52 protein-coding genes, 3 tRNA genes and 7 pseudogenes (2 of these 62 cut by a window edge) are annotated in these 55,370 nt (G+C 70.5%); 36 read left to right on the top strand and 26 right to left on the bottom strand.

The genetic code is table 11. The features are described 5' to 3' along the window. Positions 1-10, top strand: partial view of a PPOX class F420-dependent oxidoreductase gene (locus ABZ899_RS20665; protein ID WP_361348016.1) — the end only. It extends 461 nt beyond the left edge of the window; only the last 10 of its 471 coding nucleotides appear in the window; the start codon falls outside the window, past its left edge; it ends in the stop codon at positions 8-10. 62 nt (positions 11-72) lie between these two features. Here ABZ899_RS20665 and ABZ899_RS20660 read toward each other — a convergent pair. The 5 genes and pseudogenes from ABZ899_RS20660 to ABZ899_RS20640 form a co-directional block, all read right to left on the bottom strand. Continuing rightward, positions 73-472 (bottom strand): annotated as a pseudogene (locus ABZ899_RS20660) (two-component sensor histidine kinase); the annotation flags it as partial. Between the two features lie 5 nt (positions 473-477). After that, positions 478-1,005, bottom strand: a complete 528-nt coding sequence (locus tag ABZ899_RS20655; protein ID WP_361348013.1) for a hypothetical protein — start codon at positions 1,003-1,005, stop codon at positions 478-480. Positions 1,006-1,077: 72 nt separating this feature from the next. After that, positions 1,078-1,818, bottom strand: coding sequence for a response regulator transcription factor (locus ABZ899_RS20650; RefSeq protein ID WP_361348010.1), 741 nt, complete (start codon positions 1,816-1,818; stop codon positions 1,078-1,080). Positions 1,819-2,113: 295 nt separating this feature from the next. Next, positions 2,114-2,992: a DUF2797 domain-containing protein gene (locus ABZ899_RS20645; RefSeq protein WP_361348007.1), complete on the bottom strand. Its 879-nt coding sequence runs from the start codon at positions 2,990-2,992 to the stop codon at positions 2,114-2,116. A gap of 61 nt (positions 2,993-3,053) precedes the next feature. Further along, on the bottom strand, positions 3,054-3,428 hold the full coding sequence (locus tag ABZ899_RS20640; protein ID WP_361348237.1) for an HGxxPAAW family protein: 375 nt from the start codon (positions 3,426-3,428) through the stop codon (positions 3,054-3,056). 139 nt (positions 3,429-3,567) lie between these two features. On the opposite strand from ABZ899_RS20640, the gene ABZ899_RS20635 reads away from it, so the two are divergent. Further along, positions 3,568-4,065: a hypothetical protein gene (locus ABZ899_RS20635; RefSeq protein ID WP_361348004.1), complete on the top strand. Its 498-nt coding sequence runs from the start codon at positions 3,568-3,570 to the stop codon at positions 4,063-4,065. Between the two features lie 39 nt (positions 4,066-4,104). On the opposite strand, the gene ABZ899_RS20630 is transcribed toward ABZ899_RS20635, so the two are convergent. Further along, positions 4,105-4,866: a DeoR/GlpR family DNA-binding transcription regulator gene (locus ABZ899_RS20630; RefSeq protein WP_361348001.1), complete on the bottom strand. Its 762-nt coding sequence runs from the start codon at positions 4,864-4,866 to the stop codon at positions 4,105-4,107. Positions 4,867-4,957: 91 nt separating this feature from the next. Here ABZ899_RS20630 and ABZ899_RS20625 point away from each other — a divergent pair, with 91 nt between their 5' ends. Further along, positions 4,958-6,169: an MFS transporter gene (locus ABZ899_RS20625; protein ID WP_361347998.1), complete on the top strand. Its 1,212-nt coding sequence runs from the start codon at positions 4,958-4,960 to the stop codon at positions 6,167-6,169. A gap of 73 nt (positions 6,170-6,242) precedes the next feature. Here the strand turns inward: ABZ899_RS20625 and ABZ899_RS20620 are convergent, their stop codons facing one another. Together ABZ899_RS20620 and ABZ899_RS20615 are read right to left on the bottom strand one after the other, a co-directional pair. Beyond that, entirely contained in the window at positions 6,243-6,911 is a 669-nt protein-coding gene (locus ABZ899_RS20620; protein ID WP_361347995.1) for a Type 1 glutamine amidotransferase-like domain-containing protein, read from the bottom strand. A gap of 900 nt (positions 6,912-7,811) precedes the next feature. Continuing rightward, positions 7,812-8,186: pseudogene (locus ABZ899_RS20615) on the bottom strand (histone H1-like repetitive region-containing protein); the annotation flags it as partial. A 94-nt stretch (positions 8,187-8,280) separates the two neighbouring features. Here ABZ899_RS20615 and ABZ899_RS20610 point away from each other — a divergent pair. Further along, positions 8,281-8,994 (top strand): annotated as a pseudogene (locus ABZ899_RS20610) (pentapeptide repeat-containing protein); the annotation flags it as partial. A 460-nt stretch (positions 8,995-9,454) separates the two neighbouring features. On the opposite strand, the pseudogene ABZ899_RS20605 reads toward ABZ899_RS20610, so the two are convergent. Both ABZ899_RS20605 and ABZ899_RS20600 read right to left on the bottom strand, forming a co-directional pair. Beyond that, positions 9,455-9,703 (bottom strand): annotated as a pseudogene (locus ABZ899_RS20605) (DUF4265 domain-containing protein); the annotation flags it as partial. A 546-nt stretch (positions 9,704-10,249) separates the two neighbouring features. Then, entirely contained in the window at positions 10,250-10,678 is a 429-nt protein-coding gene (locus ABZ899_RS20600) for a hypothetical protein (protein WP_361347992.1), read from the bottom strand. 478 nt (positions 10,679-11,156) lie between these two features. Between ABZ899_RS20600 and ABZ899_RS20595 the strand changes: the two are divergent. Beyond that, positions 11,157-11,282: pseudogene (locus tag ABZ899_RS20595) on the top strand (site-specific integrase); the annotation flags it as partial. Positions 11,283-11,526: 244 nt separating this feature from the next. Here ABZ899_RS20595 and ABZ899_RS20590 read toward each other — a convergent pair. Next, the gene (locus ABZ899_RS20590) at positions 11,527-12,120 is read right to left on the bottom strand and encodes a GNAT family N-acetyltransferase (RefSeq protein WP_361347989.1); all 594 of its coding nucleotides are present in this window, start codon (positions 12,118-12,120) and stop codon (positions 11,527-11,529) included. A 40-nt stretch (positions 12,121-12,160) separates the two neighbouring features. Next, positions 12,161-12,919, bottom strand: a complete 759-nt coding sequence (locus ABZ899_RS20585; RefSeq protein WP_361347986.1) for a GntR family transcriptional regulator — start codon at positions 12,917-12,919, stop codon at positions 12,161-12,163. Positions 12,920-13,380: 461 nt separating this feature from the next. Here ABZ899_RS20585 and ABZ899_RS20580 point away from each other — a divergent pair, with 461 nt between their 5' ends. The 12 genes from ABZ899_RS20580 to ABZ899_RS20525 all read left to right on the top strand — a co-directional run bounded on the left by ABZ899_RS20580 (position 13,381) and on the right by ABZ899_RS20525 (position 22,505). Further along, positions 13,381-13,647, top strand: coding sequence for a DUF6284 family protein (locus ABZ899_RS20580; RefSeq protein WP_361347984.1), 267 nt, complete (start codon positions 13,381-13,383; stop codon positions 13,645-13,647). Next, positions 13,644-14,552, top strand: a complete 909-nt coding sequence (locus tag ABZ899_RS20575) for a DUF2637 domain-containing protein (protein ID WP_361347981.1) — start codon at positions 13,644-13,646, stop codon at positions 14,550-14,552. Before ABZ899_RS20580 ends, ABZ899_RS20575 begins: the two co-directional genes overlap by 4 nt. Beyond that, positions 14,552-14,899 carry an RRQRL motif-containing zinc-binding protein gene (locus tag ABZ899_RS20570; RefSeq protein WP_361347978.1) on the top strand — a complete coding sequence of 116 codons (348 nt, stop codon included), beginning with the start codon at positions 14,552-14,554 and terminating at the stop codon, positions 14,897-14,899. The genes ABZ899_RS20575 and ABZ899_RS20570 overlap by 1 nt, the downstream gene beginning before the upstream one ends. A 1-nt stretch (position 14,900) precedes the next feature. Continuing rightward, positions 14,901-15,218: a hypothetical protein gene (locus ABZ899_RS20565; protein WP_361347975.1), complete on the top strand. Its 318-nt coding sequence runs from the start codon at positions 14,901-14,903 to the stop codon at positions 15,216-15,218. Between the two features lie 105 nt (positions 15,219-15,323). Then, the gene (locus ABZ899_RS20560) at positions 15,324-17,426 is read left to right on the top strand and encodes an ATP-binding protein (protein ID WP_361347972.1); all 2,103 of its coding nucleotides are present in this window, start codon (positions 15,324-15,326) and stop codon (positions 17,424-17,426) included. A gap of 207 nt (positions 17,427-17,633) precedes the next feature. After that, positions 17,634-18,092, top strand: coding sequence for a hypothetical protein (locus ABZ899_RS20555; RefSeq protein ID WP_361347969.1), 459 nt, complete (start codon positions 17,634-17,636; stop codon positions 18,090-18,092). Between the two features lie 23 nt (positions 18,093-18,115). Then, positions 18,116-18,301 carry a hypothetical protein gene (locus ABZ899_RS20550; RefSeq protein ID WP_361347966.1) on the top strand — a complete coding sequence of 62 codons (186 nt, stop codon included), beginning with the start codon at positions 18,116-18,118 and terminating at the stop codon, positions 18,299-18,301. A gap of 92 nt (positions 18,302-18,393) precedes the next feature. Then, the gene (locus ABZ899_RS20545; protein ID WP_361347963.1) at positions 18,394-19,299 is read left to right on the top strand and encodes a bifunctional DNA primase/polymerase; all 906 of its coding nucleotides are present in this window, start codon (positions 18,394-18,396) and stop codon (positions 19,297-19,299) included. Next, positions 19,296-19,715 (top strand): hypothetical protein, encoded by a 420-nt coding sequence (locus ABZ899_RS20540; RefSeq protein ID WP_361347961.1) that lies wholly within the window; start codon positions 19,296-19,298, stop codon positions 19,713-19,715. The genes ABZ899_RS20545 and ABZ899_RS20540 overlap by 4 nt, the downstream gene beginning before the upstream one ends. After that, on the top strand, positions 19,712-20,860 hold the full coding sequence (locus ABZ899_RS20535; protein ID WP_361347958.1) for a DUF3631 domain-containing protein: 1,149 nt from the start codon (positions 19,712-19,714) through the stop codon (positions 20,858-20,860). The genes ABZ899_RS20540 and ABZ899_RS20535 overlap by 4 nt, the downstream gene beginning before the upstream one ends. 179 nt (positions 20,861-21,039) lie before the next feature. Further along, positions 21,040-21,237, top strand: a complete 198-nt coding sequence (locus ABZ899_RS20530; RefSeq protein WP_358308239.1) for a helix-turn-helix domain-containing protein — start codon at positions 21,040-21,042, stop codon at positions 21,235-21,237. Continuing rightward, positions 21,237-22,505 carry a tyrosine-type recombinase/integrase gene (locus ABZ899_RS20525; protein WP_361347954.1) on the top strand — a complete coding sequence of 423 codons (1,269 nt, stop codon included), beginning with the start codon at positions 21,237-21,239 and terminating at the stop codon, positions 22,503-22,505. Before ABZ899_RS20530 ends, ABZ899_RS20525 begins: the two co-directional genes overlap by 1 nt. 80 nt (positions 22,506-22,585) lie before the next feature. Here ABZ899_RS20525 and ABZ899_RS20520 read toward each other — a convergent pair. After that, positions 22,586-22,658, bottom strand: a tRNA-Arg gene (locus ABZ899_RS20520). A gap of 207 nt (positions 22,659-22,865) precedes the next feature. Then, positions 22,866-22,956, bottom strand: a tRNA-Ser gene (locus ABZ899_RS20515). Positions 22,957-23,123: 167 nt separating this feature from the next. Here ABZ899_RS20515 and ABZ899_RS20510 point away from each other — a divergent pair. Together ABZ899_RS20510 and ABZ899_RS20505 are read left to right on the top strand one after the other, a co-directional pair. Then, on the top strand, positions 23,124-23,597 hold the full coding sequence (locus tag ABZ899_RS20510) for an SSI family serine proteinase inhibitor (RefSeq protein ID WP_361347951.1): 474 nt from the start codon (positions 23,124-23,126) through the stop codon (positions 23,595-23,597). Between the two features lie 281 nt (positions 23,598-23,878). Further along, on the top strand, positions 23,879-27,961 hold the full coding sequence (locus tag ABZ899_RS20505) for a PAS domain-containing protein (RefSeq protein WP_361347948.1): 4,083 nt from the start codon (positions 23,879-23,881) through the stop codon (positions 27,959-27,961). Positions 27,962-28,167: 206 nt separating this feature from the next. On the opposite strand, the gene ABZ899_RS20500 is transcribed toward ABZ899_RS20505, so the two are convergent. The 6 genes and pseudogenes from ABZ899_RS20500 to ABZ899_RS20475 all read right to left on the bottom strand — a co-directional run bounded on the left by ABZ899_RS20500 (position 28,168) and on the right by ABZ899_RS20475 (position 33,734). Further along, entirely contained in the window at positions 28,168-29,811 is a 1,644-nt protein-coding gene (locus tag ABZ899_RS20500; protein ID WP_361348234.1) for a long-chain fatty acid--CoA ligase, read from the bottom strand. Between the two features lie 187 nt (positions 29,812-29,998). Then, positions 29,999-30,559 (bottom strand): SigE family RNA polymerase sigma factor, encoded by a 561-nt coding sequence (locus ABZ899_RS20495; protein WP_361347945.1) that lies wholly within the window; start codon positions 30,557-30,559, stop codon positions 29,999-30,001. 157 nt (positions 30,560-30,716) lie between these two features. Continuing rightward, entirely contained in the window at positions 30,717-31,883 is a 1,167-nt protein-coding gene (locus ABZ899_RS20490; protein WP_361347943.1) for a lipid-transfer protein, read from the bottom strand. Further along, a pseudogene (locus ABZ899_RS20485) lies at positions 31,880-32,236 on the bottom strand (MaoC/PaaZ C-terminal domain-containing protein); the annotation flags it as partial. The gene ABZ899_RS20490 and the pseudogene ABZ899_RS20485, both read right to left, overlap by 4 nt. A 72-nt stretch (positions 32,237-32,308) precedes the next feature. Continuing rightward, positions 32,309-33,196, bottom strand: a pseudogene (locus tag ABZ899_RS20480) (bifunctional MaoC family dehydratase N-terminal/OB-fold nucleic acid binding domain-containing protein); the annotation flags it as partial. A 211-nt stretch (positions 33,197-33,407) separates the two neighbouring features. Next, positions 33,408-33,734, bottom strand: coding sequence for a hypothetical protein (locus ABZ899_RS20475; RefSeq protein WP_361347940.1), 327 nt, complete (start codon positions 33,732-33,734; stop codon positions 33,408-33,410). A 375-nt stretch (positions 33,735-34,109) separates the two neighbouring features. On the opposite strand from ABZ899_RS20475, the gene ABZ899_RS20470 reads away from it, so the two are divergent. From ABZ899_RS20470 to ABZ899_RS20440, 7 genes are all read left to right on the top strand, one after another. Beyond that, entirely contained in the window at positions 34,110-34,976 is an 867-nt protein-coding gene (locus ABZ899_RS20470) for a bifunctional DNA primase/polymerase (RefSeq protein ID WP_361347937.1), read from the top strand. Between the two features lie 60 nt (positions 34,977-35,036). Continuing rightward, a complete protein-coding gene (locus ABZ899_RS20465) occupies positions 35,037-35,468 on the top strand; it encodes a hypothetical protein (RefSeq protein ID WP_361347934.1) in 432 nt (143 codons plus the stop codon). A gap of 54 nt (positions 35,469-35,522) precedes the next feature. Further along, positions 35,523-36,464, top strand: coding sequence for an aldo/keto reductase (locus ABZ899_RS20460; protein ID WP_361347931.1), 942 nt, complete (start codon positions 35,523-35,525; stop codon positions 36,462-36,464). A 24-nt stretch (positions 36,465-36,488) separates the two neighbouring features. Then, complete coding sequence (locus tag ABZ899_RS20455; protein WP_361347929.1) at positions 36,489-36,836, top strand: MerR family transcriptional regulator; 348 nt, start codon at positions 36,489-36,491, stop codon at positions 36,834-36,836. Positions 36,837-36,847: 11 nt separating this feature from the next. Next, positions 36,848-37,165, top strand: coding sequence for a DUF6578 domain-containing protein (locus ABZ899_RS20450; protein WP_361347926.1), 318 nt, complete (start codon positions 36,848-36,850; stop codon positions 37,163-37,165). Continuing rightward, positions 37,162-37,329, top strand: coding sequence for a hypothetical protein (locus ABZ899_RS20445; RefSeq protein ID WP_361347923.1), 168 nt, complete (start codon positions 37,162-37,164; stop codon positions 37,327-37,329). Before ABZ899_RS20450 ends, ABZ899_RS20445 begins: the two co-directional genes overlap by 4 nt. A 587-nt stretch (positions 37,330-37,916) precedes the next feature. Then, positions 37,917-38,051, top strand: coding sequence for a hypothetical protein (locus ABZ899_RS20440; RefSeq protein WP_361347920.1), 135 nt, complete (start codon positions 37,917-37,919; stop codon positions 38,049-38,051). A 482-nt stretch (positions 38,052-38,533) separates the two neighbouring features. Here ABZ899_RS20440 and ABZ899_RS20435 read toward each other — a convergent pair whose 3' ends face one another. From ABZ899_RS20435 to ABZ899_RS20420, 4 genes are all read right to left on the bottom strand, one after another. Next, complete coding sequence (locus ABZ899_RS20435) at positions 38,534-41,110, bottom strand: tetratricopeptide repeat protein (protein WP_361347917.1); 2,577 nt, start codon at positions 41,108-41,110, stop codon at positions 38,534-38,536. Further along, complete coding sequence (locus ABZ899_RS20430; protein WP_361347914.1) at positions 41,100-41,519, bottom strand: hypothetical protein; 420 nt, start codon at positions 41,517-41,519, stop codon at positions 41,100-41,102. Before ABZ899_RS20430 ends, ABZ899_RS20435 begins: the two co-directional genes overlap by 11 nt. A 189-nt stretch (positions 41,520-41,708) precedes the next feature. Next, the gene (locus ABZ899_RS20425; RefSeq protein WP_361347911.1) at positions 41,709-42,380 is read right to left on the bottom strand and encodes a YdcF family protein; all 672 of its coding nucleotides are present in this window, start codon (positions 42,378-42,380) and stop codon (positions 41,709-41,711) included. Positions 42,381-42,392: 12 nt separating this feature from the next. Next, on the bottom strand, positions 42,393-43,172 hold the full coding sequence (locus tag ABZ899_RS20420) for a GntR family transcriptional regulator (RefSeq protein WP_361347908.1): 780 nt from the start codon (positions 43,170-43,172) through the stop codon (positions 42,393-42,395). A 433-nt stretch (positions 43,173-43,605) separates the two neighbouring features. Between ABZ899_RS20420 and ABZ899_RS20415 the strand changes: the two genes are divergently transcribed. From ABZ899_RS20415 to ABZ899_RS20370, 10 genes are all read left to right on the top strand, one after another. Continuing rightward, a complete protein-coding gene (locus tag ABZ899_RS20415) occupies positions 43,606-43,869 on the top strand; it encodes a DUF6284 family protein (RefSeq protein ID WP_361347905.1) in 264 nt (87 codons plus the stop codon). Then, positions 43,869-44,150: a DUF6303 family protein gene (locus ABZ899_RS20410; RefSeq protein ID WP_361347903.1), complete on the top strand. Its 282-nt coding sequence runs from the start codon at positions 43,869-43,871 to the stop codon at positions 44,148-44,150. Before ABZ899_RS20415 ends, ABZ899_RS20410 begins: the two co-directional genes overlap by 1 nt. Beyond that, entirely contained in the window at positions 44,147-45,145 is a 999-nt protein-coding gene (locus ABZ899_RS20405; protein WP_361347900.1) for a DUF2637 domain-containing protein, read from the top strand. The genes ABZ899_RS20410 and ABZ899_RS20405 overlap by 4 nt, the downstream gene beginning before the upstream one ends. A gap of 553 nt (positions 45,146-45,698) precedes the next feature. Continuing rightward, positions 45,699-46,829, top strand: coding sequence for a hypothetical protein (locus ABZ899_RS20400; protein ID WP_361347897.1), 1,131 nt, complete (start codon positions 45,699-45,701; stop codon positions 46,827-46,829). A 1-nt stretch (position 46,830) separates the two neighbouring features. After that, positions 46,831-48,933 (top strand): hypothetical protein, encoded by a 2,103-nt coding sequence (locus ABZ899_RS20395; RefSeq protein WP_361347894.1) that lies wholly within the window; start codon positions 46,831-46,833, stop codon positions 48,931-48,933. A gap of 208 nt (positions 48,934-49,141) precedes the next feature. Beyond that, on the top strand, positions 49,142-49,618 hold the full coding sequence (locus ABZ899_RS20390; protein ID WP_361347891.1) for a hypothetical protein: 477 nt from the start codon (positions 49,142-49,144) through the stop codon (positions 49,616-49,618). Between the two features lie 212 nt (positions 49,619-49,830). Beyond that, positions 49,831-50,733, top strand: coding sequence for a bifunctional DNA primase/polymerase (locus ABZ899_RS20385; RefSeq protein WP_361347888.1), 903 nt, complete (start codon positions 49,831-49,833; stop codon positions 50,731-50,733). Between the two features lie 352 nt (positions 50,734-51,085). Next, positions 51,086-52,336, top strand: coding sequence for a DUF3631 domain-containing protein (locus ABZ899_RS20380; RefSeq protein WP_361347885.1), 1,251 nt, complete (start codon positions 51,086-51,088; stop codon positions 52,334-52,336). A 159-nt stretch (positions 52,337-52,495) separates the two neighbouring features. Beyond that, the gene (locus ABZ899_RS20375) at positions 52,496-52,681 is read left to right on the top strand and encodes a helix-turn-helix domain-containing protein (RefSeq protein WP_018892556.1); all 186 of its coding nucleotides are present in this window, start codon (positions 52,496-52,498) and stop codon (positions 52,679-52,681) included. Between the two features lie 65 nt (positions 52,682-52,746). Further along, positions 52,747-54,135: a site-specific integrase gene (locus ABZ899_RS20370; protein WP_361347882.1), complete on the top strand. Its 1,389-nt coding sequence runs from the start codon at positions 52,747-52,749 to the stop codon at positions 54,133-54,135. Between the two features lie 144 nt (positions 54,136-54,279). Here the strand turns inward: ABZ899_RS20370 and ABZ899_RS20365 are convergent. Together ABZ899_RS20365 and ABZ899_RS20360 are read right to left on the bottom strand one after the other, a co-directional pair. After that, positions 54,280-54,364, bottom strand: a tRNA-Ser gene (locus ABZ899_RS20365). An 84-nt stretch (positions 54,365-54,448) separates the two neighbouring features. After that, a protein-coding gene (locus ABZ899_RS20360) for a trypsin-like peptidase domain-containing protein (protein ID WP_361347880.1) crosses the window boundary here: on the bottom strand, positions 54,449-55,370 show its 3' portion. It continues 542 nt past the right edge of the window; only the last 922 of its 1,464 coding nucleotides appear in the window; its start codon lies beyond the right edge, outside the window; it ends in the stop codon at positions 54,449-54,451.

Genomic DNA, 55,370 nt, shown 5'->3' with positions numbered 1-55,370 from the left:
GGGCGACTGACCCTCAGCGTGTTCCCGGGCGGGACAGTCGACCGTCGGAGTCCTGGACGATGTCGGCGGCCCGGCAGCGAGGTGGCCGTGGACGTGGTCCGGCATCCGGTCGAGGGCGGCGCCGACCCGGCCGACCTCGGTGTGCGGGTCGGTCCCGGACTCGGGGACGCGTTAGCTGAGGTCGCGTACAGGGGAGTTCGGAGACCCGGGTGGCCGTGGCGGCGACCCGGCACAGGGGGCGGGTGGCCACGCCGGCGATGGCGGTGCCCGCGAGTCCGGCGGCCACGAGGGCGGCGGCGGTGACGAGGGCCTCGATGAGGACGGGGGTCCGCAGGGTGCCGGTGGCCGTCGCGGTCGGCACGGCCACGTAGGAGCCGCCGTCCAGACGGGTGACGTGCAGGGCCCGGTACTCGCCGAGGCCGGGCAGGGGCACGGTGTGGGGGCGCCCGTCGTCGGGGACGCCGGAGAGCGCGTCCTTCACGGCGTCGCCCAGTTCGATGGCGCGGCCCTCGAAGCCCGGGGACTCGCCCGGCCGGCGCTCGGCCATGACGGCCCGGGTGACCCGGGAGCGGGGCCGGACTCGGCGGCGACGGTGCCCGTCTGCACGGGCCCCTTGGGCCTTTCGTTTGGATCAGCCCGGCTGTGGCCGGCGGGACATGGTGACGTGTCCGAGCGGGGTCTGGTGCGTGCAGCTGCAAGGCGGAGGAGGGAGTCGACGCGGAGCGTCGGCGAGTGACGACAACGCCGCAGATGTGCGTGCCAGGCCCCGCGACGCCGGGATGATCCAAACGAAAGGCCCTTGGTGACGAAGCCCTCGATGCGGTCGCCGGTCGCCGGAAGGTCCCCGCCGCCCGGCTCGAACGGCACGGACAGCCGTTTGCCGGCGTCTTCGACCTGCCCGTACAGCTGGTCGTCCAGGCGTTCGCGCAGGGCGAGCGCGGTGACCGTGCCGATCATCGCGCACAGCTCGGCGATCACCACGCACAGCTCGGCGATCAGCGTCACAGGCGACGACGAGCCGGGACCGCGGCGTGCGCGGCCGGCCCGCCCGCCGCGTCCGCGACCGTCGCCGCCCGGTCACGACCCGGCCGGCTTGATCAGGTACCCGGCGCCGCGCCGTGTGTGGATCATCGGCTCCCGCCCGGCGTCGATCTTCCGGCGCAGGTAGGAGATGTAGAGCTCGACGACGTTGGCCTGGCCGCCGAAGTCGTACGACCACACGCGGTCGAGGATCTGCGCCTTGCTGAGCACGCGCCGCGGGTTGCGCATCAGGAAGCGCAGCAGCTCGAACTCGGTCGCGGTCAGGTGGATGCCCTGTCCCGCCCGCGTGACCTCGTGGCTGTCCTCGTCGAGGGTGAGGTCGCCGACGACCAGCACCGACTCGGCCCGCCGGTCGGCCGCGCCGGAGCGCCGGATGAGCCCCCGCAGCCGGGCGACGACCTCCTCCAGGCTGAACGGCTTGGTGACGTAGTCGTCCCCGCCCGCCGTGAGCCCGGCGATACGGTCCTCGACGGCGTCCCTCGCGGTCAGGAAGAGCACCGGCACGTCCGGCAGTTCCCGGCGCAGCCGCCCGAGGACGGTCAGCCCGTCCATGTCCGGCAGCATCATGTCGAGGACGACCGCGTCGGGCCGCAACTCGCGCGCGGCCTGCAGGGCGCCCGCGCCGTCCCTGGCGCTGCGGATCCGCCAGCCCTCGTAGCGCAGGGCCATGGACAGCAGTTCGGTGATCGACTGCTCGTCGTCCACCACCAGCACGCGGACGGGACTCCCGTCCGGCTTCAGCAGTTCGGAACGCCCCTGGGGCGAGGTCGTGGTCATGGGGCCCACCCTGTCGACGGCCCCTGAGAAGACGCTTTCCCCCATCTGTGAATCACCTGAAAACGCACAGGTTCCTCTCAGGCGGCACCTGGGCGCGGCCCGCGACCGTGCGCGGAGCCGGGACACGCCGGGCGGCGGGCACGTGCTGAGCCCGGGCGGGCGGGGCGGCGGGCACGTGCTGAGCCCGGGCGGGCGGGGCGGCGGGCACGTGCTGGGCCGTGGCCCCCTCAGAACGACCCGTCAGAAAGACCGGGCAGAAGGACGACCCGTCAGAACGAGCCGTCAGAACGAGCTGTCAGAACAGTCCGTCCTGCACGCTCCCCTCGTCCTCCCCGAACTCCACCAGCGGCACGGTCAGTTCGGTGTCCGCGTCCGCGGCCACCAGCTCCCACCCCGTCATCAGCCGTGTGTCGACGACCACCACCCCGCGGCCCGTCCGCAGATGCAGGTCCGGACCCGCGGCCGCCACCAGCTCCCCGCTCACCGCCCCGCCCGCGACGAGTTGGCCCACCGCGCCGGCCGCGGACGGCAGCCCGGCGAGCCCGAACACCCCCGCGTGGTCGACGGGCCAGCACGGCTCGGGGGACAGCGACTCGGGCCAGCCCTCGAGCGCCACCGCCCGGGCGTGCAACTCCTCCACCTCGGCCGCCCGCTCGGCCGCCGACCGGGGCAGCGCGGAGCGCACGGCCCGCTTGGCGGCGTACGGGACGCGGTCCGGCACGCCCAGGGCCGCCCGCAGCAGCTCCTCGGTGCGCCGGGCCGCCATCAACGGGCCGGCGCCCAGCCAGCTGAAGCAGACCGCCCCCTGCTCCAGCAGACGCGCCGGGCCCCGCTCGACGGCGGTGATGCCGACCTTGGTCATGCCCGGCCCGAACCAGGCCAGATATACGCGGTACGGCCGCGGGTCGTCGGCCAGGGTGTCCGCGGCGACCGAGTGCGCCCGGTCCAGCCGCGCGCACTCCTCGCACCGCGCCCCGGTGCCGCGCCCCGGCACGGCCGCGCGTGCCGGACAGGGATGCCGCCGGGCTCCCACACATCTCCGCACTCCCCCGTCCGCGACCGCGAACGCCACCCGTTTCCCCCAGGTCAGCGCGGACCGCCGGCCGCCGTCCCAGACCAGCTCGGGCCCGTCCGACGACCACCGCAGTCCCGAGCATCTCCATGCCTGTGCCATCACCGTCGAGAGTAGGGGGCGGCACCGACAACGCGGCCGGACCGAGGGAGCCCTCGGGGTCCTACCGCTCCGCCCCGACGGCGACGGGCTCCCGTTCCACGGCCGCCCCGCCCACCGGCGCCGGCGCCCCGGCCGTACGCAGTCCACGCCCGGCCAGCCGGCATCCCCAGCCATTCGGGTGCCCTTCCCGCGCGCTCAGGTCACGCACGCGCATCCCCCACTGGCCGCGCGGCCGGATCCCCGACGGCTTGCCCCAGCCGGTCAGATGGAGAACCCAGGTCACGAGGACGCTCGTCACCGTGACGGCGAGCCCTCCCACGATCAGCGGGGCCGAGGCGACGCAGATCCCCGCGCCCAGCACCGAACATCCGACGGTGGCGACGGCGATGAAGGCCGGCGACGACCTGCTCGGCGCCGGGCCACCGGGCTCGCGCAGACGTACATCGACGAACTCCGGGAGCACGACGAGGCCTGAGCGCGCCCATCACAAGACAGTCACACTGTTCACACCCCCTTCACACTCCGGCTCGCGGAGCCTTACCGTCACCCCATCCGTATCGCTCTGGGGGGACGAGATGGCCAACCCGTACAACGCACCGACGCCACCGGCACCCCGCCCGCCGGACACCCGCCCCCTCCGCCGGCGCAAGCGCGTCTGGCTCGGCGGCTCGGGTCTCTTCCTGGCGGGCCTCCTGGTCGCCGCCCCGGGGAACGGCGACGAGCAGCAGCCCGTCCAGACGAAGGTGAAGGCGGCGCCGACCGTCACGGCGACCGTGACGACCACGCCCGAGCCCGGTCCGACGGTCACCGAGACGGTCAAGGCCAAGGCCAGGCCCGGCCCCACGGTCACGGTCACGAGGACGGCCACCGTGGCGGCGGCCGGCACGGACAGCGGCAGCGGCGGCGGCGGGAACAGCACCGGCACCTGCTCGATCGTCTCCAACTCGGGCAACTGCTACTCGGCGGGCCAGTTCTGCCGCAATAGCGACCACGGCGCCACCACGACGACCGCGAGTGGCGCCCGGATCAGATGCGTGTACAGCGGGAACGCGTGGCGCTGGAAGTACGCCTGACGGGACGGAGGCCGCCACACGCCGGCCGTCTCGCCCCGGTCAGACGGTCCTGACGACGGTGCCGGCGCTTTCGAGCGCGGCCACCTCGCCGGCGGGTGCCGTGCCGTCGGTCACGAGGGTGTGCAGGACGGTGGAGGGGCCGACGTACGCGTAGGCGGTGCGGCCGAGCTTGCCGCCGTCCGAGGCGACGACGACGCGGCGGGCGGAGGCGATGCCCGCCTTCTTCACCGCGGCGTCGTCGAGGTCGTAGGCGGTCAGGCCGTCGGCCGCGCTCAGCCCGCAGCAGCCGATGACGGCGGTGTCGAAGCGCAGGGCAGCCAGGGAGGCGAGGGTGAGGGGGCCGGTGAGGGCACCCTCGGCGGCGCGGGGCTGCCCGCCGGGCACCACCAGCGTGGCCGGGCCGGGCGCCTCGCCGAACAGGTGGATGGCCTGGAGGGACAGGGGCATCACGGTGACGGGCCGTTCGCGCAGGAGCCGGGCGACCTCCAGACAGGTGGTGCCGCTGTCCAGCACGACGCTCTCGCCGTCGGCGACGAGGGCGGAGACCTCGGCGGCGATCCGGCGCTTGGCGTCGACCGCCTCGTGGGCGCGCAGCGCGAACGGCGGCTCCTCGCCGCGGAGGAGCAGGGTGCGGGCGCCGCCGCGGACCCGTTCGAGGACGCCCTGCGCGGCCAGGGTGTCGAGGTCGCGCCGGATGGTCATCTCCGAGGCGCCGGTCAGCTCGGCGAGCTCCTGGACCGTGGCACCGCCGGAGTCCCTGACGGCCTTCGCGATCAGCCCGTGCCGGTCTGCGTTGCTCATACGGGGATTGAACACCACCCGGAAACGCACACGCAATGCGTTCGTTGGAGGCTCTTTCAAACACAAGACATGTTCGTTACCGTGGCGAGCCATGGAACGCTCGCTTCTCGGCGCCCGTGTGGCGACCTATGTCTACTTCGTCCTCTGCGGCACGCTGATGGGCGCCTGGGTGGTGCACATCCCCGCCGTCGAGGAGCGGGTGGGCGTCAGCCACGCGACGCTGGGCGGCCTGCTGGTGCTGCTCGGACTCGGCGCCTTCGCCGGGATGCAGGTGGCCGGACCGCTGACCGACCGCCTCGGCGCGCGCGTCGTCGTGCCCGCCACCGGCGTGCTGTGCGGCGCGGCCCTGGTGCTGCCGGGTCTCGCCCACGATCCGTGGACGCTGGCGGGCGCCCTGCTGGTCTTCGGGTTCTGCAACGGCGGTCTGGACGTGAGCATGAACGCCCACGCCGTGCACGTGGAGAAGGCGTACGGCCGCCCCGTGATGTCGGGCTTCCACGCCACGTTCTCCGTCGGCGGGGTGCTCGCCGCGCTCGTGGCGGCGGGGGCGACCGCCGCCGGTGCCGGCCCGGTCGTGACCCTGGCCGGTGTCGGAGCGGTGAGCATCGTGATCGCCCTGGCCTCGGCGCGCGTCCTGATGCCGGCCGGCCCCGCCGCCGGGGAGACGGGCGCCGGGGATGCCGCGCGGGAGTCGTCACCGGCCGCCGGACGCCGGGGCACCGCGGGGCTCGTCTGGCTCCTCGCCGTCCTGGCGCTGATGGTCATGCTGTGCGAGGGCGCCGCCAACGACTGGAGCGCCCTGCACCTGAAGGACGTCCTCGGGGCGTCGACCAGTACGGCCGCCTTCGCCTACGGCACGTTCGCGGCGGCCATGACCACCGGCCGGCTGCTGGCCGACCGGCTCGGCGCCCGGTTCGGCTCCATGGCGATCCTGCGGCACGGCGCGGCCATGGCCGCCGTCGGCATCACGCTCGTGGCCCTCGGGCCGTGGCTGTGGACCGCGTTCGCGGGCTGGGCCCTGTTCGGTCTGGGCCTGTCCGGCTGTGTCCCGCAGTTGTTCAGCGCGGCCGGCCACGCCGACCCCGCGGCGGCCGGCGCGAACGTGTCCCGTGTCGCCGGGCTCGGCTATGTCGGCATGCTCGCCGGCCCCGCCGTCATCGGCTGGCTGACCCACGTCGTCGCCCTGAACCACGCCTTCGTCCTGCTGACCCTGCTGTGCGTGACGACGGCCGTGGGCGCCGGGGTCCTGCGTACGGGCTCCACCCCCACCCCCCGGTCCGAGATGGCGGGCACCGGCCACTGACCGCTTGTGCGGCACGGTCCTGACCCCCGTGCCGCACAAGCCACCGACGTCCGGCCCGCCGGCCGGGGCGGCGTCACGGATGGAACCGCCACCGCCCCTCGGAGACGACGTCCACCTCTCCGTCCCTGACGCGCACGGCCGTGTCGTCGTCGATGAAGTAGACCGGGAAGTCCGCCCGCGCGGCGATGCGGTCGGCCCAGGCGTCGTCCCGCTCGGGGAAGTCCGGTGAGTACAGGTGGGGCTTGAGGTACCAGTCGAAGAGCCCGAACGGCGGCTCCAGGGTGGTCGCCCCCAGCACACGGAGATCCGCGGTGTCCCCGATGACGTCGGCCGAGTGCTCGTCCAGATGCCGGCTGAAGATCATCGACCCGGCGCTGAACCCCACGTACACCCGGCTCTCCAGCGCCTCCAGGAAGCCGTCGGCCAGCCCGTTGCCGGTGATGCTGCGCGCGAGGTGGTAGTGGTTGCCGCCCCCGACGTGGACGACGTCGGCGTGGAGCAGCCGGTCGAGCACCATCCGCGGAGGCAGACCGTTCAGCTCCAGGACGTCGAACTCCCGCCAGCCGAGGGCGTGCACCCGGTTCATGTCGGCGAGGAGCCACCCGTGGTCCCCGGACTCGGCGACCGACGCCGTGGGGACGTACACGACGTTCGCCGCCTCGAAAGGCTTGCCCAGCATGTCCCGCAGGGCATCCCGCAACGTCTCGTTCCGCAGGCCACCGGCCGTCAACAGACATCTCATCACGCGAGCCAAGCACGACGCCCCGGACGGGGGCAACGAACGCCGGCCGCCGACGCAGGGCGTCCGTGACCCAGGAGGGGGCTACCGGGCGTGACAGCCGGAACAGTGATCACGGCTTCTGACACCGGCCAGCGGAACTGTGCGCTGTGAAACGCAAGAGGCCCCGGAGTGATCCGGGGCCTCTTGTCCATGTGCACTCGGCAGGATTCGAACCTGCAACCTTCTGATCCGTAGCTCTAGAGAGATGGGTCGGAGACGGTCATACAGGTTGCGTTCTGGCCTCAAGGGGGCGCTACGGGGTGGGGCCGGTTGCTGTGGTTGCTGTATCCGTCTGCTGTACAGCAGGATTCAGGTGGGGGTGACGGGCGTGGAGCGAGAACGACTCGAACGATTGCTGGTCGGTAGCGATGAGGCGTCTGTAGCCGCTCTGGTGGCGCTCCGCCGCGGCGGCTCCTACGTGGTCTGGGACGGGGCTACGTCGGCCCAGTCGCTCGCCCTTGTCTATGGCGGCTCACGCGTCGTCGAGGCATCGAGACCACGAACTTGGAACGCGCCGTGGAGTTGCTCGGTCGGCATCAGCAGTCGGTTCGCATAGGGCAGATCAGGACTGCCGATGGCTTGTGGACGTTCATGCTGTTCCTCACCGATGACGGCAGCAGGCTGATCGCGTGCACTGGCGTGCGGCAGACCCAGGTCTGAGCCCCGGCGGCGACAGTCAGCCCCGATGGCGGATGCGTCAACCGATCAGGCGCGCATGTGTAGCGCTGCCCCCACTGTCATGAGCCACGCTGCTCGATCGGCGTCTGTCAGAGCAGGCTGCGACGGCGGAACCGCGGTGATCAGACACTGCGCGGCGACTTCTTCGTCCCGAAGTTCATGTGCCGCACTCCTCACATGGGTCTACCTTCGCCGCGGGACTGCCTTCTTCGCGGGTGCCTTCTTTGCGGGTGCCTTCTTCGCGGGTGCCTTCTTCGCGGGCGGCTTCTTCTCCGGCGCCTTCTTCGCGGGTGCCTTCTTCGCGGGCGCCTTCCTCTCCGGCGCCTTCTTCGCGGGCGGCTTCTTCGCGGGTGCCTTCTTCTCCGGCGGCTTCTTCGCGGGTGCCTTCTTCGCGGGCGCCTTCTTCTCCGGCGGCTTCTTCTCCGGCGGCTTCTTCGCGGGCGGCTTCTTCGCGGGCGGCTTCTTCGCGGGCGGCTTCTTCTCCGGCGGCTTCTTCCCCGGCGGCTTCTTCTCCGGCGGCTTCTTCGCGGGTGCCTTCTTCTCCGGCGGCTTCTTCGCGGGCGCCTTCTTCTCCGGCGGCTTCTTCGCGGGCGCCTTCTTCGCGGGTGCCTTCTTCTCCGGCGGCTTCCTCTCCGGCGCCCTCCTCTCCGGCGCCCTCCTCTCCGGCGCCTTCCTCTCCGGCGGCTTCTTCTCCGGCGCCTTCCTCTCCGGCGGCTTCTTCTCCGGCGCCCTCCTCTCCGGCGCCCTCCTCTCCGGCGGCTTCTTCTCCGGCGCCCTCCTCTCCGGCGCCTCTTCCTCTTCCTCCTCCTCCCACTCTTCCTCCGGCTCTTCTTCCTCCGTCTCTTCTTCCTCGGGCTCCTCCTCTTCCTCTTCCTCTTCCTCCGGTTCCTCCTCTTCCTCCGGCCTCCTCTTCCGCCTTCTCCCTTCCTCCGGCTCTTCCTCTTCCTCCCCCTCTTCTTCCTCCTCTTCGTCCTCCGGCTCCTCCTCTTCTTCCTCCGTCTCTTCATCCTCGGGCTCCTCCTCTTCTTCCTCCGGCTCCTCCTCTTCGTCCTCCGGCTCCTCCTCTTCCTCCGGCTCTTCCTCTTCCTCTTCCTCTTCCTCTTCCTCCGGCTCTTCCTCTTCCTCCGGCCTCCTCTTCCGCCTTCTCCCTTCCTCCGGCTCTTCCTCTTCCTCTTCCTCCGGCTCTTCTTCCTCCTCTTCTTCCTCCGGCTCTTCCTCTTCCTCTTCCTCCGGCTCCTCCTCCTCCGGCTCCTCCCTTTCCGGTTTCTCTCCCTCTTCGTCCTTGCTGCCGAGGCGGGCGGTACGTTCATGGAGTGAGTCGGCAAGTGCAGAGAGTTTACGGTCGGCGACCGCACCCATAGCCTGACGTCCGGCCTCGAATATCTCACCGCGTAGTTGCTCGCCGAGCTCGGCAACCTGAGGGGTTTCACGTAGCTTCTTGACCGCCTCCGTCAGCAGTTGCTGCGGTTCCAACCCCAATCGGCGGCCGGCCATGTAGGCCGCAAGTGCGAAGGCGCGCCGCCCTTTCTTCTTCCGGCCGAGCACATACCCCCCGGCAACCGCGGCGGCAAGAGCTGACTTGGGCATATCGGGCATCAGATTTCCCTTCAAAGGGTTGCCACATATGGCCATGCCTTGGGCGCGTGCCGACCGCACAAGGGCCCTGGCACTGGCGAATGAACGAAGACGCAGCAGACGGCGGCCGCTCTGTTCCGCCCCTTCCAAGTCTGGGCCGCAATTCCATCAGCCGCACGTGGAGAGCAAGACGCCACGGACGAGCTGCGAGTCACTCGTCGCACCAAGGCTCGCCGGCCCGCCGGTCGCCTGAGACGGATGGTGCAGTTCTCAGCGCGCCGAACCACCTCGCCGGCCCATCGCACGCCCTCTTCATCGGGCTCGGTGACCACGATGTCCCCGCAGGCGATGCCTCGGACGAACCAGGGGATGTTGTCGAGCCGTGCGGTGCCGTCGCCCTGGTCGACCGCCCACAGGCTCTCTACCGACGCCGTGGGCCAGTCGTCCGCGATCTCAAGCCGGAAGTGCACTTGCACGTACGGGCCCTCGGGGTTCGTCATGGTGCCCAGGACGCACAGTCCTGCCACACCGGCCGAGAGTGGGTGACCGGAGACGTCTACTCAGGGTTGAGTTGGACATGAGTCGTAGCCCTACACCGGACACCGCCGCTTTGTAAGGCGGTGTCTTGGGCCGGTGTGGCTCCCGCCTGCGCCGACCATGCCGGAGCCAGACAGAGAATCGCAGTCCACTACACAAGGTAGCTAGCGCGTGCCATGATTGCTGGAATCGCGATCAAGTGTTGGGGAGCTGAGTGCACTTCGGGGCGGGCTGGCGTGCATGACTGCGATGAAAAATGGGTGGGCGGGTACATGACGCAAGTTCCACTGGTTGGAATGGGAACCATTAATCTTGAGTTCATCTGGAAGTGGTGAACCAAGTCTCCCACGTGCGCCGCTTCAGTGTCTTCCGCCTTCTGACTAGCGAAGATCCGGCGACTAGTTGTCATCATCTGTCAACGTCGGTTCACCTCGCACGGCCCACAGACGGCCCAGGACTCTCGCCGCAGGCTCCTACTCCTCACCGTCTCCACCACCGCGCCGACGTTGTCAGCCAATCGACTCCCTCCCGAGGAACCGCAAAGCCTCGCCGCGGACGCCAGGGTCCTCGTCGGCTGTGAGTGCTTCGAGTTGCTGCACGAACTGGTCCAGGTGGCCATCGGCGATCATCCAGCTTTGATGGTTGAACACCTCCCCGTCGAGCTGGTCAGCAGTCCACCACGCCTCAGCCCGTGACAGCGCCGCAAGAACGGTGCGCAGACCAACAAGATCCCGTCGTTGCAGCAGTGCCTCCGCCGTTTCTTGCGTGACTCCAGTGTCGTGAGGGTCCAACAGAAGCCGTTCAAGGACCGGCGCGACTTCTTCTCGACCTGCACTCGTCGCAAGCTGTCTGCCTGCGGCAGCTCTGCGAGACCATGACTCCGACTCGGCGTCGCGGAGCGCTGCCATGAATCCGCCTGCCCTTTGCTCCTGGCTCACGCAGCCATGTTGCCTTCCCCTGCGCCGCGTGCCTACTTCGGTTCCAAGGTCGACTCTGGTTGGTGCCGGGCCAGCGTCCCCCAACCTCAACACCCCCAGCTCCCATCCCGTCCGCCGTCGACCCACACACCGTGGAGCGGGCGTGGTTCATGGCGTCCAGGTGGAGCGCGCCACTGTACGAACGACCTGGACGCCATGGGCCGCGTCTGCTCGGCTCTGCCTGGGTCGATGGCGGACGGGATGGGAGCTCCCCACGTACACCACTACGGGCCCGCAGTCGGCGACGGCGCCCCCTCCGTCCCGGTGCCGGCCGATCCCCCGCCGGAGGCATTGCCTTGACCGCGGGCCGCTCTCTGCGGTGATCGACTCATGGCCACCGGCCCTATCCACATGTGGGCGCGCGTCGGCGCAGCGCGGGCGGAGCGGGCCGAAGGCAGGAGCGGCGCCCGCAGCGGAGCCGGAAAGCGCGCCCGGCGGAGTGGCCCAGCGCATCCTGCGGCACTCACAGATCGCCATGACGATGGAGGTCTACGCCGAAGCGAGCGAGGAGGAGGTGCGGGCCGCGATCGGCAAGCTGTCGGACGCGATGGGCGGCACCGGCTGACGCGGTTGCTGTACTTCGGTGCTGTACGACCGTGAAACGCAAGAGGCCCCGGATCTCTCCGGGGCCTCTCGCCTGTGTGCACTCGGCAGGATTCGAACCTGCAACCTTCTGATCCGTAGGCGCGTTCGCCCCTGAAACACGAGGCGTCGACCAGCCATTCAGTGCCGTGATTCCCCAGTCACGAGACGGTGTTGGTACTCAGTTGTTTCCCGGTGTACGTGACTGTTGATGTCAGGCGTTGATGTCAGGGCGTCGTTCCGTTGTCGCTGGTCAGGCCGTCGTTTGACGCTGCGTCCCCCCGCTGGTGCGGCACTTCGACACCCGTTGTTGCATCCACCTCGGGGCCGACCGGCAGGAGGTCATGTGGCAGGACTACATGACCGGACCGGCGTTGTGCGAGCCACCCCGAGCGCCTATGGGCCGGGGCTTCAGTGCGTACGTGCTCGAAGCCCAACCGTTCGTAGTAGTGGTGCAGCCCGGTGTTCGTCCGCCACGTGTCGATGCGTACCCACGTACGCCCTTCCAGGGCGGCAAGACGGGACATCCAGTCGATGAGCCGCGTTCCTAGCTGTCGACCCGACGCTTCGCGGGCAACGATCAGCTTGTACAGGTACAGCGCTGTTTCGGGGCGGTCGGCATCCGTCCAGAAGTCTCGATCGACGGGACCACGGCTGACGGTGGCGAGCACTTCGTCACGTTCGCCAACAACGACCCATGCGCGTCCCTCGTCTATGCTCGCGCGCCACTTGGAGATGGCGCGTTCGCCGGTCTCTGGGTCACTCCACTGGTCGGTGCCTTTGGTCCGTAGCCACCCTTCGGCCTCTGCGCGTAGGGCCATGAGGGCGGGTACGTCCTCCGCTGCTGCGGGGCGGAGGTACTCAGTCCGTACTGACTTCATAGAGGATCTTGTGCCTGTCTCCGGGGAGGATGGTGACCATGCAGCGCAGGGGGCGATCGTCCGCGCCATAGCCCGTTCGGGTGTGTTCTGCGACTGGAGTTGCTGCGGGAAGGCCAAGCTGTTCCGCTTCCTGGTGAGTGGGCATACGGACTGAGATTTCGTCCACGTACTTGGCTTGCACGAGTCCCACGGAGGCGAGGATGCCGCCGGGTGCGGAGACGTCTCGTGGCTCCATCAAGGGCGTACCGACCACGAGGTCCTGTGGGAAGTACGAATCGGCCAGGGCATAGGGCCGGTTGTCTATGTACCGGACGCGTTTACGTGCAACGGCAAGACCGTCTACGGGGAGTTGCAACCGTTCACGGACATGCGGCGGAGGCTCCACGATGGAGACCGTGATGTCCTGGCGTGGAGCGTTGCCGTTCTCCGCGATCACGCTTGCCCACTGGTCGCCCGCCGTGCGCCCTTCAACCGCGTTTGCATGGCGGCTCCGACTCTCCAGCGTCGTCCAGTTCCAGACGACTGGCGGGTAGTCCTCGCGGACGTACTTGCCCTGACCCTGCCCAGTGACGACCAGGCCTTCCTCAATCAACAGACGCACGCCGGCACGAATCGTCTCGCGACTGTAGCCGTACTGGCTCATCATCTTGGATTCGCTGGGCAGGGCCTCACCGGCCGTCAACCTGCCGGACTGAATCTGTTCCCGCAGGTCATAGGCGATTTCCTGCGCCTTCGTCATACCGCGTCGCACTGCCAAGGCAACCCCTCTACTCCGACTCCTCCGTACAAGTTAGACCAGGGGGCTTGACTCTCCAAGCCCAACTCGTGCAATCTCTTGCTACGGCACTCCTCCAGACAAGCCGGACGGGGTGTCACGTACGGTTTTGCCGTACAGGTATGCCCGGAGGAAAGTCCCCAGCTCATTGGGGGTGAGTACGAAGGAAGCGTCAGCACCTTGACAACTGAATGGGGATCACGCCGCCTCTCCTCGGCCAAGTAGGCGGCCACACGGGACCCCCGTGTGAGGTACAGCGCGTAACTCAGTGTCCGCAGCCTCCTGCGGCCGGTTGCCTCCGCTGCACGTCTCGCACGTGCAGCGCTGAGGGGAGCCGGATGTTCCGACTTCAACGGCGTGCGGCCCCGGTGCGCGAACACCGGGGCCGCTGTTCGGGCCGTTCCTGGTGAGAGGAACCAGACCCAATGGACCACATCGTTACTGTTCAGGACGCTGTTACCGCGTTCGCCGACTTCATGGAGCCGACGGATGCGGAGCTGGACGCGATCGAGCAGGAAATGCCCGTCATCCTGGCGGACGTCGACCTGCTCGACGCACAGATCATCACCCTGGACCGCGCCCCGACGGAGCTGGACCACCAGCGCATCCGCCGGGCCCGCCGCCGGGCGCTCGCCGCCCGCGTGGCGCTGCTCAACCGCACGGCCCGCAGCACGTCGGGCGGTGCGGCATGAACCTTCACCGCAAGGGACGCGCCGCCCTGGTCCTGGCGCTGGTCGCCGTGGTCGGTATGGCGTTTCGGGTGTCGTGGAATGCGCTGCGGGACATCGCGGGCGCGGTCGGCGCGGACGAGACAGCCGCGATGCTGTACCCGTTCGTGGTCGACGGCCTGATGGCCCTGGCCCTGATCGCCACCCTGGTACTCACCGGCGACGCACGGAAGTTCGCACTGCGGGTGCTGGGCACCTACACACTCGCCTCGCTGGTCCTCAACTACGTCCACGGTCTCGTGCCGCAGCTCCACAGCGGCGGGGGCGCCCGGGTCGACTGGACCCGGCTGGCCGACTGGGACCCGGCGAACTGGGCGCTCGTCCTGCTCGCCACATCGCTGCCGGTCGGGTCGATCTACTTCGGTTCCGATCTGGTCGCCAAGGTCCTGCACCACCGCCCCACCCCGATCCCAGGCCCGATCGAGAATGCGGAGGAATCTACCGAGACCGCAATGAAACGGTCTACAGCTGACCTCCTGGAATCGACTCCGGAGCCAATCACCGCGACGCTCGCGCGGGTGCCCGATCAGGGACCGGTCGACCACGTGAAGGCGGCTTTGGTCTTCAAGCCGATCGTGCAGGGCGACGCTCTCCCGCTCGCCCCGATCGAGCGGCGTACGGTGCCTGCCGAGTCGACCCGATCCCGTCGGGCGACCGGTCGACTCCCCGAGGCAGCCCGATCGCCCCGACCCAAGCGCACCGCCGATCAGTTGCTCGCCGAAGCGCGCAAGGCAACGGCCGATTGGCCCGATGCCAAGGTGACTGCCGAGGGCATCCGCCGTGCCGTGCGCACGTCACCGGCGAACGCTCGCACCCTGCGCGACACCCTGCTCGCCGAGCGGGCCGCTACGGCGGCTGAGGCCGCGTAATGGCCGCGCTACCGGTCTACCGGTGGCGCCTCGCCCCGGACGGATACGCCACCCGCCGCCAACTCCGCGCCCTCGGCCTGCGCCCCGGCGGCCAGGCCGTAGCCGCTCAGCTCGAACGGCCCCGCCGACGGCGCGGCCCGCTGATCGCCTACCTCTACCGCGTCGACCGCGCCAAGCCGGTGCGTCCGATGACGGCGGCCCGGTGGGCGGCCCTGGCCAAGGCGAACGCCGCTCGCCGTCGCTGTCCCGCGTGCCGGCGTGATGCCGGATACGTCATCCCCGCCTCGCTTGGCACCTGCACCCCGTGTGCCTTTCCCGACCCTGACGGGTCCGAACGGAGTCACTGACATGGCCAACTCCGAGATACGCCGCCTTGACCGTGAGATCGAGAAGACCAGGAAGAAGCTGGAAGCCGTGCGCAGGGGCGAGTGGTGGCCCCTGACCGCCCGCGAACGCCTCGCCATGAGCCGCGCACTCGCCTCCGGAGCCCACCGCGCCCACCAGCACCGCAGCACGACCGGCGCGGAGAACCGCATGGACTCCCTCGGTTCGTCCGTGGAGATGCGCCTGACCGCTGAGCTGACCGCCCTGCACGGCGAGCGTCAGCGACTGATCACCGAGGCCGCCCGCGCCAAGGCCGCACGCAAGTCGTCCGGCTGGTTCTGACCAGCCAATCCCGCCCGGGGTGACCGCCTCCCTGCACGGACCCGGCCACCCCGGCTCTCTCCCTCACTCCCGCCCCAAGAAGGGGCAGTCAGGAGACACCCCAGCATGTCCGAGAACGTCGTTCACCTCCACAAGAACACCGACCCGGCGCCCGTGACGACCCTGACCGTGGTGCCGGACGCACCTCCGGCACGCCCCGTGCCGCTGTGGGTCCGCTCCGGCCGCGCGGTGAAGACGGCCGTCACGCACGAGAGGACCAGGGCGGCCGCGCGAGCGGCGGCCCGGCACAGCCTCTACACGTTCAACGGCGGGCGGATCGCAGCCCGCCGTGCGTGGGACGGCCGCACCGGCTCCCGCTACGAGCGGTACATGCGCACGGCGGAAGCCGCGGGGAACATGGAACTGGCCGCTGAGTGGGAGGAGCGTCTCCAGCGCTTCCGCGACGCCCGCCACCGCCGCCGCATGGATCTCCTGCACTCGCCCGTGGAGGCCGCCAAGGGCGTCGCCGTCGGCGCCGGCATGAGCGTCGGCGTGCTGGTCGGCCTCGGCGTCATCCTCGCGATCAGCACCGGCCAGGCCGCAGACGTCATCACACCCCTGTCCGCGACGATCGATTTCATTGCCCTGCTCATCCGGATCGTGCAGATCGTGTGGGGCCCCGCCCTCACCATCGGCCCGTTCCTCGCCCTGCTCGCCCTGTGGGCCGTCGGCCGCAAGCAACAGGCCGCACCACAGTGGGCCCTGCCCGCCAACGTCCGCTCGGGCGAGGGGGAGCCGATCACCCCGTCCATCGTGGTCAAGGCCCTGCGCGACCTCGGCATCGCTCCACTCAAGGCCGCCATCAAGGAGATGGGTGACGCCGGAGCCTCCATGCTCGGGCCGATCACCATCGCCGGATGCGGTGTTGAGGTCGACGTCACCCTGCCGTCGGGGGTGGCGACGAACGAGGTGCAGAAGCGGCGCCGCAAGCTCGCGGAGAACCTGACCCGCCATGAGCACGAAGTGTTCATCACCATCCCCCAGGCCGCTCGCACGGTGCGGCTGTGGATCGCCGACTCCGGAGCCCTGGACGAGCCGATCGGCCCGTCCCCGCTGGTCACCGACGAGACGCTGACCGCGAACTACAAGACCGGTAAGGCGCCGTGGGGGCAGGACCTGCGAGGCGACGCCGCCGCGCTGAGCCTCTACCAGCGGCACCTTCTGATCACCGGGTTGTCCAACCAGGGCAAGACCGCAGCGCTGCGTGCGCTGGCCCTGTGGCTGGCGCTGGATCGGTCGGTGGAGTTCTGGATGGGTGACCTCAAGGGCGCCGGTGACTGGGCCATGTTCGACGGGATCGCCACCCGGCTCATCCAGGGCCCGACCGACGACCACGTCATCCAGGTCACCGAGATGCTGGAGGATGCCGTGGAGGAGATGAACCGCCGCCTCCAGGCCCCGCCCGGCACCGACTTCCCCCTGTTGGTCGTCATCGTGGACGAAGCGCAGGTGGCGTTCATGTGTCCGGTCAAGGGCGAGGACAAGCGCCCCTACGGCGGCTCCAGCGCTACGTCCCGGTACTTCATGGGTGCCCGCAAGATTCACAACCAGGGCCGCGCGGTCAACGTGTTGCTGTGGCAGGGCACCCAGGACCCGACCGACCAGAACCTGCCCAAGCTCGTGCGCGAGGGCGCCCACACCCGCGCTTCCCTCGCGCTGGGCACCGAGTCCCAAGCGCGCATGGCGCTCGGGGACAAGGCCGTCGACGGCGGCGCCGCCCCCAACCTGCTGCGCCCCGGTCTGGACAAGGGAACCCTGGTCGTTGCCTCGGACGGCATCGAGATCCCGAAGGGGCAGTCGTCCATCACGGTGCGAACGCACTACATCAGCACCGATGACGCCCACGCGATCGCCGACCGGGCCAAGGCCCTGCGCGACGGCGTGAGCACCCTGCACAGCATCGAGCGCGGCGAGGAACGCGACGCGCTCGCCGATATCGCTTCCGTCCTCGGGGACGCCTCGCGTGTCCTGACTGCCGATGTCCTCAAGCGGCTGTCGGCGCTGAGCGAGGACGCCTACGGCACGTGGACGCCCGGTGATCTCAAGCGCGTTCTGGAGGATGCCGGCGCGGAGCCGTACAAGTCTGACGGCCGCATGGTCGTCGGTCGCGAACGCGTCGCCCGGGCCCTCGCCAACCGCGACACCGGCGATTCCGCTTCCGCCGGATGACGGCAGGGAGCCGACCCCCGAACGGGCAGGGAGGCAGGGAGAACTCCCTGAACGCCTCCCTGACCCGCCTCCCTGGCCCTGACCTGCACGAATGATCAGTCAGGGAGGCAGGGAGGCGCCCCAGGTCAAGGCCCTGAAACCCCCTCCAGAGCACGCCCCCAAGGGGGTGTGTCTGCCTCCCTGAACCACTCCGCGAAGGGATTCCGCATGTTCCCCGAACACGTTCCCCAGACGTCCCCGGTGCGGGACGTCGACGTCCATCGACCCACCCCGATACAGCCCGCGACCGTCTACCCGATGGTGCCGGTCCAGCCGGGCACGGTCCCGGCGGTGGCGAGCGTCGTCCTGCCGGACGGGCGCGTCGTCACCGGCTACAGCCTCAGCCCCATGCAGCCCGAACCCCTCGCCACCAAGCCACCGGTTTCCCGCGCGGCCGTCAATGTCGCCCTCGGAGGCGTCGGGTTCCTCGCCGTGTGCGGCGGACTCCTGCTGCTGACCACGTTCATCGCGGCGCTGACTGCTCTGGTGACTCAGCTCATCGTGCTGGCCGCCGTGATCTTCGGCGGATGGATCGCCGTGCAGGTGTTCAGCGCGAGCGGCCACCAGGGCGGCACCACGGTCAACATCCGCAAGGCCACGTTCAAGCGCAACCACTTCCACGGCTGACCAACCCGAAGGGACACCGGCCCATGTTCGACATCCGCATCATCTGCGACCCCGCCGACGAACCGGAGATCGTGCACGCCCTCACCGAAGCGTTCGAGTGCGACCCGATCGAGCGCCGGCCCGCCCGCGACGGCTACCGCGTCCGCCTCTACACCAAGGCTTTCCACCCCGACCCCGCCGCCCTGCTCAACGAATCCACCGACGCCTAACTACGCCAAGGGCGGCCCCGAACCTCACTCCAATGAAACCGGGGCCGCCCTTGCCAACCAGTCACCCACACAAGGAACTGGAGATATCCAGCATGACCCATGACCCCCGCTTAGTGCTGCTCAATGCAGCGCTGGCCGCCGCCGAACGTGGCTGGCACGTCTTTCCCCTGCGTCCTGGCAGCAAGCGGCCCGCCCTGCACGGTGAGAAGTCCTGCACCCGTACCGGCGAATGTTGCGGCGGACACCGCAAGTGGGAGCAGCGCGCGACCACGGACCCCGACCGCATTCGTGCCGCGTGGTCGCGGGCCCCGTTCAACGTCGGCATCGCGACCGGTCCGTCCGGGCTGGTCGTGGTCGACCTGGACACGCCAGAGCACAAGGGCTGTTCGGACGCGCCTGACGGCGCGGCAATCTTTGGAGCGCTCTGCGAGCGCGCCGGGCATGCCGTCCCCGATACCTACCGGGTGCGGACCACCAGCGGCGGAACCCACCTGTACTTCACTGCCCCGGCAGGGGTCCGCATCGGCTCCACGGCGGGCACCGTCGCCGAATCGGTGGACACCCGCGGTTGGGGCGGATACGTCGTCGCTGCGGGCAGCATCCTGCCCGCCGGACAGTACGAAGCCCTGAGGGCCCCCGAGACCGCCCCGGTGCCCTCGTGGCTCCAAAGCATCCTGCAACCCGCCCCCAAGCCCGCCCAGGCCCCTTCTGTGGCCGTAGCGGGGCAATCACGGCGATACGCGGACGTAGCGCTCGCCAACGAGACACGCAACGTCGCCACCGCCCAACACGGCTCACGGGAAGCGGCGTTGTTCCGGGCCGCCCGCGCTCTCGGACGCTTCGTCGCGTGGGGCGACCTCCCCCGGCACCTGGTTGAACAGGCTCTTCAGGAGGCAGGCGAGGCGACCGGACTGTCCGCGTCCGAGTGCCGCTCCACCCTGCGCAGCGCCCTCAACTGGTCCATCACCCACAACAGCCGCAGGAGGGCGACGGCATGAGCACCCCTTCCCGCCCCCACCTGAAGAGCATCCCCAACACCCCGGACGGCCCGCCGGACGCTGCACAGGCTGCGGACACACCGGCCCTGGGCGAGCCGAAAGGCGCCGCCCGCAAGGGCGTCCCAACTGCTCTTCGTCCGAACCGATCCACCGCCCGGCCGGGGGCCGACCCGACCCCGGACGCGCCCGGTATCCGGATCTTCGCCCCACCGGTCTACCGCCACCACTACGACGGCGCCCGCTGGTCGACGCGCCCCGGCGCCCTGCCCACCGCCGCCTACGCCTGCCGCTGCGGGCAGACCGGCGCTGCCACCGGCCCCGAGAACGTGGCCGCGCTCGTCGCCGAGTACGACGCCCACCGATCCGCCTGCACGGGAGCTCCCGCCGCACCCCCCGAAAGGAGGGCCGCCGCATGACCGACCGCATTGACGGCGCCGCGCTGCTCAACGAGGTGGAAGCCTTCCACCGCCGCTTCAACGTCTTCCCCCACGAGGCCGCCTACGTCGCCGTAGTCCTATGGGACGCGCACGCCCACCTGCTCGACTGCTTCGAGTCCACCCCGCGTCTGGCGTTCCTGTCCCCGGAACCGGGGTCGGGGAAGTCGCGGGCGCTGGAGATCGTGGAAACGCTCGTGCCCAACCCGATGGCCGCTGTCGACGCCTCCGCCGCCGCGCTCTTCCGCGCGGTGGCCGGGGTCGACGGGAAGCGGCCCACGATCCTCTTCGATGAGATCGACACCATCTTCGGCCCCAAGGCCGGGGACAACGAACAGCTCCGCGGATTCATCAACGCAGGCCACCGCCGCAACCGGCCGATGTTCCGCTGCGTGGGAGACGGCGCCAACCAGACCGTGCAGGCGTTCCACTCCTTCGCCGCCGTCGCCGTGGCCGGGCTCGGCTACCTGCCCGACACCATCCGGGACCGCTCCGTCAACATCCGCATGCGCCGCAGGGCCCGAAACGAGAGCATCGAGCCCTACCGCACCCGCATCCACGAGAAGGAAGGCTTCGCCCTGCGCGACCGGCTCGCCACATGGGCCGAGCAGGTCAGCGAGCAGGTCATGAACGTGTGGCCGGCCCTGCCCGAAGGCGTCACGGACCGGCCCGCCGACGTGTGGGAACCGCTGCTCGCGATCGCGGACGCCGCTGGCGGGGACTGGCCCGACCGGGCCCGCGAAGCCTGCGTCGTCCTGGTCACCGCCTCCAAAGCCAACGACAAAGGCAGCCTCGGAGTCCGGCTGCTCACCGACCTGCGCGATCACGTGATGGTCGGTATCGACCGCCTGCCCACCGTCGCGATCCTGGACCGGCTCAACGCCCTGGACGACGCTCCATGGGCGGACCTGCACGGCAAGCCACTCGACAACCGGCGCCTGTCCCGGATGCTCGCCGAGTACATGACGGCTGACAACGAGCCCATCACCTCCCGCAACATCAAGGCCGCCGGGAGCGTCCTCAAGGGCTACTACGCCACCGATCTCAAGGACGCGTGGGCCCGCTACTGCCCCCCACCCCCCGAAAGTCCGCTACCTCCGCTACCCGGCACCCAAAACGCGGCCTGACCAGCACAAACGCGGTAGCGGCAACCCGCCCCGGTTGCCGCTACCGCCCCGCTACCCATCCGCTACCGCTACCCCTTCCCGCTACCCCGAACAGGCCCCTGACCTGCGCGGTAGCGGAGGTAGCGGAAGTAGCGGCCCTCACAGGGACCCCCGACGGACAGCCCCGGAGGAGTCACCGCATGACCACCGCCACACCCCCGAGTCCGCAGGCGCTCAAGGTGCCGGAAGTCATGACCGCCCTGCGCCTCAGCCGCAGCAAGGTCTACGACCTCATCCGCTCGAAAGAACTCGAAAGTTTCACGGCCGGACGAGCCCGCCGCATCCCGGTCGAGTCCGTCCGTCGCTACATGCAGAACCGCATCGAGGAGACCGACTGATGGCCAAGCGCGCCAACGGCGAGGGAACGATCAGCAAGCGTGCGGATGGCCGCTACCACGCCGCCGCCTACGTCTACCGCCCCGACGGGACACGCACCCGTAAGTTCGTCTACGGCAAGACCCGCAAAGAAGTGGCCGACAAGCTCACGGAGTTGCAGGAGAAGACGCGCCAGGGGATTCCGGCCGCAGAGTCCACCATGGCGTTCGGCGACTACCTCACGTACTGGCTCGCCACCATCGCGCCGCAGCGACTCAAGCCGTCCACGCTGAACAGTTACGAAGGTCTGGCCCGCCTGTACATCCGCCCCGCCCTCGGTAAGAAGCGGCTGAACCGGCTGTCCCCGGCGGACGTGCGCCGGTTCCTCGCGGAGTTCAAGGACTCCTGTCTGTGCTGCCTGCGGGGTGCAGACAAGGACCGGCCAGAGGACAAACGCTCGTGCTGCGCCGTGGGCCGCTGCTGCCAGCGTCGCCCGTCCGCCCGGACCGTCCAGTACATCCATGCCGTCCTCCGGTCCTCTCTCCAGCAGGCAATCCGAGAGGAGCTGATCGCGCGGAACGTCGCCCGGATCGTTGAGACCCCCACCGTCACCCGCAAGGAGGTGCGTCCGCTGGACGCCGCAGAGGCTCGCCTCATGCTCAAGACCGCCCGATCCCACCGTCTTTACGCCCTGTGGCTGCTGCTCGTCTCGACAGGCCTGCGACGGGGTGAAGCACTTGCCCTCACGTGGGCGGACGTCGACCTCACAAACGGTCAGCTTCGCGTCCGCCGGAACGTCCAGCGCATCCGGCGAGAGCTGATCTTTGGTACCCCCAAGACCACACGCTCCATCCGCACGGTGTCTCTGCCGAAGCACTGCATGCGGGCACTTACCCAGCACCGAACCCAGCAGGAGCAGGAGCGCAACGTCGCGGGGAAGAAGTGGCAGCCCGCCCCCGGACAGCCGGACGGTCTGATCTTCACTACGACGCACGGTCGGATCACAGACCCCCGCAGCCTGAACAGGATGCTCACCATCCTGTGCCGAGACGCCGGCGTGCGGCGGGTGCGGGTGCACGACCTCCGGCATACATGCGCCTCACTGCTGCTCGCGCAGGGCGTGGACGCTCGCACGATCATGGAAACGCTCGGGCACAGCACGATCACGATGACGCTGGACACCTACGCGCACGTGATGAGCACGACGCTCAAGGCCGCCGCTGATCGGATGGACGACGCCCTCGGGCTGGACGAGTCCAGCGGCGAGCAGGAGGCGGACGCCGAGGAGTGATCGGCACTCTCAACCGCGTTGATGTCAGCCGTTGATGTCAAAGGCCCCCTGAGATGATCCCAGGGGGCCTTTGACCTGTGTGCACTCGGCAGGATTCGAACCTGCAACCTTCTGATCCGTAGTCAGATGCTCTATCCGTTAAGCTACGAGTGCTTGTTCTGTTTTTTCGCCGCTCCCGGCCCTTCCGGCCCGCTCGCGGCGACAGGAAGAACATTACATGACTGCCGCCGCCATGTGAAATCCGTTTGCCGCACCCCTTGTGAGCTGCGGAAACACCCTGAGGCGGGTCCTGTGGACGCAAAGGGCTCCGAACGCGGACAGGGAGCCTGGCTGAGATCAGCCGGGCTCCCTGTCGGAGGGCGGAGGCGGAGGGATTTGAACCCTCGATGGGCTTTAAGGCCCAAACCGCATTAGCAGTGCGGCGCCATAGACCGGACTAGGCGACGCCTCCAGCACAACCGCCCGCGCGAGCGCGTTCGGTGCGTGCAGATGATGACACAGTCGAGCGTGCTGTCACCAATCGACCTCCACGGTACTAGGCGGAGAGCCCGCAGGGCAAAGCTCTTCCCCGGCGTGCTGCGCGCGCAACGTCCGGCGGGGTGCGGCGTTAGGCAGGGCATGTCGCAGGTCAACCGTTCCGTCTCCGCCCGGCTGCTCCTCGCGGCCGGCTCCCTCGTCGCCGTCGCGTCCGGGACCGTCGTCCCCGCCGCCGCACAGGCCCAGGCCCCGGCCCCCACCGAGCGCGCCCGTTTCGGCGATCACCTCACCGTCACGGTCCGCGGCACCGGTGCGGGCGACGGCACCCACGAGCTGACCTGCCACCCGGCCGGCGGCGATCACCCCGACGCCGCCGGAGCCTGCGCCGCGCTCGACGGCGGCACTCGGTGGGGCCGGGACCTCTTCGCCCCCGAAGCGCCCGGCGGTCTGTGCACCATGCAGTACGGCGGACCGGCCACCGCGCATGTCACCGGGACGTGGGCCGGGCGTCCGGTCGACGCCCGGTTCGACCGGGGCGACGGCTGCGCGATCGCCCGGTGGAACCGGTTCGTGCCGCTCCTGCCCGACGTGCGGGCGCAGGGGCTGGGTACGTAGAGCGGTCGTGCGTCCCGCCCGGCCTCGGCATACCGGACGCACCGGGTCCGTAAAGGTCCCGCGAAGGTGTCGCGAAGCCCGGCGGGACAAGGGACGCAGGCCGGAGGGACATCGGGCCGGGCGGTCATACGTTCTACGTCACCGCCTGGTGCGACCTCGCTCTCATCCGGCGTCGCGAGCGCAACCCCAGCCCTTAGACTCCCTCGCGTGACACGCTGCGGACCGATTGGCAAGATGGCCGGAGCGGTCGGCTAGGTGCGGTAACAGGGAGGAAGCGTCTCGTGAGCAGCAGGCCATCCCGAGGCGCTGCTCGCCTCGCAGCCATACTCGACGCGCTTCCCGATGCGTTGGTGCTGGTCAACGCCAATGGGACCGTCGTCAACGCCAACACCATCGCCCTGGAGGCCTTCGAGGCGCCGGGCACCGCGCTGGTGGGGCGCGGGCTGCTCGACCTGCTGCCGCAGTTCGACTCCAAGCTGATCCCCGGCTCGATGCGCCGGCCCGACCACATGGATCCGCAGGGCCGGACCAAGCCGACCCGGATGACGGCCCGCCGCACCGACGGCACCGAGTTCCCGGTCGAGGTCACGTCCGCGAATCTGGAGAACGGCCAGCAGGCCTACGACGGCTACGGCTACAGCGGCGACGAGCTGCTCATGCTCGTCGTCCGGGACCTGACCGGCACCGTCGACACCGAGGCCGAGCTGGCGCGTTCGCAGCGGCAGACGGAGATGATCCTGCGCGCGGCCTCCGAGGGCGTGGTCGGCACCGACACCGACGGGCGGATCGTCCTCGTCAACCCGGCCGCCGCCCAGATCCTCGGGTACCGGGCCAGCGACCTCGGGGGGCGCGAGCTGCACACCCTCGTGGCGCACTCCCGGGCCGACGGCTCACCCTTCCCGTACCAGGAGTCCCCGCTCGCCGACACCCTGCGCTCCGGGCGCAAGCACCGGGTGCGCGGGCAGGTGCTGTGGTCCAAGAGCGGCGCCCAGGTGTCCGTCGACCTGACGACGGCACCCGTACGCGACGGCGACCAGCTCGTCGGCGCCGTGATGACCTTCACCGACCGGCGGGCCTACGACGCCCTCGCCGAGGAGAAGTCGGCCGCGCAGCGGCAGCACGAGGAGGAGCTGGAGCGCCTCGCCGAGGAGCACGCCTCCGAGCTGACCGCGCTGCGCCAGAAGCACGTCGCCGAGATCGAGGAGCTGCAGGAGCGGCACGCGGAAGAACTCGCCGCCGGTGAGGAGCGGTACGCCGCCCTCGGTGAGCGCGAGAAGGACCGGCACGAGGCGCTGGCCATGCGGCACGAGCAGCTGCTGACGCTGCTCGGGGGTTCCCTGCGCGGCCCGCTGGACGAGCTGCGCCGCGAGCTGGCGGCCCTGGCGGCCGACGACGCGGGGCAGTTGTGGCCCGAGGCCAACCAGGTGCTGCACCACCTGTCGGCGGGCTACTCGCGGATCACGACCCTGATCGACAACGTCCTCGGCTACCAGCGGCTCGACGCCGGGGCCGAACAGATCCAGCGGACGAAGGTGATGCTCGACGCGGTCGTCGCCGCGGGCGTCGACGGGGCCGTCGAGCTGATCGGGCCGGGGCGGGTGCAGTTCGCCGTGCACGCGCCGCCCATCGAGGCCGAGGTCGACCCGCAGCGCCTGGCGACCGCGCTCGCGCATCTCGTCGCGGACGTGGCCGGGGTGGACGCCACCGGCAACTCACCGGTGTCGGCGGGCGGTTACCTGGACAACACGGTCGTCGTCGCGGCGGCGCAGCGCGGCGAGGTCGTACGCATCGAGGTGCGCGGGCCGTACACCGGGGGAGACCCGGTGCACGAGCCGATCGTGCGCGGGATCGTCCGCGCGCACGGCGGTGTCCTGCAGACGCACGAGGTGCCGGGGATGAGCGGCAGCGCGTTCGTCCTCGAGGTGCCGATCGGAGGCGGTGCGGGAGCCGTTCCCGCCGCTCCCGCGGAGGTCCCCGCCGAGGAACCGGCCGGCTCCGACGACACCGGGCAGACGGGTGGCGGCGGTCGGCGCCGGGCCCGGCGGCCCTCCGTCGACGCCTTCCTGGAGAGCGACGCCCCCGGCGCCGAGGCCGAGGCCGCCGGCGGCGTGGAAGATGCCGCGCCGACCGGACGGCGGCGCAGGCGGGCCGCCGCGCCCGCGCTCCCCCAGGCCGCCGCGGCGGAGAACGCGCCCGAGGTCTCCGGCGGTACCGGACGGCGCCGTGGACGCCCGGCCGAGGCCGGCGCGGACGGGGTCTCCGAGGGTGCCGTCGTCATGGCCGGCGAGCAGGCGGCGGGCACCGCTGCCGCCGGGAACAACCTGGGCGGGACCGTGCCGCCGCAGGGCGTGCCCGCGTCCGGCGGGCGCCGCGCCCGGCCCGACGGCGGGCAGCAGCAGGCGCTGGCCCCCGCGCCCGCGCTGCCGGCGGCCGGTGACGCCGCCCGGCAGCCCGCGGGACCGGACGCCTCCGCGGCCGGTGACACCTCTCAGCCGACCGGGCGGCGCCGGCGGGCGCTGGCCGCCGCGGCCGAACGGGCCGCCGCCGCGCAGGCCCAGGAGGCCGGGCCCCGCCAGGTGTTCGCGCTGCCGCCGGCCGACGCGGACCGCGCGCCCGGCACCGGTGCGGAACCGGCCGCCGCCGCGCAGGCCGCCGTACCGGACGCCGCCGACGAGGGCCGGCACGACGCCCTCGCGCACGACCCGGCCGAGGACCACACCCCGCCGCAGCCGCACCCCACGACCGCGCCGACCGGACGGCGCCGGCGTGCCGTGGCCCGCCCGCCGGAGGAGGCCGCACCGGAGGTTCCGGTGGCCGCCCCCGTTCCGGCGCAGCAGGGCGTGCCGCAGGCGCGGCCCGTCCCGGCCGCCGCCCCCGCGCCCGTCACCGCCCCGGCCGCCCAGGCGGCTCCCGCCCAGCCCGTACCCCCCGCCGCCGTTCCCGGCGGTCCACTGCCGGCCGAGGCGCCGCCGGTCCAGGGCACCCCGGCGCCCGGCAACCCCGCGCAGGGCGTCCCGCAGCAGTGGCCCGCCGACGGCGGCACTGCCGGGGGCGGCGCCGTACCGCCGCAGGCCGCTCCGAGGCCCGTACAGCCGCAGGTGCCGCAGGGCACCCCCGCGCCCGGGACGCCGCTGCCGCCGGAGACGGCGGCCGGGCGGCAGCAGCGGGCCGCGCAGCCGTTGCCCGCCGAGGCGCCCGGCGCCCCCGTCGACCCCAACTCGACCCAGGGGCGCGCGATCAGCGTGCGCACGCTGGGGCAGGGGGTGCCGTTCACCCGGCAGGCGGCGCAGGTCCAGCAGCCTTCGCCGGCCACGCCGCCGCCGCACCAGACGAACGGCGGCCGGCGCCGCAAGCTGGGCACGCCGCCCGACCCCGCCACCCGGGGCGGTGCGGCCGCCGAGCAGCCCGCCCGCCCGCATCCGCAGGCCGAGCAGGCGGCGCCCGCCGCGCCTCAGCCGCAGCCCTCCCCATCGTCGGGGGCCGGGCAGACGCGGCTCGCGCCGGTGGCGGAGGCGGCCGGCCGGTCGTACGCCATAGGCGCCCCGGACGAGAACGCCGCCGAGGGGCCCGAGCCGCTGGACGGGCCGGGCGGCGCCGTCGAGGTCGCCGATCCCCCGCGCCCGCAGCCCATGGACGACGAGCTGCCCCCGGAGCCGCTGGACAACCCGCGGCGGCTGCTGGTGTGGCCCGCGCCGGACGTGACGACCCAGCAGGCGCTGAGCGACCGCGGCTACCGGCCGGTGGTGGTGCACTCGCGCGAGGAGGTGGACGCGCAGATCGCGGCGTTCCCCGCCGCGCTGTTCGTCGACCCGCTGACCGGCCCGATCACCCGGACCGCGCTCCAGTCGCTGCGGCAGGCGGCGGTCGCCGCGTCCGTGCCGGTGATGGTGACCGCGGGGCTCGGGCAGGCGTCGCGGGAGGCCGCGTACGGCGCCGACCCGGCCGTCCTGCTCAAGGCGCTGGCGCCCCGGGACAGCGAGCAGCATCCGCCGCGGGTGCTGCTGATCGAGGAGCACGCGGAGATCGCGCTGGCGCTGACGGCGACGCTGGAGCGGCGGGGCATGCAGGTGGCCCGTGCGGCGAGCGACGCCGACGCGGTGGCGCTGGCCGGGGACTTCCGGCCGAACCTGGTCGTGATGGACCTGCTGCAGGTGCACCGGCGCCGGGCCGGGATCGTGGACTGGCTGCGCGCCAACGGGCAGCTCAACCGCACGCCGCTGGTCGTCTACACGGCCGCCGTCGACCAGGCCGACCTGCCGAGTCTGGCGTCGGGCGAGACGGTGCTGTTCCTGGCGGAGCGGTCCACGAGCCCCGAGGTCCAGGCCCGGATCGTGGACCTGCTGTCGCGCATCGGCACCAACTGACGCGGCGCCCCGAAAGGGGCGCGGGGAACCGCGCGGCCGGCCACCACCCACCCGCGGCCGGCCGACGGCAGTCCCCCGCCACAACGGTGCCCCAGCAGAGCCGGAGGACGTCCGTGCCGACCGAAAGGGCCGCGGGGAACCGCGCGGCCCTTCGGTCGGCACCCACCCGCGGCCGGCCGACGGCAGTCCCCCGCCAGGACGCCCCGTCAGAGCTGGGTGACGTCCAGGCCGCCCTCGGCGTACTGCCGGCGCAGCACCTTCTTGTCGAACTTGCCGACGCTCGTCTTCGGCACCGCCGCGATGACCGTCCAGCGCTCCGGGAGCTGCCACTTGGCGATCCGGCCCTCCTCGGCGAGGAAGGCGCGCAGGGTGGTGAAGTCGGCGGTGGCGCCCTCCTTGAGGACGACCGTGGCCAGCGGGCGCTCGCCCCACTTGTCGTCGGGGACGGCGACCACGGCGGCCTCGGCGACGTCCGGGTGGGACATCAGCGCGTTCTCCAGGTCGACTGAGGAGATCCACTCGCCGCCGGACTTGATGACGTCCTTGGCGCGGTCGGTGAGGGTGAGGAAGCCGTCGGCCGAGATGGTGCCGACGTCGCCGGTCTTCAGCCAGCCGTCCGCGCTGAACTTGTCGGCGGGGCGCAGCGGTTCGGCGTCGGGGCCGTTGTAGTAGGCGCCCGCGATCCAGGGGCCGCGCACCTCCAGCTCGCCCGCAGACTCGCCGTCCCAGGGAAGGCGCTCGCCGCCGGGGCCGGTGAGCCGGGCCTCGACGCCCGCCGGGAAGCGGCCCTGGGTGAGCCGGTAGGCGAGCTCCTCGTCGGTGCCGACGGCGTGGGCCGGGGGACGGGCGACCGTGCCGAGCGGCGAGGTCTCCGTCATGCCCCAGGCGTGGCAGACCCGCATGCCCAGCTTGTCGAACGCCTCCATGAGCGAGGGCGGGCAGGCCGAGCCGCCGATGGTGACCTGGGTCAGCGAGGAGACGTCCCGGGGCTCGGCCGTCAGCTCGGCGAGCAGGCCCTGCCAGATGGTGGGCACGGCCGCCGCGTGCGTCGGCTTCACCCGCTCGATCATCTCGGCGAGGGGCACGGGCTGCAGGAAGCGGTCCGGCATCAGCATGTTGACGCCCGTCATGAAGGTGGCGTGCGGCAGGCCCCAGGCGTTGACGTGGAACTGGGGGACCACGACCAGCGAGGTGTCCTGGTCGGTCAGCCCCATCGACTGGGTCATGTTGACCTGCATGGAGTGCAGGTAGATCGAGCGGTGCGAGTAGACGACGCCCTTGGGGTCGCCCGTGGTGCCGGAGGTGTAGCACATGGCGGCGGCCTGGGTCTCGTCCAGCTCGGGCCAGTCGTACGCCGTCGGCTTGCCGGCGATCAGCTCCTCGTAGTCGTGCACCTGGACGGAGGCGTCCGCGAGGGCGGAACGGTCGCCGGGGCCCGACACCACGACGTGCTCGACCGTCTTCAGGTGGGGCAGCAGCGGGGCGAGCAGGGGGAGCAGCGAACAGTTGGCGATGACCACCCGGTCGGCCGCGTGGTTGACGATCCAGGCCAGCTGCTCGGCCGGCAGGCGGAGGTTCAGGGTGTGCAGGACCGCGCCCATGGAGGGAATCGCGAAGTACGCCTCGACGTGCTCGGCGTTGTTCCACATGAGGGTCGCGACCCGCTCGTCGTCGGTCACGCCCAGGTCGTCGCGCAGGGCGTGCGCCAGCTGGGCGGCGCGGGCTCCGACCTCGGCGAAGGAGCGGCGGTGCGGTTCGGCCTCGCCTGTCCAGCTGATGACCTGCGATGTGCCGTGGATCGTCGACCCGTGGGCCAGGATCCTCGAGATCAGCAGCGGTACGTCCTGCATGGTGCTCAGCACGGCGTCCTCCCGGGGGCGACATTGCCTACGCGGTGGTAAGGGTTGCGGAGATTCTGCGCGCATACCGCGCGGTATGTCACTAGGGCCGGGTGATCGATCATGTCACGTTGCGTTCACGGGGCTCTGCGGCTACGGGCGAGGGGAGGGTCTCAGCGGCGCCGGAGCCGTCGGACGGTCACCGGACCGGCACCAGTTCCGGGTCCTCGCGCAGCTTGCCGAGCGCCCGCGACACCGCTGACTTCACCGTGCCGACCGAGACCCCGAGCACCTCCGCCGTCTGGACCTCGCTGAGGTCCTCGTAGTACCGCAGGACGACCATCGCCCGCTGCCGGGCCGGGAGCCGCATGATCGCGCGCCACATGGCGTCGCGCAGCGCCTGCCGCTCCGCCGGGTCGTCGTCGTGGCCGGGCAGGGGCTCCGGCTCGGGCAGTTCGTCGCAGGCGAACTCGTCGACCTTGCGCTTGCGCCACTGCGAGGTGCGCGTGTTCAGCAGCGCCCGGCGCACATACCCGTCGAGCGCCCGGTGGTCCTCGATGCGCTCCCAGGCCACGTACGTCTTGGTCAGCGCCGTCTGCAGCAGGTCCTCGGCGTCGCTCGGGTTCGCGGTGAGCGAGCGGGCGGTGCGCAGCAGCACCGGCTGGCGGGCCCGTACGTACGACGAGAAGGAGGGGTACGTCGCGTTCGGCAGGGACCGCGTCGCGGCGTCGGAGGCGCTGGTGCAGACGGGTGGGGTCATGGCTCCACGCTATGAGCGGACCCCGCTCCGGCGGATCGGCCGCAGGTGCCGAAGCGGCGTCCGCCTCAGGTTGTAGGGGTGGGGCCCGCTCCACCTCCTGAAGGTGGACGGACGCCCGCCCTCCACTGCGGGATGTCCCCCATGGTCACCCCGCCGGTCACCCGTCGCCCGTGAGGACGAGCCCCGAGGTCGGCACCCCCGTCCCGGCCGTCACGAGCACCCTCGACGCCCCCGGCACCTGGTTCACCGAGGTGCCCCGCACCTGCCGTACGCCTTCCGCGATGCCGTTCATCCCGTGCAGGTACGCCTCGCCGAGCTGGCCCCCGTGGGTGTTGAGGGGCAGGTGCTCCCCCGCGACGAAGTCCGGGGCCTCCCCCCGGCCGCAGAAGCCGAACTCCTCCAGCTGCATCAGCACGAAGGGCGTGAAGTGGTCGTAGAGGATGCCCACGTCGACGTCCCCCGGGCGGAGCCCGGACGTCCGCCACAGCCGGCGCGCCACGACGCCCGCCTCGGGCAGGCCGCCGAGGTCGTCCCGGTAGAAGCTCGTCATCTGCTCCTGCCCCCGGCCGGCCCCCTGGGCGGCCGCCGCGACGACGGCCGGCGGGTGCGGCAGGTCCCGGGCGCGCTCCACGGACGTGACGACGAGGGCCTGGCCGCCGTCCGTCTCCTGGCAGCAGTCCAGCAGGCGCAGCGGTTCGACGATCCAGCGCGAGGCCGCGTGGTCGGCGAGGGTGAGGGGCCGGCCGTGGAAGTGGGCGGCCGGATTGGTGGCCGCGTACCGGCGGCCGGCCACGGCGACGTGCCCGAACGCCTCCGGTGTCAGCCCGTACCGGTGCAGATAGCGCTGGGCGGCCATCGCCACCCAGGACGCCGGGGTGAGCAGCCCGAAGGGCAGCGCCCAGCCGAGGGCCGCGCCCTCCGCCGACGGTTCGCGGTGCTGGACTCCCGCGCCGAAGCGCCGCCCCGACCGCTCGTTGAACGCCCGGTAGCAGACGACCACCTCCGCGACCCCCGTCGCCACCGCGAGCGCCGCCTGCTGGACGGTGGCGCAGGCCGCGCCGCCGCCGTAGTGGACGCGGGAGAAGAAGGACAACTCGCCCATCCCGCACGCCTGGGCCACCGTGATCTCGGGGCTGGTGTCCATCGTGAACGTCACCAGCCCGTCGACGTCCCCCGGCGCCAGGCCCGCGTCGTCGAGGGCGGCCCGTACGGCCTCCACGGCGAGCCGGAGCTCGCTGCGCCCCGAGTCCTTGGAGAACTCGGTGGCCCCGATCCCGGCGACGGCCGCCCGCCCGGACAGCAGGTCCCTTCCGCGCACGCTCATGACCGGTCCTCCCCGGGGACGGTGACCGTCACCGTGCCGGTCACATGCCGGCCGGCGCCGTTCGTACCGACCACGCGGACGGTCGCCGTGTCGCCGTCGACGGACTCGACCGTGCCCGTCAGCACCAGGGTGTCGCCGGGGTGGCTGGGCGCGCCGAGCCGGATGGCGATCCCGCGCAGCACCGCCGTGGGGCCGAAGTGGTCGGTGACGTAGCGGCCGACCAGGCCGTTGGTCGTCAGGATGTTCATGAAGATGTCGGGCGAGCCGCGGCGGCGGGCCAGCTCGGGATCGTGGTGGATGTCCTGGTAGTCCCGCGAGGCGAGGGCACCGGCGACGATCAGCGTGCGGGTGACCGGGATCTCCAGCGGCGGCAGGGCGTTCTCCGGCGCGTCCGCGGGTTGCGCGGGCGCCGGGAGGCTTCCCCGCGCGCGCCAGACCGGCAGCACCAGTTCCTGTTCGTACGTCCGGAATTCGAGCCGTACGGGAAGCCCGATGCGTACCTTGTCGTACGGCACGCCCACGACGCCGCCGATCATCCGCACGCCCTCGGCCAGCTCGATGAGCCCGACCGCGTAGGGAGGGTCGAAGGCGGGGAAGGGCGGGTGGTGCACCACGACGTACGAGTGGACCGTGCCCTCGCCGGACGCCTCGACGGTGTCCCAGTCCAGGCAGCCGCAGGCGTTGCAGCCGGGTAGCCAGGGGTGGCGCAGGGTGCCGCAGCCGGTGCAGCGCTGGATGAGCAGGGTGTGCCGGCGTACGCCCTCCCAGAACCCGGCGTTGTCGCGGTTGACGACGGGCCGTGGACGGATGCCTCGCCCCGTCCCGCCCCCGGACCGTGCGGGCGCGTACTTGAGGATGCGGAAGCGGTGGGTGCCGGCGAGGACGCCGCCGGCGCGGACGTCCGTGCGGGTCGTCACGAAGTACCCGGTGCCGAGCCGGGTCGTCTTGCGCTCCGACACCGACTCGATCACCGAGTCGTAGGTGATCTCGTCGCCGGGCCGCAGGGGGCGCAGGTACTCCTGCTCGCAGTCGGTGGCGACGACCGAGGTGCAGCCCGACTCGTCGAGCAGGGCGAGCAGTTCGTCGTAGGCGTGCGCACGGCCGACGTGGCCGGAGAGGCCGCCCATGGTCCACACCTGGAGCATGGTGGGCGGGGCGATGGCGTCCGGGCCGGTGTACGCGGGATGGGTGTCCCCCATCGCCTCGCACCAGTGCCGGATCATCGGCGCGTTCACGGGGTCCTTGCCGGCGCACGCCGTGGCGGCCGGCCGCCCCTCGTACGCCTTCAGCCGCGCCGCCAAGTCGCCGCCCACCGCCGCCTCCTGGTCCTCCGCCGAGGCCTCCGAAGGTTTCTGACTGTCCGTCAGATATGCGGGGCTGTCAAGGGCACGGGGGTGCGCCGGGGTGCGCACACGCCTGCGCGGCGGTACCGGAGCACCGCCGCGCAGCCATGTGAGACCCCACAAGCACATCCACGGACGGAGAGGGCCGGTGCCTGAGCACCGGGGCACCGGCCCTCTCAGCTCACCACCAGAGCGGGGTGAAGGTGACGGACGTGTTGTCGTCGCCCTGGTTGACCGAGCTGAACGAGGAGCCGTTGACCTGCGCCGTGTTGCTCTCGTTCGAGGCTCCGGACCCGGTCGCCTGCTGCTGGGTGGTCGATGAGGTGCCGAAGTTGTCGCCGCCGACCCCGCTGCCGAGGAGGCCCTGGACGGCGGTCGAGACGGCCGCGCTGGATCCGTCGTCCGCGAATGCGCCGTTGTCCGCGCTGGCCACCCCGGCGAGCAGGGCGGCGGCGAGCGGGAGTGCGGTGACGGCCGCGACGACGCGGGCGGTGCGGATGCTTGCCATGTTGTTCCTCCAGAACAGGTGCGCCCAGGCTCCCCGCCGGACGCATTGGTGGTGCGTGAAGTACTGCTTGCCTCCGGGCAGTTGGCCGACCGCCCCGGAGTCCTGCACGACGTCGCGAGATCAGAGTTGCCCACCGGAACCCCGGCGAACCACCCCGGACAGCCCTATTCGCCCTCAAGCGTGATGACAAGTCGATAAACCCCTTTCACCACACTTAGCGCTCACTCGGGACAGCCAGGACAGTCCGGCCTCAAGCCCCGCAAGGGACGAAAGGTTCCATCGGCCCCTCGAACCACTCGTCACGACCGGCGTGTCACCCGCCGGCACGCACCGCCCCCTCTTCCCTTTTTCGAACACTCGTACGAACATAGAGGCATGGCCACCACCGACCGGCAGGCCACGACGCTGGCCCTCGCACACGCCCTGTCAGCCGCCGAACGCGGACTGGCCGTCATCCCCCTGTCCCGGACGAAGCTCCCGGCCCTGCGCTCCCCGCACCGCGACGATCCCTCGCCGACGCCCTGCCACGGCGCGTGCGGCCGCCCCGGCCACGGGGTCTACGACGCCTCCACCGACCCCGCCCGTATCCGCGAGCTCTTCGCCGCCGCCCCCTGGGCCACGGGCTACGGCATCGCCTGCGGACTGCCGCCGCACCATCTGGTCGGCGTCGACCTGGACACCAAGTCCGACGCGGACTCCTCGGCGGCCCTGCGCGAACTGGCGCTGCGGCACCTGTTCACCATCCCGCCGACCGTCGTCGTCCTGACGCCGAGCGGCGGTCGCCACCTGTGGCTGACCGGCCCGCCGGACGTGGTCGTGCCGAACTCCGCGGGCCGGCTCGCGCCCGGCATCGACATCCGCGGCGCCGGCGGCTACCTGGTCGGCCCCGGCTCCCGCACCGAGCACGGCGTCTACCGCACCGCCCCCGGCACCGCCCACATCGGCCCGGCGCCCTGCCCGCGCGCGCTGCTGCGCCTGCTGCTCCCGCCGCCGCGCTCGCACCACCCGACGCCCCCGTCGGCCGGCGGCCACGGGCAGGGCCTCGTCCAGTTCGTGCTGGCCGCACACGAGGGCCAGCGCAACACCCGCCTGTTCTGGGCCGCCTGCCGGGCCTACGAGGACGGCATCGGGCCCGCCCTGGTCGAACCGCTCGTCGAGGCGGCCCTCGACACCGGCCTGACCGAACGGGAGGCCCGCGCCACGCTCGCCTCGGCGGCCCGCCTCACGGGCCACCACCCCTGACGCCGGCGCACGGCGAAAGTCGGGCGACCCGGCCCGCACCCCCGCCCTACAGTGCCGCCCATGTCCCTGACCCGTGTGATCCTCATGTCCGGCTGCTCCCTCGACCTCGCCGAACTCCGGCTGACCTCGACGTACGGCGGCATGCTGGAGGGCTACCCCTGCAAGCTCGTCAACGACATGACGATCCACGGCCTCCTGAACACCGCCCAGCGGACCGATCCCAGGACCCCGGTCCACCTCGTCCCGCCACAGCTGGAGCGCCCCGACCAGCAGGCGGGACCCTTCGGCCCGGTCGAGGTCCTGCCGCCCGTGGCCTGCGTCGGCCGCTTCCACTCGACGGCCCTCGACCCGGCCCACGACCCGGTCCTGCACCGCTCGTCCCTCACGGTCGTCTGGTTCCAGTCCACGCCCCGGGTGCCGTCCGGCGAGGACGCGGAGGAGTCGTTGCGGGGGGTCGACTGGGAGGGGCTGGCGGAGGACCACGCGCTGTAGGCGGGCGGGAGCGCTCTTGACCTGGAGCGCGCTCCAGATACCAGCATGAGCCGCATGACGACGACCAACGCGCCTCACATCGTCCTGGGCACCATGGCCTTCGGCACCCGCGTCGACGCCGACCGGGCCTTCGCGATCCTCGACTCCTTCGTCGCCGGTGGCGGTGTCTGGCTGGACACCGCGAACTGCTACTCCTTCTGGAACGACCCCAGCGGGGTCGGCGGCGCGAGCGAGCGTGTGATCGGCGCGTGGCTGCGGGCCCGCCCGGGCGCGCGCGACGCGGTGCGGATCGCGACGAAGGTCCGGCAGAACCCGCTCGTCCCGCACTCCTGGCCGCGGAGCGCCGAAGGGCTGTCCGCCCGGGCCGTCCACGCCGGCGTGGAGGAGAGCCTGGGACGGCTGGGCGTCGACCACGTCGACCTGTTGTGGGCGCACGCCGAGGACCGCGTCGTGCCGCTGGAGGAGACGGTCGGCGCGTTCGGCGAGCTCGTCGCCAAGGGGGTGGCCCTGCGGGTCGGGGCGGCGAACCACGCCGCCTGGCGGGTCGAACGCGCCCGGTCCCTGGCGCGGGAGCGGCGCGTGGAGCCGTACACGGCCCTGCAACTGCGCCACTCCCTCGCCCAGCCGCGCCCCCTCACGCCCCTCCCGGAGGCCGGCCACCGTCTGCTCACCGCCGAGGACCTGGACCTCGCGCGGTCCGAAGGGCTCGCCGTGTGGGCGTACAGCGCGCTGATCTGGGGTTCCTACGTACGTCCGGACAAGCCGCTTCCGGCGGCCTACGATCACCCCGGAACGGCCCGGGTGCTGGCCGTCCTGGACGAGGTCGCCGCGGAGCTCTCCGCCACGCGGAACCAGGTCGTCCTCGGATGGCTGATGCGGCAGGGCATCGATCCGATCGTCGGCGTGAGCCGGGTGGAACAGCTCGAGGAGGCGCTCGCCGCCCGCTCAGTACGCCTCACCGACGCGCACATGACCCGCTTCCAGGAAGCCCGTTGACCCCTGCCCGAGGAGCCGGCCCCCATGACCACCGTCAGCCCTGCGACGGCCGCCGAACGCACCGGCGTCTCCCTCGACACCCTGCGGTACTACGAGCGCGAAGGTCTCATCGGACCGATCCGGCGCTCCGCCGGCGGGCACCGGGAGTACACCGAGGACGACCTGTTCTGGATCGGCCTGGTCACCTGCTTCCGCGACGCGGGCCTCGGCATCGCGGACCTGCGGGAGTTCGTCGCGATGCTCCGCGCCGACCACCCCCCGCACCACCGCGTCGCCTTCCTCCGCGACCGCCGCGCCGCCCTGGAACAACGCGTGGACGCCCTGCGCCGGGCCATCGGCGTCCTGGACGACAAGATCGCCTACTACAGCTGAGCGTCGGCCGGGTGCAGCACAACAGCGGCGTGACGGTGACGATCTGGATCGACGACGGGCAGCTGCAGTGCTGCGGGGAGGGCTTCGCCCCCGGCGACGTCGTCTCCTGGAACCTCCTGGAGGTCGGTCCGGAGGACTTCGCGGACGTCGTCGGCGGCGACCGCGCGGCGGAGATCGACTTCCGCGAGGAGCATCACGGCGACGGGGACCCCCCGCCGACCCGCCTGAAGGTGCTGACCGTCACGGAGGTGCACTGCCGTTACGCTGCATCATCTCCGTTGACTGACATGAGCGTCTGCCGTTCGAAGGCCCCAGGAGGCGCCCGGTGAACACCGCCATTTTCCTGCTGCGCGACGCGCTGGGCCTGGGTGCCGGTCTGGTGCTCATGTGGGAGCTGAACCGCCAGGCTTCGGGACCGGGCTGGAGGAAGCCACGGGTCTTCACAGCTGTGGGGGCTGGGCTACTTGCCGCGCTGCTGGCCGCCTACGCCTAGAGGACGTCAGTCGACGTGCCCCTCTCGTGCCCGTTCGGTCGGGAAACAGCGGGGAGTCACGGGCACTGGTGGACACTGGCCACGAGAACGGACCCTGACCGATTCACCTGGTCAGGGTCCGTTTCTGCTGGCGGTGGGTGTGGGATTTGAACCCACGGTGACTCGCGCCACGACGGTTTTCAAGACCATCACGAGTTCAGGGAACGCAGCGCTCTGACCTGCACCGATTCGTCAAGCACTGGGAGCATCGGAAGCGTTGGCCCACGCATGGCCCATAGAGTTGCTGTTGCGCAAGGGACCGCTTCGTCCCGAAGGAACTGGGACGGGGGTGCTGCCTCGGGTCGGCTTGTCTGTCACCTGCGCTGATGTTCCGTAGACGTCCGTGCTCGTCCGCCATCGTTCGTCGGCGTTGTCACGCAGTTAGACACTCACCAGCCGGGACTCTCGGTGCATCCTCATGCCCCGGGAGATGACGCCCTTGCTGTCGTAGGGGTCGGCTAGGTTGCGGGGATGACTTCGATGGATCCGCTCGTGCCGGCTCTTTGTCGGGCTGGTTGCCGACGCCCTCTGGCTCCTCGATAGCTGCGGTGAAGGTGATGGAAAGCGTGTGCGGGGAGCTGGTGCGGCTGCCTCTGGACCAGCGCGACCGCCTCTTGCAGGCGCTCACCGACCTGGCCGAAGCAGAACCGAATCCCGCACGACGGGAGTTCCTGCAGTCGTAGAGGAAGGCTGAGCCCACCGTCGGTCGAGAGAGCACCGCAGGAGAGAGGCTGGGGTGTCGTGCCGGTGACCTGGGCTTCGCTGACTGGTGAGGTGCCCAACAACTCGACCGCGAGACGCCCTCGTTGACCGTGGCTGACCGCTGCCTCTGGCACGACAGTGGCACGAACCTCCGCCGACGACAGTCAGCCACGGCGGCGGGTGCCGCCGAACGACCAGGCGCGCGTATGCCTCGTTGCATCCCCACCGACCTCAGCGACGCTATCGAGGCTTGTCGTGGATGACAAACAGCGAGTTGCTCCGACTGGCCCGCGACAACGGCGTGATCCCATCTCGGGAAGTGGCGACTATTCGCGGACAGCCAGGCGCTGAACTGGTCGAACGAAGAAGGCAGTGACTTCGTGGGACAAGGATGCCACCCGCTGTGGCCCATTCAATCTGGTGCGCTCAGGGTGCGAGGTTGACTCTGGCTCCAGCCAATAAGTCAACTGTCATTGCTTTCAGTTACTAGCATCAGAATTTTCCTGGATTCCTTATCTCCCTTTTCCGCACCCTTCTGGAACCAATCTTTTGCCGACTGCCAGTCATGCTGGCGTAGATACAGCATGCCGAGTCTAGACGCCGCCTCGAAGTCCCCATAAGCAAAGGCTTGCTGGTACAGTTCTTTGGCTTTGTCTATGTCACGACGCTTTTCGAAGATCATGCCCAGATGGAGGTAGGCGTGAGCATCTCCCGCCTCTGCAGCGACCCTATAATAAGGTGTCGCCTTCTTTGGCTCACCACGCCTTTCGTGAATATACCCTAGGCGGATTCCGGCATTCTTGTCCCCCAAGTCCACCGCTTTTCGGAGCCAGAGGATAGCCAAATTGGTTTTACCAAGATCCTCTTGCACTCGCCCCATCTCCTTGAAAGCGGCCGCGTTCCCTTCGCGGATGGGATCATGAAGAATGCCGATCGCTTTAGAGAAACGTCCCGTTACTCGATATAGGTGCGCCAGGCCACCGGGCGCCTTGGAATCACCCTTCCTGATTGCGGCACTGTAAAGCTCTTCTGCCTCCTCTGTGCGCTCACTGTCCGACAGCAAATTAGCAAGATTCGTCATTGCCTTTACATCGCCCAGGTCAACCGCCTTTCGGTAATTGAGCTCCGCCTCCTCCAAGTTGCCAATCATTTGAAGATAAAATGCGAGGTTGAAGTAACCGGTGGAGTCTTCTGGGTGCTCATTTACGTAGCGTCGAGTAACCGATGCCGCTTCCTCGTATTCATTCAGTTCTGAGTAACACCGGGCCATGCTAATAAGCGCCCCGTGATCGCCCCCCGTGAGAGCCGTTTCGAATTGAGAGATAGCTTCCCTGTATTTCTCCCTCTCCATATTCACCAGGCCTAGCCCCAAGGCCACCTTGTTCGGGAACTTATCCCGCATTCTCAGGTAGAGCGGCTCAGCTAGATCGATATTTCCTCTAGCCACATGAATGTCTGCCCGCAAGACGCTAGCGTCGACGAGCCCCTTTTCCTCTGCGACGGAGCACCATGTGTCAGCTTCGTCAAGCCTCTGTTGCTTGAGAAGAAGCGTGGCAAGCCCTAGGGCTGCCTTTTCGTCGCCTTTCTGGGCAGCTTCGCCGAAATATCTCTCGGCTTGCTGAAAGTCACGCTTCCTTACATGGACGTACCCTAGATTCGCGAGAGCGCGAATGTTTCCATTTTCCGCAGACTTTGTGTACCAGTTTACAGCCTGGTCATAGTTGCCGGCGGTGGAAAATACGTAACCGAGTCGAAAAGCGTCCTGCCCCTGCGAGTCCGACCCTTCCGCAAGCCGGTATGCTCTTTCTGCAAGGTCTGTGCGACCTGTCTTCGCAGCGTACTCGCCTACCGTATGAAAATCGAATTCGAGTTTCCCTTCGAGGACTTCGTCCCACACGACGTCAGGAATTTCGGTGAAACTTTCCGAATTTGCTACCCGGTCCACCAGATAGTCAAAGGCCTTATAAGTGCCCGATTCATACGGTACAAGTAGGCTGGTGGTCGCGTGAAGAGGGGAAGTGGCCCACGCAATTGCCTCTTCGAAAGTTTCCGGGCGGAGACGCACTCCTCCCTTTTCTCGCAAGTAGTGCTCGTGTGCGGAGAGCAGAACTCCGATTCCAACAGGCTTGTTGATCCCTGCACGCTTGAAGTCAATAGCGGAAGCCACTAATGCCGCTGCGCGAGGGTGGGCTCCTGGAGACCACGCATTGCGCCATTCGTCATAAAGCTGAGGTCCAGCAGCAAGATATTCAGCGACTCCGTACTCGTCCGCGTGACTTACTGCATCCTTGAGTCGCGGGTCGGAACTGGTGTTGGCCTGGCTAACCTCTCGCTGCGACCATCGGCGGTCAAGGAAGAACTTTTCGGCCCTGCTCATGATCTGGCGCGCATTCCGAACCAATAGGCGCTCGGTGTCGAATGCGGAACGTTCTTGCCGGAGAGACAATTCATTGAATCGCTCAGCTCGCAGAGTTGCGAGAATAATCCCATTTCTGTTTGTGATCTCATCAATTACACGAACAGAAACGGCAGGCGGAGCAAGGAAAACGTCGAGATCGTCGAGCCATAGAAGCACCCTAGGGTCATGCTGGACCAACTCGTGGGCAATTGCAGCCTCGTTGCCGTCGAATGGCATTAGGACTCGGTAATCACTCAGAAGGTGCTGAGCTGCTTCGAATGCAGTCCTGGATTTCCCTGCCGTTGAGTCGCCAATTAGCAAGACAAAGCGTCCTGGCTTGAGTGCCTCCAGGAATTCTGCATCTATGTCGCGGCTTACGTACTCAACATACCTTATCTGCTGCCGCGCTGGTGCAGGGTGTACACCCCACTTGACGGGGTCGGACACCTCCCCGACGAGCGGCCAGAAACTCAAGCTGGAAAGGCGGGCATGGGTGATCGCGGCCCCAATACTCTCCCCGCCCCCAGCTCCAACGTAGACCTGGACGCCATGTTCCTGCTGGAAGGATGTTGCGTGGTCATGAGCGTGGACTAGCTTTCCTGGTCCACTACTCAACCCTTGGTTTACGGCTTCACTGGTCATTGGTGTCTGATGAGCCGTAATAGTTCTGCGTGCCGGAACCCTGCTGGAATGCGACGGCGTGATCCCGCGCTACCATGCTTTGATTCACCGTTTGGCTTTGTGTGTTGGGGGTCTCGATCTCAGCTAGGAGGTCACGCAGTTCTCGGGCCATTTCAGGATTGGTTAGAAGCGCTTGCCGGAAGCGGGCTCTCCATACTTCGGTGACGATCGTGCTGCTGGAATCACCATCGACTACAGCGCTACGTGACTCTTCCAGATCGGCATCGATTGCACTTTCATGCTCCTCATTGCCGCGGCCCAGAAGGCGGGCAAACCTTTCCTTGGCGGCTAGCCACGTGTCTGTAACCATGCATGAGACAAGTGCCTGTGCAGCAGGTGCTGCCAACTGAAGGACCTCAAGATCGCTCATACGCCCCCCTGTAGCTCTATCGTTCCTGGTCTACCAGCTGTTGCCTGCTGGCACCACCGGTTCCGGCCATCTGCTGTGTCATGAGCTTCGTGAGGTGGGGCGGGGCGGAGACAGGAGCGCAGGTCCGGCCGGGGGCCGGGCCGCGCGCAGTGAGCGGAGCGAGCCGCCTTGATGGGAGTAGGGAAGCTGCTATCCGGTCGACTGGTCGGCAGCCGCGCGAATGAGCCGCCTCGTGAAGCCCGCCGCACAGAGCCGTTCGTACGCTGCGGTCACATCCGCCGGGACATCCATGGTGATCATGAATCCCTCACTCGGGTACACCAGCAGACGTTGTTGCGCTCCCACCAGCATGTCGACAACCAGCCTCGCGTCCCCGATCGCTTCGACGTACTCCCCGAAGGTCATAGGCGTGGACGCGCTGACGATCTCCACTTCGGGCCATAGCTTGCGGGCGGTGGCGTAGGCGCGGCGTTCCTCGTAGGGCTTGCTCACCAGCAGCACGGAGGAGACGTCGACGCCCTGCTCTGCGAGCAGGGCCCGGGAGAGTTGGACGTTCTCGCCCGTGTTCCGGGCTCGGGGCTCCACCAGGATGGCGGAGGCTGGCACCCCCAGCTCCAGCGCGCGCTCGCGGTAGTGCTCGGCTTCGCCGCGCGGCATCCGGTCCTGGGTGGTCCGGCTGGTCGCGCCCGTGAAGACGATGAGCGGGGCGAAGCCGCGGTGGTAGAGGTCCGCCGTCGTGTCCGCCACGCCCAGGTCGTGGCTGCCGAGACCGATGGCGACCGAGCAGGTGCGCGGTTCGTGCTTCATGAGCTGGAAGTCCCATAGGGCCTGGGCGTCCTGCCATGCCTGATCCGAGATCACTGTGCGCCTCCCTCACGACGACGACGAGTCTGGCACCTTGAAGTCGTAGGACCACGTGAACCGGGACGCCGCGTGCACGCCGATGGCGAACTCGACGACGGTGCCGTCGGCCGTGAAGGTCGTCCTGTGCAGCTCCACCACCGGCTCGCCGGGCGGGAGCTGGAGCAGCTTCACCTCCTCCACCGTGGGGACGCGCGCGAACAGTTCCTCTCGCATGTGGTCGATCTCGTATCCCGCGTCGTAGAGCACGCGGAAGCCGCCGCCGCGGCCGGCGGGGCCGGGAGCCGGATCGACGATGCGCGTTCCTTCGACGTGTTCGGGCCGGTAGTAGCTCGTGAGGGTGTGCGTCGGCTGCTCGCCTTCCTTCACGAGCCGTGCGCGCGCGTACACCTCCGCGCCTTCCGGTAGGCCGTGAGCGGCCGCCACGGCGGTCGGCGCCACGATCCGGCTGACCGTCTGGGTCTGGTCGTTGCGCTTGTAGGCCCGTCCGGACGCCACGCGGTCCGCGATGAACGCGACTTCGTCGCCGTCCCGCCACTTGGCCTTGTCGTACCGCTCGATGCCGAGCCGCTTCAACGGGGTTTGCTGCCGTACGACGGTGCCGTGCCCGCGCGATGAGGTGACGAGTCCTTCGGCCTCCAACGCCTTGTAGGCAGCGTGAACCGTGGACTTCGACCCCTCCCCGGCATCGACCAGGTCCCGGATATGCGGGAGCTGCTGGCCGGGCGCGTACTCGCCGCTCCGGATGCGCTCGGCAAGCCGGTCCGCCAGCTCTCGCCACTTCGGCGCCATTCGAGCCTCCTCTCGTCGCGACCAGTGAAACACAGTCCCAGGACTGTTGACAGTCTCGGGACTGTGAGTGCAGAGTCTCACTAGCGGCCACGCAGTCCCAGGACTACGGGTGACTGCGCGGCCCGCCACGCCCTGAGGGCTCCGTGAAACGGGCTCGAAGGAAGCGAGGGCTCTTTGACAACTGCATGGGGATCACGCCGCCTCTCCTCGGCCAAGTAGGCGGCCACGCGGGCTCACGCCCTCGTGAGGTACAGCGCAACCCAACCTCTTCGCAGTCCCTCGGGTACTGCGGCCGGTTGCCTCCGCTGCTCGTCTCGTCAAGAGCAGCGCTGAGGGGAGCCGGATTTACCCGCTCTAACGGCGCGCGGCCCCGGTGCAGCGAACACCGGGACCGCTGTTCGGGCCGTTCCACCTGCTAGGGAGAACACGACCCATGATGCACATCGCTGCACTTCAGACGGCCGTTACCGCCATCGGCCCCGACCGCGAGCCCACGGCCGCGGAGCTGGACGCCATCGAGTACGAGATGCCGCTCATCCGAGCCGAGGTCGAGCTGCTGGACGCACAGATCAGCACCCTGGACCGCACGCCGTCCGAGCTGGACCAGCGGCGCATCCGGCGGGCCCGCCGCCGGATGCTCGCCGCGCGGCGGACCGTGGCCAACCGCCGTGGCGCCATCTCTCCGGGGGTGGCCTGATGGCGGAGGAGTTCACGGCGCAGTTGTCGATGCGTGACGGTCGGTGGCGCCTGTACGTGGTGCTACTGAACACCACCGAGCGGTGGCCGGACCACCTGTTCAGCCACACGGTGCCGACGTTCACGGAACGCACGGACGCGCTCAGCCTGCTCGGCTTCGAGCCGGTACCGGGCGCCGAGTGGACGTGGACGGAGGACAGCGAGAACCCCGACGACCCGGCCTCGCCGGCCGTGCTGATCGCTGCCGTCCGGGTGCGTTCATGGGCGGAGGCGGACGCGTGAACACCGAGCAGATCCGTTCAGCGGAACGCGCGCTGTCCGCTGGCACCTGGCTGATCGTGGCCGGGGCCATGCTCTACTCGATCCTCACCGTCACCCCGCTCGCCGCCCGGCACACACCCGACGAGTGGGACTGGACGGCGCCGATCCTGCCGCTCGTGGTGGACGCCGCCGTCGTCATCGTGGTCCGCCTGGACGCGGTTCTGGCCCGCCTCGGAGGCAACGGCGGCAAGTGGCCTGTGGTCCTGCGTTGGATGACCGGATGCATGACCCTCGCCCTGAACGTCGCGGACTCCGCCCTGAAGCACGACCTGGTCGGCGTGGCCGTGCACGCGGTCGCGCCCCTGCTGCTGATCGTCACCGCGGAGACCGGACTCGCTTACCGGCGCGCCATCGCCGCCGCCGTCACGGCGCTGGAGGACCGTAGGCGCGCGGAGCAAGAGGACCGCGAGCGGGCGGCCGCCGAACGCCGGGAGGCCGCCGAGCGGCGGGCGCGCGAGGAACGCGAGCACGCCGCCAAGCTGGCGCGTGAACAGCGTGAACACGAGGCCCACCTCGCCCGCGAGCAGACCGAGCGGGAGGAGCGGGCCCGGCGGGAGGAACGCGAGCGCGCCGAAGCCCGCGAACGCGCCGAGCGGGAAGCCCGTGAACGCCGTGAACGCGAGCTTGAACAGCGTGAGCGGGAGCGGCAGGAACGCGAACGGGAAGCCTCGCGGCGCCGCGAGGAGGAACTCCGGGCCCGCGAGGAAGCCGCCCGGCGTGAACGTGCCGAGCGCGAGGAGAAGGCGGCGCGTGAACGCGCCGCACTGCTCGCCGGCGGACCCGCCGCCGAAAAGCTGCCCGAGGACCGGGCCCGCCGCATCGTGCTCGCCGCCTTCGAAGAGGGCTTGCCCGTGCGGGCCGCCGCCGAGCTGTGCGGCTGGTCCGTCGGATGGGTCTCCACCCGCTACCAGGAACTGCGCGACAGCACGGCTCCAGTTGAGGTGCTGACCCGGTAACTCCGCGCGCAAGACAGCGCGTTTTCCCCGCCCCACATCGGCAAGGCCCGGCCGTCAACCTTCCACAGTCCCGGCCGGGCCTCTACTCCCGTGAAGGAGCGCACTCAGCATGACGGACACCACCATCACGCCGGTAGCGGCACCGGATGCTCCACCGGACGTAACGCCCCCCTCGCCCCACACTCCCGCCGCCCAGGCCGCCGTCGACGTGGCGCACACGCCGGGCGGGTGGCCGGTCGTACCGCTTGCGGTGAGCGGTACGAACACCACCGCCACACTGCTCGGGGCCGCAGCCCTGGTCGGCGGCCCGGTGGCGCTCGCGCTCGCCGCTACCGGCGCCGTCGTGGTCGGCACCGCGGCCGCCACCCGCAACAGCCGCGATCGACGGCGCTCTACCCGAACCGCTACCGCTCGCGACCGCGCGACGGGCCGGAGCGGTTCCGCCCGGATGCCGCAGCAGCGGCCCATGAGTAGCCGGGCCACAAGCGGTCGCGCAGGTAGCAAGCCCGGCCGTGCGGCGGCCGGCGGAAGTCACCGGCCCGGTACAGCCGGTGTGCTCGGCAGGGGCGGACGCCGTACGCCCGACGGCATCAAGACACCGGCCGGGAAGATCGGCGGACGAACGAACCGCCCTGCGGCGCCGCACGGTTCGACCGCGGGCGCGGTGCGGGGGCGGATGGGCCAGGTCAAGGCACTGCGAGAGTCGGCCCGTACGGCGGCCCCATCGCGAGCAGCCCGCCGGACGGAGACGGCCGGTGCCCGCCGCGCGGTCGCGGACGCCCGCCGCGCCGCCAAGCACCAGGCCCGCACCGCGTCCCTGGCCCGCAGGGGGCCGATAGGCCGCGCTGCGGCCAAGGGACTCGGAGCGGCGAATGCATCCCGCCGCAAGGCGGTCGACCGCGCTCGGGCGGTCCGGGACGGCAAGGCGGCCGGACAAGTCGCCCAGCAGCGTGCGGAGGTCCGCAAGGCCCCCGCGCGGCGACGGGCGAGCAAGGCGCTGTGGCGTTCCGCCGCCCGCTTCCAGGGCCGGCGCCTGCTCGCAGCGCTGCTCGGGACCGCGCTCGGAGTGGTCGGAATGGTCACCACACCACTCGGGCGGAAGCTCGGGTGGGCGTGGCTCCAGTACCCCGGCCGCCGCCTGTACCGGCGGATAACCCAGCACGCCGATCGGGACCGCGAGAGCCGCGACGCGGCCACGCTCGCCGCGCTGCGGGATGAGGAGGCCGCCGCGGACGCCGAGGCTGCCGACGACGGCACCGAGCAGATTGGAGACACGGCCGAGCGCCCCGCCGGCGTCGTCCCCGCCACGCCCAGCACGACGACTAGTGAAGGAGCCACCGTGACCGGGTTCCGGTTCGAGGAGCACGCGGCGGAAATGGAATGCGCCGCGCAGCAGTACGACCCAGACAACGCCATGGAGATCCTCGCCATGGTCGAGGGCCTGCCGGCCGCGCTCACGAGCGTGGCGAACGTGATGCGGATCCTCGCCGAGCGCGCCGACTCCGAGTTCCCGCTGGAGAAGGAAGTCGCGGACGGCTTCAACGACATCTTCGGCGCGCTCATGTCGGCCGTCGCGGTCGCGGAGGACATGGGGCCGCTGTTCCGGCAGGCGCACCAGCAGGACATCGCCCGACACGAGGACCCGCGCAACGGGCCCGAGGCCGAGAAGGGATGGAACGTCTGAGATGAGCACGACCACACAGGCCGATACAGGCCCGGTGTGGGACTGGGCGGCCGGTCACGGACCCGTGACCGGCGCTCTGTCCGCCACCACCGGATGCCTCGCCGTCGCCACCACCGGAGCCGCCGCCGGGATGCCGCCCGGCTGGGTCCTCGCCGTCGGCGCCGCGGGCGCGATCGGCCACACCGTCACCAGCATCCGTGACCGCCTCGCCGCGCGCACCGTCGGGATGCGCGCCGCGTCCTGGCTCGTCGGAGCCGGGTGGACGACGTGGGCCATGCTCACCGGCCCGCTGTCCTGGGCCGCGCTCGGCTCGCTCGCCACCATCGGCGTGGGCATGGGGGCCGCCGCCCGGGCCACGCTGTTGCACGAGGAGGCGCGGGAGCTGGAGTCCATCGCCGCCGCGGAACGGCAGGTCACCCGCGAGCTGTCCGCCGAACGCCGGCAGATCGCGGCGGAGTGGGTGGACCGTATCCAGCGGGTGTGCGGCGTCACCGTGCGCGTGCTCGCGGTCGAGATGTGGCCCACCGGGACCGGGTTCACCATCGACGCCGAGCTCCCGCCGGGCGGCATTACGTACGACAGGATCGCCCGGGAATCCGCGCGGCTGTCGGCGGACGCGCGGTTGCCGCACGGCTGCACCGCCACCGCGTCCCAGGGCATCGACCAGGGCCGCGTGCTGGTGGACGTGACCACCGTGAACGTGCTCGCCGCCGAAGTCACCTACCCCTCCGACTACGGGCCCCTCTCCCTGCACTCCGGGATCCCCTGGGGACTGCGGACCAACGCCGACGAGATCCGCGCCTACCTGCGCGAGCAGTGCGCTCTGGTCGTCGGCCCGACCGGTTCGGGCAAGACGAACATGGTCCACACGATCCTCGCCGGGTTCGCCCGCGCGACCGATGTCCTGACCTGGGTGATCGACCTCAACGCCGGATCGGCCGGCCTTCCCTGGGTGCGGCCCGCGCTCGACAGCAGCGGGCGGACGGCCGACGGCATGCGGCCCGGCGTGGACTGGCTCGCCGCCTCCCACGAGGAAGCCGCGCTCATGCTGGACGCGGCGGTGCGGATCGCCAAGCACCGCAAGATGGCCTACCAGGACCTGATGTCCAAGGCGAACACGGATCTGCTGCCGATCAGCGACCGCATCCCGCAGATCATGATCGTGATCGACGAGGGCGCGGAGATCCTGGCCAGCAGCGACCGCGAGTCGCGCAAGCTCGCGGAGAAGATCCTGGAAGTGATCCGGATCGCACGCGCCATGGGCATCCGCACCGTGCTGACCGCGCTCGGGGCCACCGGCGCGGTGCTCGGCAACCTGATGATCCGCCGCGAGGCCAAGGTGCGGGTCGCGCTCACCGGTGGCGAGACCGAGGGCATGGATCTGGGCAAGCAGTTCCCCGGCTCCCGCGGGCTGCGCGTGGACCAGGCCCCCTACAAGGGCGCCGGGTTCATGGGCACACCCGAGTCCCCGGCCTCGCTGTTCAAGTCCTGGCGGATCCTGCCCAACCAGATCCGGGACATCGTCACCGCCACCTCCGACCGGCACCCGACCCTGGACGCCACGTCCGCGAAGGCGGCCGGACCGGACTACTCACGGCGCTGGGACCACGTCCGCACCGCGTGGATGCGCGACCACGCCGCCCCGCTGGCCACGGAGCAGGAGCGGCAGCAGGGTCACACCGACGGACTGAACCTGTCCGCGCTCCGCGAGGAGCGGTCGGCCGATCCGCTAAGCGAGGACGAACTGGCGCGGAAGTTCCGTGAGCAGATCGACGCCCAGTTCGCCACCGCCTCCGAATCGGGACACCCCGCCCGGGAACCCGAGCAGCCGCCCACACCAGGCTTGAACCTGTCCGCGCTCCGCAACGAGGACAACGCCGCCCGGCAGGCCGCGCTCGCCCTGCTGCTCGCCGCCGGGCCCGAGGGCACCGGAGCGTCCGCGATCGCCCGCGCGCTCGCGGACGAACACGGCACCACCCGGCAGACCGTCGTCGGCTGGCTCAAGGCGTGGACCGAGGACGGCACCGCGGTACGGGTCGGCACCGGCACCAAAGCCCGCTACGTCCACCGCCGCCACGCACCCGGTGCCTCGCCCGAGGAGTGAACGTCTGCGGCTTGTCGCCCATCCGCGAGAAGGCCCGTGGGTGGCCCAGTGAGCCCCGAAAACCGGCTCTGACCAGCGGGGCGACAAGCGACAAGACAAGACAAGCGACAAGCCGCACGACAAGCGGGACGACAACCGACACGACAAGCGAGCACGGGCAGCACCCCGCCACCGGGAGTGCTGCCCGTCCCGTCGAAGGGACTCCGTTGTGCACCCCCAGAACCCGTACGAGATCACCACCATCCCGCCCCTCGCGGTGTCCGGACCGGCTCGACCAGTCGTCCTGCGGCCCGAGGACATCCCGCCCGGTGTCCAGTTGGTCACCCTCTCGAACGGCCTGCAGACCCTCGCCTATACCGAGCAGCCCGCGTCGGTCCCGGCCGCACCGGCCCCCGCCGCGGCCCCGATCCCGGCGTGGGCCAAGACCACCGCCCTGCTCGCGCCGACCGTGGGCGGCGGCATCGCCGCCGCCGGCATCGGCCTCTCCTACGCCGCACCAGGACTGATCGCCATGACCCATGCCCTGTGGTCCGCCGCTGCCCTCGTCGTCGCGGCTGTCGTCGCCATCCCCGTCCTGCTTCGCGTCGCCCGCGGAGGCGACACAGCGGCCCCGACTCCGATCACCCAGAACATCACGGCCAACGGCCTATTCGGCAGGGCCACCGGCACCATCAACCACCGCTGAGGAGAACAGCGCGTTTCCGAGGCCGCGAACTGTGCGCACCGACCGACGACACCGACCCCTACGCCCACGGCTGTCAGTGCGGTGACACCGGATACGGCGACGTGCCCGAGTGCACCTGCGAGTAGCTACGCCGAGGGCGGTCCCCCTCTCGCCAAAGACCGGGACCGCCCTCGCCCAACCAGTCCGCAACAGACCTGTTGGAGGTCTCCAGCATGACCCATGACACACGACCAGCGCTGCTGTCCGCAGCGCTGGACGCCGCCGCACGCGGCTGGCCCGTCATCCCCCTGCGGCCGGGCGGGAAACGGCCCGCGCTCCACGGCGAGAGCAGCTGCACCGGCTGGGGCGAATGCGCGGCCGGGCACCGCAAGTGGGAGCAGCGCGCCACCACTGACCCCAACCGCATCCGCACGGCGTGGGCGGCCGGCCCCTTCAACGTCGGCATCGCCACCGGCCCGGCCGGGCTGCTCGTCGTCGACCTGGACGTGCCCAAAGGCAAGGGCAGTTCGGACGCGCCGTACGGCGCGACGACCTTCATGGCGCTCTGCGAGCGCGCCGGGCATACCGTCCCCACCACCTACCGGGTGCGGACCGCGAGCGGTGGAGCCCACCTGTACTTCACCGCCCCGGACGGAGTGCGACTGACCAACACACAGGACGTCCTCGGGCCACACATCGACACCCGGGCCGTTGGCGGCTACGTCGTGGCCCCCGGCAGCACCACGACCGCCGGGGCATACGAGGTGACCGACCCGGCCCCGGTCGCGCCGCTGCCCGGATGGCTGCTCGCGCTGTTGCGGCCCACGCCGCGACCCGTCCGGCCGCTCGCTCTCGCCCTCCCGAGGAACGCCGGCCGCTGCGCCACCGTCGCCCTGGAGCGCGAACGGGCCCGGATCGAGCAGGCCCCCGAGGGCATGCGCGAGCGGACGCTGTTCGAGGCCGCCCGCGCCCTGGGGCGGTTCGTCGCGTGGGGCGACATCCCCCGGCACGTGGTCGAGGAGGCTTTTCAGGGAGCGGGAGAGTCCGCCGGGCTGAAGCCGCACGAGTGCCGCTCGACCCTCCGCAGCGCGCTGAACTGGTCGATCCGCACCGCCCGGCCCCGGGAGACGGCATGAGCGCCCGCCCGCGCCCTCCACTGAAAAGCCCGCCCCGGACCGGTGACCGGCCCAGCCCCGCCGAACCGGCCCCCACCACGGACGGCGCTGGGCGCCCGAGGGGCGCCGCCCGTCAGGGCGTCCCTCTTGCTGTTCGTCCTGACCCGCGCCCGGCCGATGGACGTCGCCCCGTCGCCTGGCTGCGGGTGACCGCACCCGGCCGCGGCGCGATCCCCACGGCGACATCGACATGCGCCTGTGGTCGGGATCGCAGCGCCGTCGGCCACCGCAAGGTGGCCGCACTCGTGGCCGAGCACGTCGATCACCGGGCCGTCTGCCCGATCCGAACCAACCAGGAAGGAAGGGCCGCCGCATGACCGGGCCCGAGAACATCCCGGCCACCGTCGACGGGGCCGCGCTGCTGGGCGAGGTGGAAGCCTTTCACCGCCGCTTCAACGTCTTTCCCACCGAGGCCGCGTATGTCGCCGTCACGCTCTGGGACGCTCACGCCCACCTGCTCGACTGCTTCGACTCCACCCCCCGGCTCGCCTTCCTGTCCCCCGAGCCGGGTTCCGGGAAGTCCCGCGCACTGGAGATCGTGGAAACCCTCGTGCCGCGCGCCGAGGCCACGGTGAACGCCTCGCCCAACGCCCTGTTCCGGCTGGTGGAGGCGGCCGAGGGACGGCCGACGCTGCTGTTCGATGAGATCGACACCGTCTTCGGCCCCAAGGCCGGCGACAACGAACCGGTCCGCGGCTTCCTCAACTCGGGGTACCGGCGCATCGGCACCATGCTCCGGTGCGTCGGGGACGGAGCCAATCAGAGCGTGCAGCGGTTCTCTTCCTTCTGCGCCGTCGCCATGGCGGGTCTCGGCTCACTGCCGGACACGATCCTGACCCGTTCCGTCATCATCCGGATGCGGAAGCGGGCCCCGAACGAGCACGTGGAGCCCTACCGGCTGCGGCTCAACGAGAAGGAAGGCCACGCGCTGCGTGACCAACTCGCGCGGTGGGCCGACAGCGTCCGCGACCAGGTCGCGGGCTCCTGGCCGGAACTGCCGGAAGGGGTCACCGACCGGCCGGCCGACGTGTGGGAGCCGCTCCTCGCCGTCGCGGAGGCCGCTGGCGGGGACTGGCCACGCCGGGGCCGCGCCGCCTGCCTGGAACTGGTGAACGCCGCCCACGACAGCGACGAGGCATCGCTCGGGATCCGGCTGCTCACCGACATGCGCGACAAGGTGTTCTGCGGGGCCGACCGTATGCCCACCGCCGTCATCCTGGAAATGCTCCTCGCCCTGGACGACGCCCCGTGGGCCGACGTGGACGACAAGCCGCTGAACTCGCGGATGCTGTCAAAGCTGCTCGGGCAGTACGTCACGCCCGCCAACAAGCCCATCAAGCCGCGAGGCATCCGCACCCCGTCCGGCACACCGAAGGGGTACTACGCGGACGACCTCTCCGACGCCTGGACCCGCTACTGCCCCCCGCCCCCTCAGGAGTCCGCAACATCCGCAACATCCGCAACACCGCAGATCAGCACGGGTGAATCTGTGGCGGATGACCGGCACAGCGTCCGCCACAGCCTCGCGGAAGCCGCCACGGCCCCGCTCCGCATCGCGGGCTGAGCCGACCACTCGACCGGTGCCCCACACGCGCGGTGTGGCGGCACCCATCCGCAACACGACCGCGATCCGCCACAGATCCGAGCCGCTGACCAGCCGTGTTGCGGCGTGGCGGATGTTGCGGATCCCCCAGCAGGAAGAAAGACGGAGGAGCACACAGCCATGGCCCGCCCGCAGATGCTCAAGCTTCCCGAAGTCCTCGCCGAACTCGGCATGAGCCGAGCCGCCTTCTACCGGATGCGCGCCCGTGGCCTGGGCCCGCGCCTGATCAAGCTCCCCAACGGGCAGCTCCGCGTGCGGCGGTCGGACTTGGACTCCTGGCTGTCCGGGTGCGAGGAAGCTGCCTGATCCGCTAATCCCTGATCCCCCGAGAGGGCCCGCCATACGGCGGGCCCTCTCTCCTTTGGAGAGACATGCTCACGTACGACGTAGACATCTGGTCCATCCGGGCCCGCAAGAACCGTCCGAAGCCGTTCGAGTTGCGGTGGCGCGTCGGGGCACGCCCGCACTCGCGCAGTTTCAAGCTCAAGGTGCAGGCGGACGGGCGCCGTTCGGAGCTGTTGGCCGCGCTCCGCAACCGCGAACAGTTCGACGAGGAGACGGGCCTGCCCGCGAGCGAGCTGGACGCCCTCAACACGCCGACCTGGTACGAGCACGCGGTGGCCTACGCGGTCATGAAGTGGCCGAAGGCCGCCGCCAAGCACCGGGCGAGCATCGCGGAGGCGCTCGCGACGGTCACCCCGGCGTTCCTGTCAACGACACGGGGAGCCCCCGAGCCCGAGGTGCTGCGCCTGGCGCTCTACGCCTGGGCGTTCCGGGCGACACCGACGGACAAGGGCGTCTTCGTCTCCCGCTCGGAAGCGGAGGAACCGCCGGCCGAAGTCGTGGCCGCGCTCGCGTGGGCGGCGAAGCACTCCGTGAAGGTGACCGAGGCCGCCAAGCCCGAGCGGACGCGGGCCGCGCTGGACGCGCTGTCGCGCAAGCTCAACGGGGAGCCGGCGGCCGACAACACCGCGAACCGCAAGCGCATGGTACTCAGCAACGCGATGCGCTACGCGATCGAGAAGGGCGTCCTGTCCGCCAACCCGCTCGCCCGCGTCGACTGGGATCCGCCGGCCAAGGACGACGAAGTCGACTTCCGATACGTCCCCAACCCCCAACAGGCGGCCGACCTGATCGCCGCGGTCCGCGAGCAGGGGCCCCGGGGCGCCCACCTCGCCCCGTTCTTCGGCTGCCTCTACTACGCGGCCATGCGCCCGTCCGAGATCGCCGCGCTCACCGCGGCGGACTGCCGACTGCCCGAGTCGGGATGGGGCGAGCTGGTCCTCGCCGGAAGCCGTCCCGAAGTCGGCTCCGGCTGGACCGACGACGGAGCGTCGTACGAGCAGCGCGGTCTCAAGCGCCGGGCCCGCCGGGCGACCAGGCCCGTACCCATCCCGCCCGTGCTCGTCGGGATGCTGCGCGAGCACATCAAGACGTACGGCACCGCCGCGGACGGGCGGCTGTTCCGCGCGGCGCGGGGCGGCCGGGTGCGGTCCACGGAGTACTGCGAGGTCTGGGACCGGGCCCGCGTCAAGGCGCTCTCGAAGGCCGAGGCCGCAACGCCGCTCGCGGACGTGCCGTACTCGCTGCGGCACGCCGGGGTCTCCCTGTGGATCAACTCGGGCGTGGATCCCGTCGAGGTCGCGCGGCGGGCCGGCCACAGCCTCACCGTGCTGTTCCGCTTCTACGCCAAGATTCTCCGGGGCCAGCAGGCGCTCGCGAACGACCTGATCGACAAGGGGCTGAGGGGTGACCAATGAGCCCGGATCCTGGCCCACGGATGGCCCACACGTCCTGATCAGACGTGGGATACGGGCGGTCCGGGGTGAGACAGGCTGAACACGGCGGGCCCGGCTCCATCCCGGAGCCGGGCCCGCTGACCTGCTAATTCTCTGGCCTGCAAGCGGTGGGTGTGGGATTTGAACCCACGGTGACTCGCGCCACGACGGTTTTCAAGACCGTTCCCTTAGGCCGCTCGGGCAACCCACCCGCGCTCCGGCCCGCCGGGGGCGGAGCGGGTACAGCGTACCGGCCTGGTGCGGTGCGCGGGGTGTGTGGGGCCCGGGCGGGGGATCAGCTGTCGCCGGTGCGGGCGCCGAGGGTCAGGTCGACCGTGCGGGTGCGGCCGTCCCGTTCGTAGGTGATCGTCACCTTGTCGCCGGGCTTGTGGGTCCAGATCTCGCCGATCAGGGTGGGGCCGGAGTCGATCACCGTGTCGTCGAGCTTGGTGATGACGTCACCGGGCTTGAGGCCGGCCTTGGCGGCGGGACCGCCCGGCTCGACCGCGTCCGAGCCGCCGGCGCCCTGGTCGGTGATCTTCGCGCCGTCGCTGGTGTCCTCCAGGGAGACGGAGGCGCCGATCTTGGCGTACACGGGCTTGCCCGTCTTGATCAGCTGCTGGGCGACGTACTTGGCCTGGTTGATCGGGATGGCGAAGCCGAGGCCGATGGACCCGGACTGGGCGGTGCCGCCCATGCCGTTGGCGGTGGACTGGATCGCCGAGTTGATGCCGATCACGTTGCCCCGCGCGTCCAGCAGCGGGCCGCCGGAGTTGCCCGGGTTGATCGACGCGTCGGTCTGCAGGGCGCTCATGTAGGAGGCGTTGCTGCCGGTGCCGTCGCTGGAGGCCACCGGGCGGTTCTTGGCGCTGATGATGCCGGTGGTGACCGTGTCCGACAGGCCGAAGGGCGCGCCGATGGCGATGGTCGCGTCGCCGACGGCCACCTTGTCGGAGTCGCCCAGGGTGAGCGGCTTGAGATCGGACGGGGCGCTCTTGAGCTTGATCACCGCGACGTCGTAGCCCTGCGCGTGGCCGACGACCTCGGCGTCGAACTTCTTGCCGCTCGGGAACGTCGCCGTGAGCTTGCCGCCGTCCACCGCGTCGGCCACGACGTGGTTGTTGGTGACGATGTGGCCCTCGGTGTCGAAGACGAACCCGGTGCCGGTGCCGCCCTCGCCGCTGCTGCTCTCGGCCTGGATCGTCACGGTGCTGGGC

The organism is Streptomyces sp. NPDC046859 (assembly GCF_040645135.1).
GTDB lineage: Bacteria > Actinomycetota > Actinomycetes > Streptomycetales > Streptomycetaceae > Streptomyces.
This window is presented reverse-complemented; position numbering and strand designations above follow the sequence as displayed.

Bases quoted from the DNA above. Each gene is read 5' to 3' on its own strand.
- ABZ899_RS20385 (WP_361347888.1), top strand. From the start codon at position 49,831: ATGACCCATGACACACGACCAGCGCTGCTGTCCGCAGCGCTGGACGCC.
- ABZ899_RS20375 (WP_018892556.1), top strand. From the start codon at position 52,496: ATGGCCCGCCCGCAGATGCTCAAGCTTCCCGAAGTCCTCGCCGAACTC.
- ABZ899_RS20575 (WP_361347981.1), top strand. From the start codon at position 13,644: ATGAACCTTCACCGCAAGGGACGCGCCGCCCTGGTCCTGGCGCTGGTC.
- ABZ899_RS20545 (WP_361347963.1), top strand. From the start codon at position 18,394: ATGACCCATGACCCCCGCTTAGTGCTGCTCAATGCAGCGCTGGCCGCC.
- ABZ899_RS20650 (WP_361348010.1), bottom strand. From the start codon at position 1,818: ATGACCACGACCTCGCCCCAGGGGCGTTCCGAACTGCTGAAGCCGGAC.
- ABZ899_RS20435 (WP_361347917.1), bottom strand. From the start codon at position 41,110: ATGACCAGTGAAGCCGTAAACCAAGGGTTGAGTAGTGGACCAGGAAAG.
- ABZ899_RS20645 (WP_361348007.1), bottom strand. From the start codon at position 2,992: ATGGCACAGGCATGGAGATGCTCGGGACTGCGGTGGTCGTCGGACGGG.
- ABZ899_RS20455 (WP_361347929.1), top strand. From the start codon at position 36,489: ATGACCACCGTCAGCCCTGCGACGGCCGCCGAACGCACCGGCGTCTCC.
- ABZ899_RS20530 (WP_358308239.1), top strand. From the start codon at position 21,040: ATGACCACCGCCACACCCCCGAGTCCGCAGGCGCTCAAGGTGCCGGAA.
- ABZ899_RS20430 (WP_361347914.1), bottom strand. From the start codon at position 41,519: ATGAGCGATCTTGAGGTCCTTCAGTTGGCAGCACCTGCTGCACAGGCA.
- ABZ899_RS20555 (WP_361347969.1), top strand. From the start codon at position 17,634: ATGTTCCCCGAACACGTTCCCCAGACGTCCCCGGTGCGGGACGTCGAC.
- ABZ899_RS20565 (WP_361347975.1), top strand. From the start codon at position 14,901: ATGGCCAACTCCGAGATACGCCGCCTTGACCGTGAGATCGAGAAGACC.
- ABZ899_RS20510 (WP_361347951.1), top strand. From the start codon at position 23,124: ATGTCGCAGGTCAACCGTTCCGTCTCCGCCCGGCTGCTCCTCGCGGCC.
- ABZ899_RS20495 (WP_361347945.1), bottom strand. From the start codon at position 30,559: ATGACCCCACCCGTCTGCACCAGCGCCTCCGACGCCGCGACGCGGTCC.
- ABZ899_RS20540 (WP_361347961.1), top strand. From the start codon at position 19,296: ATGAGCACCCCTTCCCGCCCCCACCTGAAGAGCATCCCCAACACCCCG.
- ABZ899_RS20535 (WP_361347958.1), top strand. From the start codon at position 19,712: ATGACCGACCGCATTGACGGCGCCGCGCTGCTCAACGAGGTGGAAGCC.
- ABZ899_RS20560 (WP_361347972.1), top strand. From the start codon at position 15,324: ATGTCCGAGAACGTCGTTCACCTCCACAAGAACACCGACCCGGCGCCC.
- ABZ899_RS20585 (WP_361347986.1), bottom strand. From the start codon at position 12,919: ATGACGAAGGCGCAGGAAATCGCCTATGACCTGCGGGAACAGATTCAG.
- ABZ899_RS20620 (WP_361347995.1), bottom strand. From the start codon at position 6,911: ATGAGATGTCTGTTGACGGCCGGTGGCCTGCGGAACGAGACGTTGCGG.
- ABZ899_RS20630 (WP_361348001.1), bottom strand. From the start codon at position 4,866: ATGAGCAACGCAGACCGGCACGGGCTGATCGCGAAGGCCGTCAGGGAC.
- ABZ899_RS20470 (WP_361347937.1), top strand. From the start codon at position 34,110: ATGGCCACCACCGACCGGCAGGCCACGACGCTGGCCCTCGCACACGCC.
- ABZ899_RS20370 (WP_361347882.1), top strand. From the start codon at position 52,747: ATGCTCACGTACGACGTAGACATCTGGTCCATCCGGGCCCGCAAGAAC.
- ABZ899_RS20475 (WP_361347940.1), bottom strand. From the start codon at position 33,734: ATGGCAAGCATCCGCACCGCCCGCGTCGTCGCGGCCGTCACCGCACTC.
- ABZ899_RS20490 (WP_361347943.1), bottom strand. From the start codon at position 31,883: ATGAGCGTGCGCGGAAGGGACCTGCTGTCCGGGCGGGCGGCCGTCGCC.
- ABZ899_RS20570 (WP_361347978.1), top strand. From the start codon at position 14,552: ATGGCCGCGCTACCGGTCTACCGGTGGCGCCTCGCCCCGGACGGATAC.
- ABZ899_RS20460 (WP_361347931.1), top strand. From the start codon at position 35,523: ATGACGACGACCAACGCGCCTCACATCGTCCTGGGCACCATGGCCTTC.
- ABZ899_RS20590 (WP_361347989.1), bottom strand. From the start codon at position 12,120: ATGGCCCTACGCGCAGAGGCCGAAGGGTGGCTACGGACCAAAGGCACC.
- ABZ899_RS20410 (WP_361347903.1), top strand. From the start codon at position 43,869: ATGGCGGAGGAGTTCACGGCGCAGTTGTCGATGCGTGACGGTCGGTGG.
- ABZ899_RS20420 (WP_361347908.1), bottom strand. From the start codon at position 43,172: ATGGCGCCGAAGTGGCGAGAGCTGGCGGACCGGCTTGCCGAGCGCATC.
- ABZ899_RS20635 (WP_361348004.1), top strand. From the start codon at position 3,568: ATGGCCAACCCGTACAACGCACCGACGCCACCGGCACCCCGCCCGCCG.
- ABZ899_RS20415 (WP_361347905.1), top strand. From the start codon at position 43,606: ATGATGCACATCGCTGCACTTCAGACGGCCGTTACCGCCATCGGCCCC.
- ABZ899_RS20550 (WP_361347966.1), top strand. From the start codon at position 18,116: ATGTTCGACATCCGCATCATCTGCGACCCCGCCGACGAACCGGAGATC.
- ABZ899_RS20580 (WP_361347984.1), top strand. From the start codon at position 13,381: ATGGACCACATCGTTACTGTTCAGGACGCTGTTACCGCGTTCGCCGAC.
- ABZ899_RS20395 (WP_361347894.1), top strand. From the start codon at position 46,831: ATGAGCACGACCACACAGGCCGATACAGGCCCGGTGTGGGACTGGGCG.
- ABZ899_RS20380 (WP_361347885.1), top strand. From the start codon at position 51,086: ATGACCGGGCCCGAGAACATCCCGGCCACCGTCGACGGGGCCGCGCTG.
- ABZ899_RS20525 (WP_361347954.1), top strand. From the start codon at position 21,237: ATGGCCAAGCGCGCCAACGGCGAGGGAACGATCAGCAAGCGTGCGGAT.
- ABZ899_RS20625 (WP_361347998.1), top strand. From the start codon at position 4,958: ATGGAACGCTCGCTTCTCGGCGCCCGTGTGGCGACCTATGTCTACTTC.
- ABZ899_RS20500 (WP_361348234.1), bottom strand. From the start codon at position 29,811: ATGCAGGACGTACCGCTGCTGATCTCGAGGATCCTGGCCCACGGGTCG.
- ABZ899_RS20465 (WP_361347934.1), top strand. From the start codon at position 35,037: ATGTCCCTGACCCGTGTGATCCTCATGTCCGGCTGCTCCCTCGACCTC.